Source organism: Pseudarthrobacter linnaei (assembly GCF_055412825.1).
Window position 1 is genome coordinate 1 of record NZ_JBVAYX010000017.1, and the last position, 56,512, is coordinate 56,512.

General features: G+C 64.2%; 52 protein-coding genes and 1 pseudogene (1 of these 53 cut by a window edge). 18 read left to right on the forward strand and 35 right to left on the reverse strand.

Annotated elements, in window-relative coordinates:
- The first annotated feature begins 66 nt into the window (after positions 1–66).
- Positions 67–327 carry a hypothetical protein gene (locus ACZYZ3_RS14140; RefSeq protein WP_463964447.1) on the forward strand — a complete coding sequence of 87 codons (261 nt, stop codon included), beginning with the start codon at positions 67–69 and terminating at the stop codon, positions 325–327.
- Between the two features lie 205 nt (positions 328–532).
- Here ACZYZ3_RS14140 and ACZYZ3_RS14145 read toward each other — a convergent pair whose 3' ends face one another.
- The 21 genes and pseudogenes from ACZYZ3_RS14145 to ACZYZ3_RS14245 form a co-directional block, all read right to left on the reverse strand.
- Positions 533–979, reverse strand: coding sequence for a cupredoxin domain-containing protein (locus ACZYZ3_RS14145; protein ID WP_463964448.1), 447 nt, complete (start codon positions 977–979; stop codon positions 533–535).
- Positions 980–1,028: 49 nt separating this feature from the next.
- Positions 1,029–1,421: a hypothetical protein gene (locus ACZYZ3_RS14150; RefSeq protein WP_463964449.1), complete on the reverse strand. Its 393-nt coding sequence runs from the start codon at positions 1,419–1,421 to the stop codon at positions 1,029–1,031.
- A gap of 286 nt (positions 1,422–1,707) precedes the next feature.
- Entirely contained in the window at positions 1,708–2,397 is a 690-nt protein-coding gene (locus ACZYZ3_RS14155; RefSeq protein WP_498049687.1) for a class F sortase, read from the reverse strand.
- Between the two features lie 24 nt (positions 2,398–2,421).
- Positions 2,422–3,192 carry a hypothetical protein gene (locus ACZYZ3_RS14160; RefSeq protein ID WP_463964450.1) on the reverse strand — a complete coding sequence of 257 codons (771 nt, stop codon included), beginning with the start codon at positions 3,190–3,192 and terminating at the stop codon, positions 2,422–2,424.
- Positions 3,193–3,566: 374 nt separating this feature from the next.
- Positions 3,567–3,842 carry a hypothetical protein gene (locus ACZYZ3_RS14165; RefSeq protein ID WP_463964451.1) on the reverse strand — a complete coding sequence of 92 codons (276 nt, stop codon included), beginning with the start codon at positions 3,840–3,842 and terminating at the stop codon, positions 3,567–3,569.
- Positions 3,839–4,234, reverse strand: a complete 396-nt coding sequence (locus tag ACZYZ3_RS14170; protein ID WP_463964452.1) for a cupredoxin domain-containing protein — start codon at positions 4,232–4,234, stop codon at positions 3,839–3,841. The genes ACZYZ3_RS14165 and ACZYZ3_RS14170 overlap by 4 nt, the downstream gene beginning before the upstream one ends.
- Before the next feature lie 594 nt (positions 4,235–4,828).
- Complete coding sequence (locus tag ACZYZ3_RS14175) at positions 4,829–5,062, reverse strand: alpha/beta fold hydrolase (protein ID WP_463964453.1); 234 nt, start codon at positions 5,060–5,062, stop codon at positions 4,829–4,831.
- Positions 5,063–5,084: 22 nt separating this feature from the next.
- Positions 5,085–5,435: an alpha/beta fold hydrolase gene (locus ACZYZ3_RS14180; protein ID WP_463964506.1), complete on the reverse strand. Its 351-nt coding sequence runs from the start codon at positions 5,433–5,435 to the stop codon at positions 5,085–5,087.
- Between the two features lie 1,494 nt (positions 5,436–6,929).
- Positions 6,930–7,368 (reverse strand): annotated as a pseudogene (locus tag ACZYZ3_RS14185) (transposase); the annotation flags it as partial.
- Between the two features lie 118 nt (positions 7,369–7,486).
- Positions 7,487–9,037, reverse strand: coding sequence for an APC family permease (locus ACZYZ3_RS14190; protein WP_463964507.1), 1,551 nt, complete (start codon positions 9,035–9,037; stop codon positions 7,487–7,489).
- Between the two features lie 157 nt (positions 9,038–9,194).
- Complete coding sequence (locus ACZYZ3_RS14195) at positions 9,195–10,754, reverse strand: aldehyde dehydrogenase family protein (RefSeq protein WP_463964454.1); 1,560 nt, start codon at positions 10,752–10,754, stop codon at positions 9,195–9,197.
- A 33-nt stretch (positions 10,755–10,787) separates the two neighbouring features.
- Entirely contained in the window at positions 10,788–12,491 is a 1,704-nt protein-coding gene (betA, locus tag ACZYZ3_RS14200; RefSeq protein WP_463964455.1) for a choline dehydrogenase, read from the reverse strand.
- A 331-nt stretch (positions 12,492–12,822) separates the two neighbouring features.
- Positions 12,823–13,416, reverse strand: coding sequence for a TetR/AcrR family transcriptional regulator (locus tag ACZYZ3_RS14205; RefSeq protein WP_463964456.1), 594 nt, complete (start codon positions 13,414–13,416; stop codon positions 12,823–12,825).
- 132 nt (positions 13,417–13,548) lie between these two features.
- Positions 13,549–13,782, reverse strand: a complete 234-nt coding sequence (locus ACZYZ3_RS14210) for a hypothetical protein (protein ID WP_463964457.1) — start codon at positions 13,780–13,782, stop codon at positions 13,549–13,551.
- Positions 13,783–13,886: 104 nt separating this feature from the next.
- Complete coding sequence (locus ACZYZ3_RS14215; protein ID WP_463964458.1) at positions 13,887–15,260, reverse strand: L-serine ammonia-lyase; 1,374 nt, start codon at positions 15,258–15,260, stop codon at positions 13,887–13,889.
- Positions 15,260–15,895, reverse strand: coding sequence for a sarcosine oxidase subunit gamma (locus ACZYZ3_RS14220; RefSeq protein WP_463964459.1), 636 nt, complete (start codon positions 15,893–15,895; stop codon positions 15,260–15,262). The genes ACZYZ3_RS14215 and ACZYZ3_RS14220 overlap by 1 nt, the downstream gene beginning before the upstream one ends.
- Positions 15,888–18,866, reverse strand: a complete 2,979-nt coding sequence (locus tag ACZYZ3_RS14225; RefSeq protein WP_463964460.1) for a 2Fe-2S iron-sulfur cluster-binding protein — start codon at positions 18,864–18,866, stop codon at positions 15,888–15,890. The genes ACZYZ3_RS14220 and ACZYZ3_RS14225 overlap by 8 nt, the downstream gene beginning before the upstream one ends.
- Positions 18,863–19,270 carry a sarcosine oxidase subunit delta gene (locus tag ACZYZ3_RS14230; RefSeq protein WP_463964461.1) on the reverse strand — a complete coding sequence of 136 codons (408 nt, stop codon included), beginning with the start codon at positions 19,268–19,270 and terminating at the stop codon, positions 18,863–18,865. The genes ACZYZ3_RS14225 and ACZYZ3_RS14230 overlap by 4 nt, the downstream gene beginning before the upstream one ends.
- 14 nt (positions 19,271–19,284) lie before the next feature.
- Complete coding sequence (locus ACZYZ3_RS14235; RefSeq protein ID WP_463964462.1) at positions 19,285–20,505, reverse strand: sarcosine oxidase subunit beta family protein; 1,221 nt, start codon at positions 20,503–20,505, stop codon at positions 19,285–19,287.
- Positions 20,502–21,800, reverse strand: coding sequence for a serine hydroxymethyltransferase (glyA, locus tag ACZYZ3_RS14240; protein WP_463964508.1), 1,299 nt, complete (start codon positions 21,798–21,800; stop codon positions 20,502–20,504). Before glyA ends, ACZYZ3_RS14235 begins: the two co-directional genes overlap by 4 nt.
- 207 nt (positions 21,801–22,007) lie before the next feature.
- The gene (locus tag ACZYZ3_RS14245) at positions 22,008–22,691 is read right to left on the reverse strand and encodes a GntR family transcriptional regulator (RefSeq protein WP_463964463.1); all 684 of its coding nucleotides are present in this window, start codon (positions 22,689–22,691) and stop codon (positions 22,008–22,010) included.
- Positions 22,692–22,811: 120 nt separating this feature from the next.
- On the opposite strand from ACZYZ3_RS14245, the gene purU reads away from it, so the two are divergent.
- The 4 genes from purU (at position 22,812) to ACZYZ3_RS14265 (ending at position 27,870) form a co-directional block, all read left to right on the forward strand.
- Positions 22,812–23,726, forward strand: coding sequence for a formyltetrahydrofolate deformylase (purU, locus tag ACZYZ3_RS14250; protein WP_463964464.1), 915 nt, complete (start codon positions 22,812–22,814; stop codon positions 23,724–23,726).
- 55 nt (positions 23,727–23,781) lie between these two features.
- The gene (locus ACZYZ3_RS14255) at positions 23,782–26,274 is read left to right on the forward strand and encodes a GcvT family protein (RefSeq protein ID WP_463964465.1); all 2,493 of its coding nucleotides are present in this window, start codon (positions 23,782–23,784) and stop codon (positions 26,272–26,274) included.
- Between the two features lie 97 nt (positions 26,275–26,371).
- The gene (locus ACZYZ3_RS14260; protein WP_463964466.1) at positions 26,372–26,998 is read left to right on the forward strand and encodes a cyclodeaminase/cyclohydrolase family protein; all 627 of its coding nucleotides are present in this window, start codon (positions 26,372–26,374) and stop codon (positions 26,996–26,998) included.
- Positions 26,995–27,870 (forward strand): bifunctional 5,10-methylenetetrahydrofolate dehydrogenase/5,10-methenyltetrahydrofolate cyclohydrolase, encoded by an 876-nt coding sequence (locus ACZYZ3_RS14265; RefSeq protein WP_463964467.1) that lies wholly within the window; start codon positions 26,995–26,997, stop codon positions 27,868–27,870. Before ACZYZ3_RS14260 ends, ACZYZ3_RS14265 begins: the two co-directional genes overlap by 4 nt.
- Before the next feature lie 85 nt (positions 27,871–27,955).
- On the opposite strand, the gene ACZYZ3_RS14270 is transcribed toward ACZYZ3_RS14265, so the two are convergent.
- Positions 27,956–28,651, reverse strand: coding sequence for a GntR family transcriptional regulator (locus ACZYZ3_RS14270; protein ID WP_463964468.1), 696 nt, complete (start codon positions 28,649–28,651; stop codon positions 27,956–27,958).
- Between the two features lie 174 nt (positions 28,652–28,825).
- Here ACZYZ3_RS14270 and ACZYZ3_RS14275 point away from each other — a divergent pair, with 174 nt between their 5' ends.
- The 4 genes from ACZYZ3_RS14275 to ACZYZ3_RS14290 all read left to right on the forward strand — a co-directional run bounded on the left by ACZYZ3_RS14275 (position 28,826) and on the right by ACZYZ3_RS14290 (position 32,866).
- Complete coding sequence (locus tag ACZYZ3_RS14275; RefSeq protein ID WP_463964469.1) at positions 28,826–29,719, forward strand: methylenetetrahydrofolate reductase; 894 nt, start codon at positions 28,826–28,828, stop codon at positions 29,717–29,719.
- Entirely contained in the window at positions 29,710–29,868 is a 159-nt protein-coding gene (locus ACZYZ3_RS14280) for a hypothetical protein (protein WP_463964511.1), read from the forward strand. The genes ACZYZ3_RS14275 and ACZYZ3_RS14280 overlap by 10 nt, the downstream gene beginning before the upstream one ends.
- 8 nt (positions 29,869–29,876) lie before the next feature.
- Positions 29,877–30,464 carry a GTP cyclohydrolase I FolE gene (gene folE / locus ACZYZ3_RS14285; RefSeq protein WP_463964509.1) on the forward strand — a complete coding sequence of 196 codons (588 nt, stop codon included), beginning with the start codon at positions 29,877–29,879 and terminating at the stop codon, positions 30,462–30,464.
- A 380-nt stretch (positions 30,465–30,844) separates the two neighbouring features.
- The gene (locus ACZYZ3_RS14290; protein ID WP_463964470.1) at positions 30,845–32,866 is read left to right on the forward strand and encodes a BCCT family transporter; all 2,022 of its coding nucleotides are present in this window, start codon (positions 30,845–30,847) and stop codon (positions 32,864–32,866) included.
- A gap of 234 nt (positions 32,867–33,100) precedes the next feature.
- Here ACZYZ3_RS14290 and ACZYZ3_RS14295 read toward each other — a convergent pair whose 3' ends face one another.
- A complete protein-coding gene (locus tag ACZYZ3_RS14295; RefSeq protein ID WP_463964471.1) occupies positions 33,101–34,033 on the reverse strand; it encodes a LysR family transcriptional regulator in 933 nt (310 codons plus the stop codon).
- A 160-nt stretch (positions 34,034–34,193) separates the two neighbouring features.
- Here ACZYZ3_RS14295 and ACZYZ3_RS14300 point away from each other — a divergent pair, with 160 nt between their 5' ends.
- The 3 genes from ACZYZ3_RS14300 (at position 34,194) to ACZYZ3_RS14310 (ending at position 38,292) form a co-directional block, all read left to right on the forward strand.
- A complete protein-coding gene (locus ACZYZ3_RS14300) occupies positions 34,194–35,498 on the forward strand; it encodes an aromatic ring-hydroxylating oxygenase subunit alpha (RefSeq protein WP_463964472.1) in 1,305 nt (434 codons plus the stop codon).
- Entirely contained in the window at positions 35,495–36,907 is a 1,413-nt protein-coding gene (locus ACZYZ3_RS14305) for a ferredoxin reductase (protein WP_463964473.1), read from the forward strand. Before ACZYZ3_RS14300 ends, ACZYZ3_RS14305 begins: the two co-directional genes overlap by 4 nt.
- A gap of 215 nt (positions 36,908–37,122) precedes the next feature.
- Entirely contained in the window at positions 37,123–38,292 is a 1,170-nt protein-coding gene (locus ACZYZ3_RS14310; RefSeq protein WP_463964474.1) for an MFS transporter, read from the forward strand.
- Positions 38,293–39,057: 765 nt separating this feature from the next.
- Here the strand turns inward: ACZYZ3_RS14310 and ACZYZ3_RS14315 are convergent.
- Positions 39,058–39,339, reverse strand: a complete 282-nt coding sequence (locus tag ACZYZ3_RS14315) for a hypothetical protein (RefSeq protein ID WP_463964475.1) — start codon at positions 39,337–39,339, stop codon at positions 39,058–39,060.
- 1,153 nt (positions 39,340–40,492) lie between these two features.
- On the opposite strand from ACZYZ3_RS14315, the gene ACZYZ3_RS14320 reads away from it, so the two are divergent.
- Entirely contained in the window at positions 40,493–41,359 is an 867-nt protein-coding gene (locus ACZYZ3_RS14320; protein WP_463964476.1) for an alpha/beta fold hydrolase, read from the forward strand.
- A 74-nt stretch (positions 41,360–41,433) separates the two neighbouring features.
- Here the strand turns inward: ACZYZ3_RS14320 and mhpA are convergent, their stop codons facing one another.
- Together mhpA and ACZYZ3_RS14330 are read right to left on the reverse strand one after the other, a co-directional pair.
- On the reverse strand, positions 41,434–43,170 hold the full coding sequence (gene mhpA, locus ACZYZ3_RS14325) for a bifunctional 3-(3-hydroxy-phenyl)propionate/3-hydroxycinnamic acid hydroxylase MhpA (RefSeq protein WP_463964510.1): 1,737 nt from the start codon (positions 43,168–43,170) through the stop codon (positions 41,434–41,436).
- An 86-nt stretch (positions 43,171–43,256) separates the two neighbouring features.
- Complete coding sequence (locus tag ACZYZ3_RS14330; RefSeq protein WP_463964477.1) at positions 43,257–44,228, reverse strand: zinc-binding dehydrogenase; 972 nt, start codon at positions 44,226–44,228, stop codon at positions 43,257–43,259.
- A gap of 202 nt (positions 44,229–44,430) precedes the next feature.
- Between ACZYZ3_RS14330 and ACZYZ3_RS14335 the strand changes: the two genes are divergently transcribed.
- Positions 44,431–44,907, forward strand: coding sequence for a hotdog fold thioesterase (locus ACZYZ3_RS14335; RefSeq protein ID WP_463964478.1), 477 nt, complete (start codon positions 44,431–44,433; stop codon positions 44,905–44,907).
- A 20-nt stretch (positions 44,908–44,927) separates the two neighbouring features.
- On the opposite strand, the gene ACZYZ3_RS14340 is transcribed toward ACZYZ3_RS14335, so the two are convergent.
- Positions 44,928–45,497 (reverse strand): helix-turn-helix domain-containing protein, encoded by a 570-nt coding sequence (locus ACZYZ3_RS14340; protein WP_463964479.1) that lies wholly within the window; start codon positions 45,495–45,497, stop codon positions 44,928–44,930.
- 147 nt (positions 45,498–45,644) lie between these two features.
- On the opposite strand from ACZYZ3_RS14340, the gene ACZYZ3_RS14345 reads away from it, so the two are divergent.
- On the forward strand, positions 45,645–46,457 hold the full coding sequence (locus ACZYZ3_RS14345) for an IclR family transcriptional regulator (RefSeq protein ID WP_463964480.1): 813 nt from the start codon (positions 45,645–45,647) through the stop codon (positions 46,455–46,457).
- A gap of 23 nt (positions 46,458–46,480) precedes the next feature.
- Here the strand turns inward: ACZYZ3_RS14345 and ACZYZ3_RS14350 are convergent, their stop codons facing one another.
- The 8 genes from ACZYZ3_RS14350 to ACZYZ3_RS14385 form a co-directional block, all read right to left on the reverse strand.
- Positions 46,481–46,942 carry a GNAT family protein gene (locus ACZYZ3_RS14350; RefSeq protein WP_463964481.1) on the reverse strand — a complete coding sequence of 154 codons (462 nt, stop codon included), beginning with the start codon at positions 46,940–46,942 and terminating at the stop codon, positions 46,481–46,483.
- A 5-nt stretch (positions 46,943–46,947) separates the two neighbouring features.
- Complete coding sequence (locus ACZYZ3_RS14355) at positions 46,948–48,528, reverse strand: acyl-CoA synthetase (protein ID WP_463964482.1); 1,581 nt, start codon at positions 48,526–48,528, stop codon at positions 46,948–46,950.
- Positions 48,525–49,376, reverse strand: a complete 852-nt coding sequence (hcaB, locus tag ACZYZ3_RS14360) for a 3-(cis-5,6-dihydroxycyclohexa-1,3-dien-1-yl)propanoate dehydrogenase (RefSeq protein WP_463964483.1) — start codon at positions 49,374–49,376, stop codon at positions 48,525–48,527. The genes ACZYZ3_RS14355 and hcaB overlap by 4 nt, the downstream gene beginning before the upstream one ends.
- Before the next feature lie 56 nt (positions 49,377–49,432).
- Positions 49,433–50,002: an aromatic-ring-hydroxylating dioxygenase subunit beta gene (locus ACZYZ3_RS14365; protein ID WP_463964484.1), complete on the reverse strand. Its 570-nt coding sequence runs from the start codon at positions 50,000–50,002 to the stop codon at positions 49,433–49,435.
- Positions 50,003–50,027: 25 nt separating this feature from the next.
- On the reverse strand, positions 50,028–51,263 hold the full coding sequence (locus tag ACZYZ3_RS14370; RefSeq protein ID WP_463964485.1) for an NAD(P)/FAD-dependent oxidoreductase: 1,236 nt from the start codon (positions 51,261–51,263) through the stop codon (positions 50,028–50,030).
- Entirely contained in the window at positions 51,263–51,604 is a 342-nt protein-coding gene (locus tag ACZYZ3_RS14375) for a bifunctional 3-phenylpropionate/cinnamic acid dioxygenase ferredoxin subunit (RefSeq protein WP_463964486.1), read from the reverse strand. Before ACZYZ3_RS14375 ends, ACZYZ3_RS14370 begins: the two co-directional genes overlap by 1 nt.
- Positions 51,601–52,974, reverse strand: a complete 1,374-nt coding sequence (locus tag ACZYZ3_RS14380) for an aromatic ring-hydroxylating oxygenase subunit alpha (RefSeq protein WP_463964487.1) — start codon at positions 52,972–52,974, stop codon at positions 51,601–51,603. The genes ACZYZ3_RS14375 and ACZYZ3_RS14380 overlap by 4 nt, the downstream gene beginning before the upstream one ends.
- Before the next feature lie 129 nt (positions 52,975–53,103).
- Complete coding sequence (locus ACZYZ3_RS14385) at positions 53,104–53,910, reverse strand: enoyl-CoA hydratase-related protein (RefSeq protein WP_463964488.1); 807 nt, start codon at positions 53,908–53,910, stop codon at positions 53,104–53,106.
- A gap of 183 nt (positions 53,911–54,093) precedes the next feature.
- Between ACZYZ3_RS14385 and ACZYZ3_RS14390 the strand changes: the two genes are divergently transcribed.
- From ACZYZ3_RS14390 to ACZYZ3_RS14400, 3 genes are all read left to right on the forward strand, one after another.
- Entirely contained in the window at positions 54,094–55,476 is a 1,383-nt protein-coding gene (locus ACZYZ3_RS14390) for an MFS transporter (protein WP_463964489.1), read from the forward strand.
- A 101-nt stretch (positions 55,477–55,577) separates the two neighbouring features.
- A complete protein-coding gene (locus ACZYZ3_RS14395; RefSeq protein ID WP_463964490.1) occupies positions 55,578–56,030 on the forward strand; it encodes a PaaI family thioesterase in 453 nt (150 codons plus the stop codon).
- Between the two features lie 134 nt (positions 56,031–56,164).
- On the forward strand, positions 56,165–56,512 hold the 5' end (the start) of the coding sequence (locus ACZYZ3_RS14400) for a 3-carboxyethylcatechol 2,3-dioxygenase (RefSeq protein ID WP_463964491.1). It continues 594 nt past the right edge of the window; the window shows 348 of its 942 coding nt (coding positions 1–348); its start codon is at positions 56,165–56,167; its stop codon lies beyond the right edge, outside the window.

Genomic DNA, 56,512 nt, shown 5'->3' on the forward strand with positions numbered 1-56,512 from the left:
CCCTCAACCTCGAGACCCCAGCCAACCGGCTGAACCAGCTGCTGCACGCAGCCTAAACCCCCGGCGTTGCTCCGACTGCTTGACTTTGCCCTGGAGAAGTACAACCGCGGCTGCAACCGGGTCCTGCCCGCGGCTGAAACTGCGATTCAACAACCGGCGAGCCGCGAAGTGGGCTCAACTCAAACTGCAGAACCGGTCCCCACTCAAACTGCCATAATCAAAAATGGTGGCCTTCCTGATGCTCGCTACGGCCGAGACGACAGCAACCTCTGTATTTGCTATCTGCTGTTCGTCATCGTTGCCGTGCCGTTCGTTATTGCCAGCTAGCCCAAGGATGTCATGGCCCACCAGCAGCGCCTTAAAGAACGATATCTTTAGCCCCTGTTAGTCCGTGCCCTGATGGCGCCGCGCATGCGGTGTGGCCTGCCGTCCCGCCGCGACGCCAGGCGGACCCGCTCGGACCTCTGAGGACTACGGAGCCCCGCCGGCAGCGACTGTAAAAGGACCCGCCGGGCGGGATCTCTTGTGGCTCCTATTTCACGGTGAAGGTGCCTTTCATGTTGCCGTGGAAGTTGCAGTGGTAGGCGTAGGTCCCTGGTTCGGTTGGGGCGGTGAAGGTGCCGGTGCCGACTTTGATAATGGCGTCGAACGCGTTGCCGGTGTCCGCGGTGATGGTGTGCGCTTCGATGTCTTCGTTGGTGACGGTGACCGTCGCTCCGGGGCTCACGGTTTCCGCGCCCTGGTATTTGAAGCCCTTGATCAGTATCTCCGCCGAAGCAGCTGCGGACGAAGAGCCCGGGCTGGAGGTCGAGGGAACAGGTTCAGTGGTGGTGGATGGAGCTGATGTTGGCTGCGCTGTTCCTGCTGGTGCTGACGTCGTGCCGGAACCGGGCATGACTGCGTTCCCGCAGCCGGAGAGGGCGAACAAGGCTATTGCTGCGAGTCCGATTGTCCAGGTTGTTCTGATGTTTGACTTCATGATGAACCTTTCGTGGGGCCCGTCCGCGGTGACGTGCTGAGGAGGTGAGTCAGGGGTGTTCGATCCAGCAGGCGAGGATGGTGGTGGAGAGCTGGTAGGCCAGAGCGTTCCTGGTGATGCCGTCTGGTCCCAAAATGGGGGGCAGGCCGGAGGCGTTCACGTGCAGGACGAAGTTGTCTTTTTGGAAAACGGCTGATCCGTCGGCGGTTTCGTAGGCCGGGAATCCGAGGTTCGCCAGGCCTTCGATGGGTTTCGCGTCTTTTGCCAGGGCCTGCATCGCGTCGAAGTATTTCAGTGCCGATGCCTTGTCCGCAGCTTCCTGGACGGAGATTTCCAGTGGCCCTTCGGCCAGGTGGTAGGTGCAGGTGAAGGTATTGTCGGCCCAGTCGTTGACGGTGTGCGGGTCTGAGTCCAGGTCCAGGATGGATGTGAGCCTGTCCATTGGCTGGTCGCCGCATACCATCAGGGCAGCGGCGCTGGGACCGTCCGGCGTCGCATTCGGTGGGGCCGATCCCTGGCTGTGATGCTCGCCGCCGTGGCTGCCGGTTTGACCGGTTTCAGATGCAGCTGCGGGTGAGGTCGGCGGCGCGTTCGATGGCACCACGCTGGCGGACGCGGCGCAGCCTGATAGCAGCAGAGCGGACATGGCCAAGGAGGCAATTAGTGGCTTGCGGTATTTCACAGCTTTTCCATCCTGGCCGCCGCATTTTCCGGGTCAGCGGCCGTTGTCAGGCTTTGAGTTTGGCGTAGATGACGTAATTGTCGTCGAAGAGTTTGGTGGCGGGGTCGTAGCCGTCGCACGTGATGAGCCGGAGCTCAGCGCCGGGGGTGTTGCCGTAGACCTCGAGGGTAGGAAAGTTGTTTTTGCTGTACTTGGCGCCGCGGTCAACGGTGAACACGGCGATGCTGCCGTCCGTTCGGGAGACATTGATATCGGTGCCTGGTGTGAGCTTTCGGAGGTCAGCGAACACCCCGGTGGCGCCACCGTCAGCGTTCACGTGGCCCAGCATCACCGAGGGTCCTCGTTCTCCGGGCGTGGGGGAACCGTCGTACCAGCTGGCGGGCGCTCCGCTTCCGGTGGGGGGAACTTCCAGGGAACCGTTCTCGCGGAGTCCAAGTTTAAGGAGGTCGGTTCGCACGCCGATGGCCGGGATTTCAAGGGTCACCGGCTCGGATCGGGTCAGCACCGCGGGCTCTGCCACGGGAGGCGCGGCGGCCGGACCCGAGGGGGGAGGTGCCTGCACGTCGGAACCGGGCGCGGCGGGGGTGGCCGCCGCGGCGGAAGCGGAAGGTGGGGAGCCGACGTCCAGCGTTTCGTTGTTTCCCGCACCGCAGCCAGCCAGGGTCAGCAGGAGCAGAACCCCGGCCGCCGTGGAGGCCCGCAGGCCCCCGCGGCGGCCGGAATTCATGAGTGTCACAGTGGTGATCCGGTCAGCCGGTGCTTAGGCTGCTGAACCGGCGCTGCGGCGGCGGACAACGTAGGCTCCGCCGGCAAGTGCGACCAGGGCCAGGCCGCCACCGACGGCGAGGGCCCCGGTGTCGGTACCGGTTTCCTGGCTGACACCGGTGTCAGCGCCGCCGGCCGGCACCTTCATCTGCCCGGCCTTCAACGTCCCGCACAGGGCAGGGGACGTGGCGGCCAGCGGAAGCGTCGGGGCAAGGTCGCTCTTGGCGGCCTGCCCTGCCGCACTCAGGCTGGCGGGGTCAAGGCCGTGGACGACCACGACGGCGGTGCCTGCTTCCAGAGCTGCCTTGGTTTCGGCGTTCAGCTCGAACGTGCGGTCCACGGTGTAGGCAGCACCCTGGCCGCCGACCTTAAGATCAAGGCCCGCTGCGGGGCTGGTGTCACCGCTGGTCGATAGGGTGGTGACGATGGCGCCGTAAAACGGAGCGCCTTCGGTGGTGGAGACGACCTTGTCGCCGTCCTTATCGGCCGAGGGCGCCGGGCAGACGCCCTGGGCTCCGCCATGGATGTGCTGGACGTGCGGGTACGGGGCGTCCATGAACGTCGCGGGCATGCCGGAGACCTTCAGGACAACGTGGGCCTGGTTGCCCTTGACATCAACAGTGATGGTGCCCGAGCCTTTGCTGCCGTTGAGCTGGCCCAGGGTGGACTGGTAGGACTGGTCCGCTGCCATCGCAGGGGAACCGGACAGGGCAATGGCGGCCAAGGCCAGGGTGGGGACCGCCATAAGGCGAAGTGTCTTCTTCATAGGAAAATCTCCTCATTCACGAGCGTGGGATGTTCGCACCCCGGAGAGGGGCCACTGGTACTTCGGAACGAAACCGGACAAGGATGGGTGAATATGTGGCACGGCTCTCATTTTTCGGGCAGGCCACCGGCGGGCGGGCAGCAGAGACGCTATTCCGTGGCAGGTAACCCCGTCCGGTCAGGCCGTTGAAGCCCCCGGCGGCGGCCCCTGGCAGCTGGCCCTGATCCGGACCGGGTCTTGTGCAGCAGGGCGTACCCTGCCAGAGCCAGGCCGCCCGCGGCCGCTTCGGCCACCGCCGTGATGACCTTGGCCGCGTACCAGACCGGTTCATACATCGAAGGCAGCGGCCCAATAGCAGGGACCTGGACGTACCGCTACAGGATGACCGCGACCAGGGACGACAACGCAACCACGGCGACAGCCGCGAAAGCCGCCCGTGAATTTTTCAGCAGCACCAACACCGCGGCCAGGCCCGCTGCCCCGGCCTGGATCAAAAACAAGGTGCCTTGCCCGAGACCGCCCGGCGCGGCCTGCTGATAGCCCGGGGCGAGCTGGAGATGGACCACGGCACTGACCACCAGGCCGGCCGCGCCACCGATACGCAGCAGCCATAAAGACCGTGCTTGCAGTTTCAGTATTGTCCGGTTCATTTCACGACCAGCGTCCCCGTCATCTGCGGATGAAAGCTGCAAATAATACCGTACTCACCGGGGACATCCGGCGCCCGGAAGCTCGCCGTTGCACCGCCCGGGATTTCGACGTCGAAACCGCCCTTGGCCTTGGCCGTCAGGGTGTGCGGGGCGCTGTCCGCGTTCGTCACCGTCACCATCGCCCCCGGCTTCACCGACGCCGGAACCTCATACGCGAAGCCCCTGATGGTCACGACAGCCTCACCGGCCGAGGCAGCTCCATCAGCTGACGGGGCAGAGGAACTGGTGGCGGGCGGCGCGGCGGAAGGCCCTCCTTCCTGGGTGGCACATCCAGTAATGGCCACCAACGACAAGGTGGCTGCTGCGGTCAAAATGCGCTTGATCGTTCTCATGACAATGCCTTTTCCGGGGACGTGTCCTCCGCACGCCGGAATGGCGCGCCTATCAGGAAACTACCCACAGACCCTATTCGTCACCCCTGCACTTGCGGACTGCCCGACGTGGACTCGCAAAGTGATGGCCCGGTATCCGGTGCCTTGAAAGCGCCGACGCCCGGGCGCCGTCTTGCCCACGCCCTGCATCAGCAAACCGGCGGCGCTGACGTGCATCGCGGTGGCCCTGATGCAGGCCATAACAGCGGATCCGAGATATCACCCGGTGTGGGCGATTTGATGAAGAGCCGCGTGACGGAAGGAAGCATCCGGGCCCTCTACGTGGTCGTCAAACGCGCCAACGCTCGGGTGTGTGCTGCGCTGCTATGCACCTGAACCACACGACTCTTTGGCCCCAGACGTGATGGAAACAGGAATGCCGCAGCAAGTCACGCAGGGCTCTCGCCTTCTCCCAGAGCCCATCATGCTCCTCCGGCGTCGCCCGGGTAGAAGATTGATCTGGTCTCCGGAATCGAGTAAGAAGTGGGTGAGGTGGCCTTTGTGGCCGCCTCACCCTGCCTCGCTGCAATGATGTCCCGCTGTAGCGCCGGGCCCCTATTTCTGTAGGAACGTCAGCAGTGCCTGGTTGAACTCATCGGGGTGGCTCACGTTGCAGCCGTGCGGTGCGCCGTGGAGAACGTGCAGGTCGCTCCCGGGCAGGGCTGCGTGGGTCCTGGCACCGGATCCTTCGAAGGGCACGGTGCCGTCGCCGTCGCCGTGCAGGACGAGGGCCGGGACTGTGACCTTATGCAGGTCGTCGCGGAAGTCGGTTGTGCCGAAAGCTTCCATACAGGCCAGCGCCGCCTTTTTGTCAGCCTGCTTGCAGAGCCGGAGGGCTTCCTGACGCTGCTGCTCGGTCCCCGTTGACGGAGAAGAATTGCCGGGTGCAATCGTCGTAGAAGGAGTCTTCGTCGTTCGTCAGGCCAGAAGTCATCTCGGCTGCTGCGTTCTTGGTGAGAGGCCCATCCGGGTTGTCCTGGCCCCGCATCATGTACGGGGGGACGGCCGCGGCGAAAACGACGCTGCGCACCCGGTCGGTACCGTACTTGGTGAAGTACCGGGCCACTTCACCGCCGCCCATGGAAAATCCGACGAGGGTCGTGTCGGTGAGCTCGAGTGCCTCGAGGAGCGTGTGCAGGTCTGCGGTGAGGGTGTCGTGGATGGGTCATCCGTCGCTACGACGACCAAATAGGTCAGCAACATCGTGGGTGGTTCTGAATCAAGTTGACATGACTGCAGGGTTGAAGCCCAGTCGGCAGCGGAGTGCGGTCGTCTCCCCATGCATCTCAAATACGATCAATTACTCAGACAGTTGGGCCCCTTTTGAGATGGCGTAGGGAGGGCCGAGGAACTTGTCATTTTCCATACTCGCTTGCACTGCGGGCCGCCTGTTTTCGCGGTTGTGCAGGCGCGTGTTGAGCCCTGGTTCGAGGCCGGCCCCGCCTACCGACTGGCCAGGCTCAGCGAGCTCATGATTGCCATGTCATGCCGTTCCCCCCCCGTGTTCCTGCATGAACAGGCATCAGAGCGGAAATTCCCGAACGGCCGCAACCCCTGGGTCAATCCAAAAATATTCAGCAAGTCATGTTGTGAGCGGCCCTAGCCACCATGAAGTGGTGAAAGCGAAAACCCGACGGAAGGACGACCGAGTATGAAAACCCATAAGAGGCCCCGCAGGGCGGTACCCGGCCCGCCGTAGAGAGCTACTCCCCTACACAACCGAATAGGTCTATCCGGGACCCCACACACCCGGAACATCAGATCAGAGGCGAGAGTGTGGACACTGTCCACACGAAAAAACACCTAAAAGGCCCCTGACCTGCGGAAACACTGTGCCCGAGGTGGGACTCGAACCGGGTTCCGGCCCTTGAATTCCCGCCACTCCCCCGACCAACCTCCGCAATCCGGCACAGTCCGGCACCGGTACGACCCGATCCGAAGCCCAGGGTGTGCACATTGTGCACACCCCCTTTTTGCCCACTTTGTTGCCGAGCCCAGGAGTCTGCCGTGACCGTTCTGGCCACGGTAGTTGCACGCTTTGCGTGAAGTGGCCCCGCTCTGGCCCAATGTTCTCCGAAGCGTCGGTGACAACTGCTATCAGATACCGACCGCGGTGGCATTGCACAGTTTGGGAGTCAACATGGGTCATGGTTGTTCGTTCCTCCTTTCCGAACATCTCATAGTTGAAAGGGTTCGTAGCGGCATGACCGATTCTTACTGGCCGCCCTTGCAGAAGTGGGGCACCCAAAGCGCTGCGTTGGCCGCTGCCCTAAGCTTGGGCTCACCAGTCCAGGTGTTTCGGCCCGCGCCATGACGGCGCTACCGTGCTCGGTGGTACTGGCTCGGCCAGTACTCCTTTGGCAGGGCGGTTTCCGGCTCCAAGCGGTGAGATGTCGGCGGTGCCCTGGCCGCTGTTCTAAGGGAGTTACGGCTACGGGCTTCGCAGGCTGAGTCAAGTTGATGGCATGGATCTTAAGTCGCTGCCCGGTAGCGGTTGTGCTCGATGGTGACCAGCATTACCGGGTCCCGATAGCCCCGCGAAGCCCTCGTCTGGAACACACTCATCGACACCCACCTCGGTGCCACACTGCGCGTTGACCTGCCGAAGCCGGGAGCAGAGATCAGCCACGCACAGACCGTCGCCGAATGATTAGCCCAGGACGAGGGCGTCGGCGGCGACAAACGTCGGGCGAGCATCCAGCGGGCGGGTCCGGAACGCCTCGACCTGGGAATCGAGGTCCGCGGCCATGACCGAAACCTGGGACTTGGAGGGCCGGGTGAGGCCCAAGGATTCGACGAATTTTTCCATCCGTCGGGTCTCACCCCGAGCAGGTAGTAGTACGCGACCACGGTCGTCAGGACGGCCTCGGCCCGGCGTCGGCGCTCGAGTAGCCAGTCCGGGAAATAGCACCCCTGCCGGAGTTTGGGATAGCGACGTCCAGAGTGCCAGTGCGGGTGCCGGTACCCGTTCCGGGAGTTGGTGCGGGCCTCGGAACGGGCACCGTATTCGGCGCGCAGACCGCGTCGGCCTCTGCGCTCAACAGCGCGTTGATGAACGCTGTCAGCATGGATAGCATCAGATCCGGGGAGGCCAGCTCGAGTTGCTCGGACGCGAAACGGACAGGTCAAGGACATAAGTGCGGTCATCGCGTGAAAACTCCTCACGCGATGGCCGCCTCACGTCCGGGAACAACACGCCCGGGGACCGGGCCGTTACATCACGCTAATGGGCACTTCCGATTTCGTCTCGGCGGAGCCCAGCGACGGAGGTGCTGTGGTTGCGGCTGCATGCCCGGCGAGGACACCCGTCTGGTGCCGGAGCTTCAGTCGGTACATCAGGACGCCGGTGAGGGTGACGGCGGCGACGAAGAGAACCCCGCCCCACTGCAGGTACCACTCGAATGGCGGCACGGAGTTGTAAATTTCCGGGCGTGGCCAAATGAGGTTCAGTGTCATGGCGCCGCCCCACAGGACCGCGAGGATGTTCACCGGCAGTCCCCATTTGCCCAGGCTGAAGCCGGGCTCGGTGCCGTCATCAGGCAGCGGCCACTTTTTGGCCAGGCGGTTCCGAAGCATGGGCACGGTCACCAGCAGGTAGGAAAGGTAGATCAGGACAATGCTGATGCTGGAGAGGATGGTGAAGATGGCGGGCTGGGAAACGTTCACGATCAGCGGGATGATCGCGATGATTCCGATCACGATGGCGGCGACCGTTGGGGTCTTCCGTACGGGGTGTACCTTGCCCAGATGGCGGCTGAAGGGAAGGTTGTTGTCCCGTGCCATTGCAAACATCATGCGGATGGCGGCGGCGTGGACGGCCAGTGTACAGACCATGACGGCTACCACGATGCACAGCAGGAAGGCTTTGCCGAAGGGACCACCCAGCACGGAGAGCACTATGTATTGCAGGCCGCCGTCAGCGGAGCCCAGCTTGGGATCATTTAGGTCCGGGGCCGCGAGGAGTCCGGTGAGCAAGATCAGTCCGCCCAGCACAAAGGACGCGGTGATCGCCCGCAGGATGGCCCTGGGTGCCGTGCGTTTCGGGTCCTTCGTCTCTTCGCCGAGGGAGCTGGCAGTATCAAAGCCGTACATCACGTAGCCCGATGCCATGGCGCCGATGATGAACACTCCGAAGAAGCCCAAGGGGTGGTCCGCCCCAAACCCGGTGGTTTCGAAGAGGACCCCGGGTCCTCGGACCATGTGCCATGCAAGTGCGAGGATAAGCAACACCGCGGCAACAAGTTCAACGAGGACGCCTACGCTGTTGATCTTGGTCATGAGTTTCACCCCGAAGGCGTTGATGAGGGTGGAGATGCCGATCATGATGCTCGCCAGCAGTACCCCGTTGAGGGCGAAGTCGTAGGTGCCGGTGCCGTCACCGATGATCTGAAACCCGGACCAGATCTGGGGCAGGGTGAGCTGGAGGGCCAGTGCCACGGCGCCCAGGGCCACAATTGAGGAAATTAACAACAGCCACCCGGCCAGCCAGGCGAAGGTGCCGGAGGAGAGCCTTTTGGCCCAGTTGTAGACCGAACCGGCCACAGGGTAACGCCCTGCCAGTTCGGCGAAACATAAAGCCACCATCAGCTGCCCGGCGAAGACAAGCGGCCAGGACCAGGCGTAGGCCGGGCCGGCCATCGCGAAACCGAAATAGAAGAGTTGAAAAACGCCGGTAAGGATGGAGATGTAGCTGACTCCGGCCGCGAAGCTGGCGAACTTGCCGATGCTTCGGTCCAAGGTCTGGGCATAGCCGAACTGGTCCATGCCGCTTGAATCAGTACTCTTGCTGGGTTCTATCAATTGAACTCCTAAGTCAGAAAAGCACGATGGTGGTGATTTGCGGCCGGTCTGGACGCAGATGAAACCAAGCGACCGGGCGCCGCGCCGTTGTGACGCCCGGCTGTTTCCCCACTGCTGTTGCCTAGTTGGCTGTGCCCTCCCCCGTTTCCTTCGGAGCCGGAGCCGCGCCGAACCAGCCGCTGGGCGCAGGCTGGATGTTCTGCCAGATGTGCTTTGCCTCGCGGTACTCGTTGAGGCCCGCCCGGCCGAGTTCGCGGCCGATCCCGGACTTCCCGAAGCCGCCCCACTCGGCCTGGGGTACGTACGGGTGGTAGTCGTTGATCCACACGGTTCCGTGCCGGAGGGCGCCGGCGACGCGCTGCGCTTTGGAGGCGTCCGATGTCCATACCGCGCCGGCCAGGCCGTACTCTGTATCGTTCGCGATTGCGGTGGCCTGATCCTCGGTCCGGAACGTCTCGATGGTCAGCACCGGGCCGAATGACTCCTCGCGCAGTACGCTCATGCCGGAGCGGCAGTTGCCGAGGACGGTGGGCGGGTAGAAGTAACCGTCGGCGAGCGGTCCCTCGTCAGGGATGTAGCCGCCACACAGCAGCTCGGCGCCCTCCGCAATGCCGGCCTGTACGTAGGCGTGGACCTGGTCCCGGTGCTTGGCGGAAATGAGCGGCCCGGTCTCGGCGTTGGGATCGAACGGCCCGCCCATCCGGATCTTTTTCGCCCGTTCCACGATCTCGGCCACAAAGCGGTCTGCAATCGACTCCTCGACGACGAGCCGCGCCCCTGCCGAGCAGACCTGCCCGGAGTGCAGGAAAACGGCTGTCAGGGCGTTGTCGACGGCGGCGTCCCAGTCGGCGTCCGCGAAGACGACGTTCGGGTTCTTCCCGCCGAGTTCGAAGGCGACGTTCTTCACTGTCGCCGCGGCCGCGGCCATGATCGTCTGGCCTGTCGCCAGGCTTCCGGTCAGGGAGACGAGGTCGACGCGCGGGTCGGAGCTGAGTGGGCCGCCCACCGTCGAGCCGGGTCCGGTGACGAGATTGGCGACGCCGGCAGGGACGCCTGCCTCTTCGAGGGTTTCCATGAGCAGGATCGAGGTAGACGGTGTGAGCTCGCTGGGCTTCAGCACGAACGAGTTTCCGGCGACGAGTGCCGGCGCCACCTTCCATGCAGCCTGGAGGAGCGGGTAGTTCCACGGTGCGATGAGGGCACAGACACCGAGCGGCTCGTAGACCACGCGGCTGATGGCGTTGGGCCGGCCCGTGTCGATCACCCGGCCGGCGTCGAGGCCTGCGATCTTTCCGTAGTAACGGAAGCAGGCAGCAATGTCGTCTATGTCGTACTCGGCCTCGACGAGGCGTTTGCCGGTGTCGAGCGCCTCCGCCTGGGCGTAGGCGGCCTTGTCCCGCTCAAGCAGGTCGGCCACGCGCAGCAGCACGCTACCCCGCTCGATATCTGTGAGCTTGCGCCACGGGCCGCCATCGAACGTTGCCCGTGCACTGGCGATCGCCCGCTCGGCATCCTCGATGGTGGACGACACGACCACTGCCACTTCGTGACCGTCTGCCGGGCAGCGCACGGAGGTGGTGCCGCCGTCGGACGCCTGCTGCCAGGCTCCGCCGATGTAAAGGCCCTTGATGGGATCCCGTGATTTCCCGGCCTGATGGACTTGCTCAGCTGTGGCAGTCATTGTCTCTCCTTCTGGTGTGTGCATCCGTCATTCCTAGCCCCTGGTCGCAGGGGCGGCGTTGCCGTTACGCTCCAACGGGCTGACGCCGTGCCGGTAGAACTCCGTGTGCTGCGGCGCCAACGGTGCATTGCCGGCGATCAGGTCGGCGGCCTTTTCAGCGAGCATCATGACAGGCGCGTAGATGTTGCCGTTGGTGACATAGGGCATGGCGGAGGCGTCCACCACGCGGAGGCCCCTGGTGCCGTGCACGGTCATGTCAAGCGGGTTCACGACAGCCATGGGATCGGAATCGGGGCCCATCTTCGCAGTGCAGGACGGGTGGAGTGCTGTTTCGGCGTCGCGGGCAACCCAGTCGAGGATCTCCGCGTCCGTCTGCACGGCCCGGCCTGGAGACAGCTCGCCCCCGCTGAAGGGGTCCATGGCGGACTGGCCCAGGATGTCACGGGCAACTCGAACGGCCTCAACCCATTCGCGGCGGTCCTGGTCCGTGGAGAGATAGTTGAACACCATGGACGGGTGCACGGTGGGATCAGTGGACGTGATCTTGAGGGTGCCGCGGGAGTCGGAGTACATGGGGCCGATGTGCACCTGGTAGCCGTGCTTGGCATCGGCCTTCTGGCCGTCGTAGCGGACTGCGACCGGAAGGAAATGGAACATCAGGTTCGGGTACGCAACGTCCTCGTTGGAGCGGACGAAGCCGCCGCCCTCGAAGTGGTTGGTGGCTGCCGGTCCCGTCCGGCCCAGCAGCCATTGAAGCCCGATCAGCGGGTAGCGCCACAGGTCAAGGTTAGGCTGCATGGAGACCGGCTGGGTGCAGGCGTGCTGGATGTAGACCTCGAGGTGGTCTTGGAGGTTTTCGCCGACGCCGGGCAGGTTGACAACGGAGTTGATGCCCAGGGAGTTCAGGTGGGTCGCATCTCCAACGCCGGAGAGCTGGAGCAGCTGTGGGGTGTTGATGGCGCCGCCTGCGAGGATCACTTCGCCTGCGTTCACCTGGTGGGTCCTGCCATTGCGGCGGTAAGTGACGCCGGTAGCCACGTTGCCCGTGAAGTTGACCTTGGTGACCAAGGCCCGGGTCAGGATGGTCAAGTTGTCCCGGCCGAAATTAGGCCGGAGGTAGGCGCGGGACGCCGAGAGCCGCTGGCCTTTGTGGACGTTGCGGTCAAATGCCGCGAAGCCTTCCTGGCGGTAACCGTTGACGTCATCCGTCAGCGGGTACCCGGCTTCCTGGGCGGCGGCGAAGAAAGCCTGGAACAGGGGGTTCGTGGCCGGGCCGCGTTCCAGCACGAGGGGGCCTGAGTGCCCTCGCAGCTCATCGTCCGGGTCCGCGGCGGACGCGTTTTCCATCCTGTTGAAGTACGGCAGGCAATGCGCGAAGTCCCAGGTTTCCATCCCGGCGTCCGCGCCCCAGCGTTCGTAGTCGAGCGGGTTTCCGCGCTGGAAGATCATGCCGTTGATTGAGCTGGAGCCGCCCAGTACCTTGCCGCGTGCGTGCGCTACCCGACGGCCGCCCATGTGAGGCTCGGGGTCCGACTGGTATCGCCAGTCGTACAAAGGATTGCCGCTGGGAAAGGTCAGCGCGGCGGGCATCTGGATGAAGAGGTCCCAGGGGTAGTCACTCCGCCCCGCTTCGAGGACCAGGACGCTGCTCTGGCCTCCATCACTCAGACGGTTGGCAAGCACGGACCCCGCGCTTCCGCCACCGACGATGACGTAGTCGTAGTTGGTTTTTGTCATGCTGCAAACTCTCCTTCTGCCTGGCGCAGATCTTCCGCCCAGGGCCGGTGATCCTGCTTCCGGGAACTGGCGGTACACCGTGGCGCTCCGGAGAAACCGTAAGACGTCACTGGTGTGGTGTAGGTCATACCGCTGAACAGTAATGTAACTTGAACAAGTGTTCAATAGCACTACTGGACAAGTGTTCAAAAAAGTTTGTTTGTTACGTTCAAGGGCTACGGCGGCCCGGTACGCGCCAGGGACTGGCGGCCGCGCGGTGGCCGAGCTTGAAGGGTCCTAGCGTCGTTGGAAGGCGCTGGCGCCTTCACGGAATGCCTGGGCAATCCCACCGCTAGGCGGCGAAGGCGATCTCCTCAGTACGGGCGATGCTCCTTTGGATGGAGGACTCGTCCACGCCCAGGAGCGCTGTCAGCCACATCCCGTTTTGCACGACAACAATGTCCGCCGCCCGCACCCTACATTCATCACTGGAAAGTTCAGGTTTCGCATTACCTATCAGCGCCGCGAGTCCACTGAGGTACCGTTCGAAGGCCGCCGCGTTAATCAGCGCAAAGTCTTCATGGGCCTGCGCGAGAGCCCAGAGGTGGAGGCGCAGGGACAGATGTTCGGTGGTGAGGAATTCCGGGTCCGCAAGGCGGCGAAGAGCCTTCTGGAGCTGCCCGTCGGGGGGCGATGCCGGATCGGGGGCGACCAGCTTGACATCGCGTTCGTCGATCTGATGCAAGACCGCACGGATGAGGCTCATCTTGTCTTCGAAGTAGTAGTTCACCAGCCCGAGTGCGACGCCGGCTTCCCGGGCCACGGCGCGCATATTGACACCTGAGATGCCGTGGCGTGACAGCAGCTCCAGTGCCGCTTCGAGAATGCGCGCCTGCCTGTCAATCTGTTCGCCCTGTTGGCCTGACTTCATGGTGTTTGTAATCACTTGGCCAGAATATGGCCAAAATCGTGACGGTGCATCCCGCTGACAGGACGCCCTGCTCCAGCGCGCAGTCGCGCGCCACCGCGCCTCCACCCGGGAGACTGCTTGCGGGTGGAAGTAGCACTCCCTGGGCGGCTAGGTGTACTCGGCCAGGACGTTATATCCGGTCGGCTTATCAAAGAGCTTTCGCGTGCTGGCTCCGGCGGCCGCAATCCAAAGGACGGATCCGTCGTCAGCGGCTTGTTCCACGACGCCGGTCACGATGTGCTCCCCTAAAAGCCACACCTCCACCGTGTTGCCCGTCAGCCGGGCCCAGGCGCTGCGCGGCCCGCGTCCAGCCGAGGTCCGGCCCGGGCTCGTATCCCACATAATCCGCTACCAGCCGCGCTTGACGCGGTTGCTGCCGGCGATGTTGACGTGTTCGTATCTGCCTGGGTGCTTGTTCACGCTTGGAGCAACGGGCACTTCAGGGCTCAGCACTCGATGACGTTGACGGCGAGACCCCCGCGGGAGGTTTCCTTGTACTTGGTTTTCATGTCCGCTCCTGTCTCCCGCATGGTTTTGATGGCTTTGTCGAGGGATACTTTGTGGCTGCCGTCCCCGTGCAGGGACAGCCGCGCGGCGTTGATGGCCTTCACGCTGGCGATGGCGTTCCGTTCGATGCAGGGGATCTGCACCAGGCCGCCCACCGGATCGCAGGTCAGCCCGAGGTTGTGTTCGATCCCCACTTCCGCGGCGTTTTCCACCTGCGCGGGGGTGCCGCCGAGGACCTCGCAGAGCCCGGCGGCCGCCATGGAGCATGCCGAGCCCACCTCGCCCTGGCAGCCCACTTCGGCTCCGGAGATGGAGGCGTTGATCTTGAAGAGGATTCCGACGGCGGCCGCCGCAAGGAGGAACCGGACCACGCCGTCGTCGTTGGCGCCGGGAACAAACTTCACGTAGTAGTGCAGGACGGCGGGGACGATTCCCGCCGCGCCGTTGGTGGGTGCGGTGACGATGCGCCCGCCCGCGGCGTTTTCCTCGTTGACGGCGAGGGCGAAGAGGTTCACCCATTCCATGGCCCGCAGCGGATCGGTGACGCCTGTGTCCGCGGTCAGGGTCTGGAATAACGACGGCGCCCGGCGCCTGACGTTCAGTCCGCCGGGAAGGATCCCTTCCGCGGCGCAGCCGTTGTCCACGCATTCGCGCATGACTGCCCAGAGTGCCAGCAGCTTCTCACGGAGTTCCGCTTCGCTGCGCCAGACGAGTTCGTTGGCGAGCATGACGTCGGAGATGGACATGTCCTCGCGCTTGCAGATCTCCAGGAGTTGGTCGGCGGTGGTGAACGGGAAGGGGAGGACTGTAGCGTCGGCCACCACGCGGTCGCCGGCGTCGGCGTCGCCGTCCACCACAAAGCCGCCGCCGATGGAGTAGAAGCTCCGTTCGCTCAGGACGGCCCCGCCGTGGTCGAGGGCCCGGAAGGTCATGCCGTTGGGGTGGGCTGGGAGGGACTTGCGCCGGTGCAGCACCACGTCCTCGTCCCAGTTGAAATCCACCCGGTGGTCCCCGCACACCCACAGTTCCGCGTCAAGGGCTGCGGCGGCCACCTGGTCATCAGCCGTGGCGGTGTCCACGGTTTCCGGGTCCAGCCCTGTGAAGCCCAGGACCACTGCCTTGTCCGAGCCATGGCCCCGCCCGGTCGCACCGAGGGAACCGAACAACTCAGCCTGGACGCGTTTGGTGGCGCTCAGGTGGCCGTCGCCCTTGAGTCCGTCGGCGAACAGCTTTGCCGCCCGCATCGGGCCGACCGTGTGTGACGACGAGGGCCCGATGCCAACGGAAAAGAGATCCAGGACGCTAAGCGCCATCAGGGGACCTCCGGCGAGTCGTACTCGCGCATTGCATCGAGGAGCCACCGGCCCAGGAACTCCGCGAAGGAGGCGCGTGGGAAGAGCCGGAAGCTTTCCTCCCCGGTTTTCTCAAGGACCACCGGGATGTTGCCCACCTCGGTGTTCAGGGCTGTTCCCGCGGTGAAGCTGCGGGGGTGCAGGTCAAGGGCGCAGCCCTTTTCCAGAACGGCCCGGGCCTGCGGGCCTGAGAGCTCGAACGTGGTGCGGTTCGCGGAGAGGTCCACCACCTGGCCCGGGGCGTCGCCCAGTGCTTCCACGAGGAATCCGATGAGGTTGCCGCCCAGGGAATCGTGGGCAGCTTCCGGTGCCACCACCAGGAACTCGGACGGTCCAAGCCAGAGGACGCTGATGCCGTCCGTGCCGGTCACTTCGCCGCAGCGCACCGGCAGTCCGCCGGTCACGGCGGCGATCCGGGATCCTTCCTCGGAGCGGGGGTCCACGCGGACTCCGACCATGGTCTGGAACGGGCCTTCGGTGAGGACGACCTTGCCCGGTACGGAGCCGGCCGCCAGCGCGTCGGTCAGGTGGGAGGCGGGGCTGCGGCGGATGTCCTGGAGTCCATTGATGCCTGTCAGTGCTGCTGTCTTAGCCATCTTTGCGGGTCCCTTCGGGGTCAAAAAGTACGGTTTCTGCGATAACGACATCAACCAGCTGGTCGCCGGCGGCGGCCACGAGGGTCTCGCCGATGCGGTTGCGGCCATTCTTGATCAGTGCCAGCCCAAAGGAACGTCCCAGCGCGGCGCTGTGGTAGCTCGAGGTCACGAATCCCTGCATGGGGACCGGGCCGTCGGCGGGGTTCGTGGCAATCCCCTTTTCCACCAGCTGGGTGCCTTCGGGCAGCCGGATTGTGCCGTCCACGGGAAGGACGCTGACCAGGTGCTTCCGGTCGGTGCGGCCGGCGTCCTTGCGGGCGTAGGAGCGCTTGCCGATGAAGTCCTTGGCTTTGGACACGACCCATTCCATGCCGGCGTCCTGCGGCGTGACAGTCCCGTCGGTGTCCTGCCCGACGATCGGGTAGCCCTTTTCGGCGCGGAGCACGTGCATGGTTTCGGTGCCGTAGGGGGTGATATTGAATTCGGCCCCTGCGGCGGCCACGGCCTCCCAGGTGTTCAGCCCGTACCAGGACGGGATGTTGATTTCGTAGGCCAGTTCGCCGGAGAACGAGATCCGGCAGACCCGGGCCTGCACGCCGGAGGCGAGGGTGGTTTCGCGGAAGGTCATGAACGGGAACGCCTCGGCGTCGAGACCGCCGTCGGCGGCCAGTTCCGGTGCCAGCTTTGCGAGAACGGCGCGGGATTTGGGCCCGACGACGGCAATGGTGGACCACTGTTCGGTGACGGAGGTGCAGTGCACGTCCAGTTCAGGCCATTCGGTCTGCAGCCATTCCTCCAGCCAGTCGAGCACCTTGGCGGCGCCGCCGGTGGTGGTGGTCATGAAGTAGCGGTCCTCGTCGAGACGCAGGGTCACGCCGTCGTCGAAAATCATGCCGTCTGCCATGCACATCACGCCGTACCGGGCGGAACCCGGGGCGAGTTTTTTGAAGGCGTTGGTGTAGATCCGGTTGAGGAACTCACCGGCGTCCTTGCCGCGGATTTCGATCTTGCCCAGCGTGGTGGCGTCCATGAAGCCCACGGAGTCGCGGACGGCGGCGCACTCGCGGAGGACCGCGGCGTCCATGTCCTCCCCCGCCTGCGGGTAGTACCAGGGGCGCTTCCACTGCCCGACGTCCTCGAACAGGGCACCCTGGGCGACGTGCCAGGGGTGGATGGAGGTGACGCGGGCGGGGTCGAACAGTTCGCCGCGCTGGCGTCCGGCGAGTGCCGCGAACGCCACCGGGGTGAACGGAGCCCGGTAGGTGGTGGTGCCGATGTCGCCGATTCCGCGCGAGGCTTCCCCTGCCTGGCGGAGCGCAGCGGCGATGACGCCGATCGCGTTCACCCCAGAGGTTTTGCCCTGGTCGTTGGCGGTGCTGATGGAGGTGTAGCGCTTGATGTGTTCCACGGACCGCAACCCGGCTCCGGTGGAGCGCAGCACGTCGGCCACGGACTGGTCACGCTGGAAGTCCACGAAGTGGTGGTGCCAGTCATCCGGCGTGCCTTCCTGGCCCGGGACCAGCCACAGCTGCCGGGTCGGGGCGGAAGCCTTCGGCTCCGAAAAGACCAGCGGATCGACGACTGCGCCAGCATTTTCAGGGCTGAAGCCTGCGGCGATGGCGGCCGACGCTCCGGCGGAGATGCCCTCGGCCAGGCAGTCCTCGAGTTCGAAGCTGCCGCGGCCGGAGCCGATGGTCTGCTGGTTCGGGACCACGGTGCTCGGCACGAAAGCGGCGAGCTCGTCGTCCCAGCGCAGCTTGCCCTGGCGCTGGGAGTGGAGGTGGACCAGCGGGCTCCAGCCACCGGAAACGGCCAGCAGATCGCAGGGGACCTCTTCGATGCCGGAGGTGAGTTCGCCGTCGTCGTTGATGCTGCGGACCGTGACGGCGTTGAGCCGGCCGTCGCCGGAGTCCGAGGCTGTTCCTGTTCCGTCGGCGGTGGCGGCCACGGCGCTGCCGATCAGCACCCGGGTGCCTGCTTCGACGGCGGCCGCAGCAACGTCCGTGAACTTGGCACGGGCATCGACGACTGCGGCGACCTTGACGCCGGCGGCCTGCAGGTCCGCCGCCAGCGCGTAGGCGCTGTCATTGGTGGTGCTGATGAGAACGCGCTGCCCGGCCGCGACGGCGTACCGGTTGAGATAAGTGCGGACGGCCGAGGCGAGCATGATGCCGGGGCGGTCGTTGTTCTCGAACACCAACGGGCGTTCGTGGGCGCCGGGAGCAACCACCACCTGGTTGGCGCGCACGTGCCAGATCCGCTGCCGGGACACGCCGGGCGCTGCGGGGCTGGACAGGTGGTCGGTGCGGTTCTGGACGGCGATGACGTAGTTGGCGTCGTAGGCGCCGAAGGCGGTGGTGCGGTTCAGGACGGTGCACTCGGCAGCGGAAACCAATTCGGCTTCAACGTCCGCCACCCACTCCAGGGCCGGCTCGCCTTCAATGGTCTCGACCAGACCGGGAGCCGTGGACCCTGACAGGAGCGACCCTCCCAACTCGGGCTGGTCGTCCATCAGGATGACCCGGGCGCCGGTGCGTACGGCCTCGCGGGCCGCGGCCAGGCCCGCGGGGCCGCCGCCGATCACCAGGACGTCGGTGTGGACGTACTTCTTGTCGTACTCGGCGCGGTCCTCCTCCGGATCCAGCTTGCCCAGTCCGTTGAGCAGTTCGGCTTTCAGGCCGTCCACCAGGGTGACCGTAGTGGCGGGGAGCATGGACTCGGCCACGTCGCCGGGGAAGCGCGCAGCAATCTTGACCATGGCGTTGGATTCCTCCACGCCGGCGGACATGATGCCCCGGGCCCGGTCCTCGTAGAGGGAGTTGCCGGCGGCGATGCGGCCGTTGGCGAGCAGGGCCGAGGCGAGGGTGTCGCCCGGGTGGCCGGTGAATTCCTCGCCGTCCACGGTGAAACGCCAGGAGATGGTGCGGTCGATGCGTCCGCCTACGTCGAGGCGGGCGTTCTGGGAAGTCACTTGGTTGCTCCTTCCGGGGCGGTGGCGCTGGCGGGGGCTGTGCTTGTGCCGGTGATGTCCGGAGCCGCGGTCCCGGTGGTGGTGCTGTCCGGGGCGGTGCTGGCGGTGCCGGACTCAGGTGCCGGGCCGGCTTTGTCCGGACGGGCGGCGCCCATGGGGTAGACAGCCTGGATCTCGTAGGTGACCGTGTCGCGGAGCATGTTGAACCACTGGCGGCAGCCGGTGCTGTGGAGCCAGCGTTCGGCGAAGGCCCCCTTGGTGTTGTCGCGGTAGAACAGGTACTCGGCCCATTCGCGGTCGTTCAGTTCGTTAGGGTTCTCCGGATAGGCCACGTGGGCCTGGCCGCCGTAGTGAAACTCGGTCTCGTCGCGGGAGCCGCAGTTGGGGCATGAAATGAGGAGCATGTCCGGACTCTCTTCTAGTGGGCCACGGCGGCGGCGCCGTGTTCGTCGATCAGCGCGCCCGTTTCGAACCGCTCCAGCGCAAACGGCTTGTTCAGTTCGTGCGGCGTTCCCGTGGCGATGGTGTGAGCAAAGGTGAGGCCCGCGGCCGGGGTGCCCTTGAAACCGCCGGTGCCCCAGCCGCAGTTGACGAACATGTTCTCCACCGGGGTGGTGCCCACGATGGGCGAGGCGTCCAGGGTGGTGTCCACGATCCCGCCCCAGGTCCGGAGCACGTGGGCCCGGGCGAAGATCGGGAAAAGCTCGACGGCGGCTGCCATCTGGTGCTCGATCACGTGGAAGGAACCGCGCTGGCCGTAGCCGTTATAGGAGTCCACGCCGGCGCCCATGACCAGTTCGCCCTTGTGCGCCTGGGAGACGTAGACGTGCACGTGGTTGGACATGACCACGGTCGGGTGGACCGGCTCGTGGAGTTCGGACACCAGTGCCTGGAGCGGGTGGGACTGGATGGGCAGCCGGAACCCGGCCATTTCCGCCAGGACCGAGCTGTGCCCGGCCGCGCAGAGGCCGACCTTTTCGGTGTTGATGGTGCCGCGGTTGGTCTTGACGCCCACCACCTTGTTTCCGTCCTTGACGAAGCCGGTGACTTCGCAGTTCTGGATGATGTCCACGCCGAGTTCGTCGCATTTGCGGGCGAACGCCCAGGCGACGTGGTCGTGCTTGGCGATGCCGGCGCGCGGCTGGTAGGTCGCGCCCATTACGGGGTAGCGGATGTTGTCGTTGATGTTCAGGATGGGGCAGAGTTCCTTGACCTGCTGCGGGTCCAGCCACTCGGCGTCCACGCCGTTGAGCTTGTTGGCCCCGACCCGGCGCATGCTCTCGCGGACGTCGCCGAGGGTGTGGGCGAGGTTCATCACGCCGCGCTGGCTGAACAGGAAATCGTACTCGAGCTCCTCCGGCAGGATTTCCCAGAGCTTCAGCGCATGCTCGTAGATGGCCGCGCTCTCGTCCCAGAGGTAGTTGGAGCGGATAATCGTGGTGTTCCGGGCCATGTTGCCGCCGGCGAGCCAGCCTTTTTCCAGGACGGCGATGTTGGTCATGCCGTGGTTCTTGGCCAGGAAGTAAGCGGTGGCGAGGCCATGCCCGCCGCCGCCCACAATTACGGCGTCGTAGCTCTTCTTGGGGTCCGGGTTGCGCCAGAGGAATTCCGGGTGTTCCGGAAGCAGATCGGCCATCATGCCACCTCGGTCACGTCAGAGGAGAGGTTGGGGTAGAGGGGGAACTTTCCGGCCAGGATTTCAACCCGCTGCCGGAGTTCCGCCACGGTCTCGTCGCTGAACTCGCGCTTGAGTGCTGCGGCGATAATGTCCGCGACCTCGGTGAATTCTGCCTTCCCGAAGCCACGCGTGGCCAGTGCCGGCGTGCCGATCCGAAGACCGGACGAGACCATCGGCGGACGCGGGTCGAAGGGCACGGCGTTGCGGTTGACCGTGATGCCGATCCGGTGCAGGCGGTCTTCGCCCTGCTGGCCGTCCAGTTCCGAATTGCGCAGATCCACCAGGACTAGGTGCACGTCCGTGCCACCGCTGACTACGGTCACGCCGGACTCTGCAACGTCGGCGGACAGCATGCGTTCTGCGATGATGCGGGCGCCTTCCAGGGTGCGTTCCTGGCGGTCGCGGAACGACGGCTCAGCAGCGAGCTTGAACGCAACAGCCTTCGCGGCAATGACGTGCTCCAGCGGGCCACCCTGCTGTCCGGGGAACACCGCGGAGTTGACCTTCTTGGCGATGCCGGCGTCGTTGGTCAGGATCACACCACCGCGCGGGCCGCCCAGGGTCTTGTGGGTGGTGCTCGTGACGATGTGGGCGTGAGGCACGGGGTTGGGGTGAAGCCCCGCGGCCACCAGGCCTGCGAAATGCGCCATGTCCACCATCAGGTAGGCACCTACCAGGTCCGCGATACGGCGGAACTCGGCGAAGTCCAGCTGCCGGGAGTAAGCGGACCAGCCGGCGACGATCAGCTTCGGCTTGTTCTCGACCGCCAGGCGCTCGACTTCAGCCATGTCAATCAGCATGGTGTCCTCGGCGACTCCATACGGGACCACTTTGTAGAGCTTGCCGGAGAAATTGATTCGCATCCCGTGTGTCAAGTGGCCACCGTGTGCGAGGTTCAGCCCCAGGATGGTGTCGCCGGGCTGGATGAGGGCGAACATCGCCGCTGCATTGGCCTGGGCGCCGGAGTGGGGCTGGACATTAGCGAATTCAGCGCCGAAGAGGGACTTGAGGCGGTCGATGGCCAGCTGCTCGACCACGTCGACGTGCTCGCAGCCGCCGTAGTAGCGCTTGCCGGGGTAGCCCTCGGCATACTTGTTGGTCAGCACAGATCCCTGGGCTTCCATGACGGCAGTCGGCGCAAAGTTTTCGGAGGCGATCATCTCCAGCGTGCCCTGCTGGCGCAGCAATTCCTGGTGCACAGCGGCGTGGATCTGGGAATCGGTCTCTGCGAGCGAGCGGGTCAGAACATCGACCATCATGTCTCCTAGTCTCTCTAATATCCTGTTGATATATTAGTTCAGTGACTCAAGTATGCTATCGGGGCCGGCGGGTGTCAACAGATTTCCCGACCGGCCTGGCCGGCGGGGCTGGGGGCCACGCAGCGGACCAAGGCGCCCCGGAACGAGCTAAAGCGCCGCCCATTTCCGGGCTGCGCTTTAGCTTCGTGGCCGGCGGCGCCCGCGTCAGGCGGCGAAAAGAGCTTCGCGTACCGCGTGCTCGAAGCCACTGACGTGGATCCGTGCGAGTTCAGCGGCGCCCGCCTCATCTCCGTCGATAACGGCACGGAGCAGGTCCACATGCTCATGGACGTGCCGGGACAGGTCGGGCAGGCGATCCAGGACCATGCACCAGATTCGTGTTGCAAGATTGTCGTAGCGGATCAGGACATCTTCAAGGTGGGGATTGCCGGCGGCCGCATAGATGCCCCGGTGCACGCTGGCGTCCAGCCGCAGTGTCTCGACGACGGACGCTGCGCCCGCGTCGAATGCCTCAACGGCGCGCATAACATCGCGCAGTTGCGCCCTGGCAGACGCCGTGGCCACGCGCGCAGCCCGGGACGCGGCAAGGGGTTCAAGCTGCGCACGGATTTCGGAAATGAACGCAAGGTCAGTAACCTCCACGCGCGTCGCGAAAGTTCCCCTCCGCGGGTAGGACACAACAAGGCGATCGAGCTCCAGCCGCTTCAAGGCTTCGCGCACCGGCGTCCGCCCCACGCCAAGGTCCTTGGCGAGCTGGTCATCATTAAGGAGATCGCCGGGTTTGATGTCCAGCATCAACAGCCGGTCACGAATGCTTTCATAGGCCACATCCGCCAGCGACCTCCTTGCGGCATCATCACCAGCACGCACTAAGGCTTCGACAGCCATCCGTGGACCCCTTTCAATTCCAGTGAGAAGGCTATTGACCTCCCCCAATGACCAGTATACGCTGGAGATCAAACCTAATATATCAGTAACAATTCTAAGAATATATCTAAAGGCGGAGACATGACGCTAATGGCGACAGACTCATCTACCAGCACGCTGCCCCAGTCGGAGGTTCTTGCGGAAGAGCCGATGAAGAAGTTCGTTCTCACATTGTCGTGCGTCGAACGCGCAGGCATCGTCCAAGCGGTCACCACGTTCCTCTTTGAGCGTGGCTTCAACATCGAGGAACACCAGCAGTTCGATGACGGCCTCCGCGAGACTTTGCATCTGCGCACGGCATTCTCGGGCCCCTCTGCCCACACCCCCGACGGGCTCGAGGAAGAATTCCGTTCGATCGCTGACCGCTTCGACATGAAATTCAGCTTTCATGACGAGACGAAGCAGCGCCTCCTCGTAATGGTGTCGAAGTTCGGCCACTGCCTGAACGACTTGCTGTTTCGTTGGCGGGGCGGAAGCCTCGGGGGCGACATCGCCCTTGTGGTTTCCAACCATGAAACCCACCGGGCCATGGCCGAGGCCGCCGGCGTCCCCTTCATCTACCTCCCGGTGACCCCCGAGACCAAGGCAGATGCCGAGCGGCGCCTGCTGGAATTGGTGGACGAGCACAACATCGACCTCGTCGTACTCGCCCGGTACATGCAGGTACTGTCCGACGACCTTTGCCGCTCTTTGGCAGGCCGGGCCATCAACATCCACCATTCCTTCCTCCCGGGCTTTAAGGGTGCGCGCCCTTACCACCAGGCCTACGATCGTGGCGTCAAGCTGGTGGGCGCCACGGCCCACTACGTCACCGCGGAACTGGATGAGGGGCCAATCATCGAACAGGAAGTCATCAGGGTCGACCACAGCTACGGACCGAGCGCCCTTTCAACGGTTGGCCAGGACGCGGAGGCACTGGCACTGTCCCGCGCCGTGCGCTGGCACTGCCAACACCGTGTGCTGCTGGATCGGACCAGCACCGTCGTGTTCCGGTAAGTAGAAACCACCAAACCCGCAGAGACAACACACGAATATCAGCAGGAGAAACCACATGGCATCGACGCCAAGCATTGTCATCATCGGAGCCGGAATCGTCGGCACGAACCTGGCCGATGAACTGGTCACCCGGGGTTGGAACAACATCACCGTCCTGGACCAAGGGCCGCTGAACATGCCCGGGGGCTCCACCTCCCACGCCCCGGGCCTTGTCTTCCAGACGAACCCCTCAAAGTCCATGGCGCTCTTCGCCAAGTACACGGTGGAAAAGCTATTGTCCTTGACCGAGGACGGCGTCAACTGCTTCAACCAGGTCGGCGGCCTCGAGGTCGCAACCACAGAGACCCGTCTCGCGGACCTGAAGCGGAAGCTCGGATACGCAGCATCGTATGGAATTAACGGCAAGATGCTTTCGCGTGAAGAGTGCATGGAGCTCTACCCGCTCCTGAACGAGGAGGACGTCCTGGGTGGACTCCATGTCCCCAGCGACGGCCTGGCCAACGCCGCCCGCGCCGTTCAGCTGCTGATCAAACGTACCGAAGCCGCCGGCGTCAAGTACCGGGGCAACACCACGGTCACCGGTATTGAACAGTCCGGCCGGCGCGTCACGGGCGTCCAGACGTCCGACGGTGTTATCCCCGCGGACATCGTGGTCTCCTGCGCAGGCTTCTGGGGGGCGAAGATCGGCGAAATGATCGGCATGTCCGTCCCCCTCCTGCCCTTGGCCCACCAGTACGTCAAGACCACACCGGTGCCGGCATTGAAAGGCAAGAACGACCTGCCCAACGGGGCTTCCTTGCCCATCCTGCGACACCAGGACCAGGACCTTTACTACCGCGAGCACGGCGAACGCTACGGCATCGGCTCCTACGCCCACCGCCCCATGCCCGTGGACCTTGACGAACTCGGCACCTTTGAACCCGCCGCGATCAGCGAACACAACATGCCCTCCCGGCTCGATTTCACCCTGGAAGACTTCCTCCCGGCATGGGAAGCCACCAAACGGATCCTGCCCGCGCTGCGGGAAAGCGACATCGAGGATGGCTTCAACGGCATCTTCTCCTTCACCCCCGACGGCGGATCCCTGGTGGGCGAGTCCAAGGAGCTGGACGGCTTCTTCGTCGCCGAAGCCGTGTGGGTCACCCACTCTGCCGGTATCGCCCGCGCCGTTGCCGAACTGCTGACCACCGGCAGGTCGGAGATCGATCTGGGTGATTGCGATATTCATCGCTTTGAAGAGGTCCAGCTGACCCCGGAGTACGTCAGCGAAACGTCCCAGCAGAATTTCGTCGAAATCTACGACGTCCTCCACCCACTCCAGTCCAAGCTCTCCCCCCGCAACCTCCGCGTGAGCCCGTTCCACGCCCGCCACAAGCAGTTGGGCGGATTCTTCCTGGAGGGCGGCGGATGGGAACGCCCGTACTGGTTCGAAGCTAACGCGGAGCTGCTGAAGGAAATGCCGGACAGCTGGCTGCCACCGGCCCGCGACGCCTGGTCGGGGATGTTCAGCTCGCCGATTGCCGCCGCTGAAGCCTGGAAGACCCGCACGGCGGTGGCCATGTACGACATGACTCCGCTCAAGCGCCTCGAGGTCTCCGGCCCGGGAGCACTGAAGCTGCTGCAGGAACTCACCACCGCGGACATGGCAAAGAAGCCCGGCGCAGTCACCTATACCCTCCTGCTGGACCACGCCGGCGGCATCCGAAGCGACATCACCGTGGCCCGGCTGAGCGAAGACACCTTCCAGCTCGGAGCCAACGGAAACATCGACACTGCCTACTTTGATAGGGCAGCCCGCCATCAAACTGAAAACGGCAACGCCAGCGACTGGGTACAGGTGCGCGACACGACGGGCGGCACGTGCTGCATTGGCCTCTGGGGCCCCCTCGCCCGGGACCTGATCAGCACCGTCAGCACCGACGATTTCAGCAACGACGGTCTCCGTTACTTCCGCGCCAAGGAGGTAGTCATCGGCGGCGTCAACGTCACGGCCATGCGCCTGTCCTACGTCGGCGAGCTGGGCTGGGAACTCTACACAAGCGCAGACAATGGGCAGCGCCTCTGGGATGCGCTGTGGAAGGCCGGCCAGCCTCACGGTGTCATCGCGGCAGGCCGTGCAGCGTTCGGCGCGCTGCGTCTTGAAAAGGGTTACCGCTCCTGGGGCACGGACATGACCACCGAGCACGATCCCCTGGAAGCCGGTTTGGGATTCGCCGTGAAGATGGCCAAAGAATCCTTCGTCGGAAAGAAAGCGTTGGAAGGCCGTACCGAGGAAAACGCCGCACGGCACCTGCGCTGCCTGACGGTCGACGACGGCCGGAGCATCGTCCTGGGCAAGGAACCGGTCTTTTACAAGGACCAGGCGGTCGGCTACGTCACCAGCGCCGCCTACGGCTACACCGTCGCCAAACCGATCGCCTACGCGTACCTCCCGGCCGGTGTCTCCGTGGGCGACTCCGTTGAGATCGAGTACTTCGGCCGGCGCATCCAGGCCACGGTCACTGCAGATCCGCTGTACGACCCCACGATGACCAGGCTCCGGGGTTAACACCCCGCCGGACCATTCAAGGCAGCGGCCCGGACCCATCCCCTCGAACCAGGGTCCGGGCCGCAGCCTTCCATGGCTCTCATACTCAGGAAGACACATGATCAGTTCAGAAACAATCAATGGCTACCTCGCCAGCCTTGCCTCACGCGAGCCCACCCCCGGCGGCGGCGCCGTCGCAGCCATCCACGCCGCCCAGGGGGCGGCACTCGTCGCCATGGTTGGCAGGTACACCACCGGCCCGAAATACGACCAGCACGCCGAACTCGTTCACAGGATCATCAGCGCTGCGGACGGACTGGTGGCCGAGGCGCTGCGGCTGGCTGACGCTGACCAACATGCGTTCCAGGGCGTCATCGCTTCGTACAAACTTCCGGCCGGGACGGACGACCTCAAGGCCGCACGAACGGAAGCCATCCACGGCGCCCTCGTCCTGGCCGCGCAAACCCCCGCACAACTCATCAAGCTAGCCGGCGCCGTCGTGGATCTTGCCACGGAACTTTTCGAGGTCGCGAACGCCAATGTGATCAGCGACATCGCTGCTGCCGCAGACGCAGCCCGCGCGGCTGCCAGCACCGCCCGTGTCAACATCGACATCAACGTGGTGGCCATCAAAGACGCCGCCGCCCGTTCACGGCTGGCTGGCCAGACCGACGGCATCGAGGAAAAAGTCATCTTGGCAGCAGACTCCCTCGTGGGGCGCGTGCGCGGAAGGATCCTCGGTTGAGCACCGTACTCCTCTCCGGCAAAACACTGGCAAAGACCATCCAGCAGAAAGCCCATGATGAGGCGCAGGACCTTGCAACCGACGGGCTACGGCCCACGCTCGCGGTCGTTGTGGCCACAGACGACGGCTCGACGCATTGGTATGTCCGGTCCATCGAACGGGCCGCGGAGAAGGCGGGCATCAATTGCCGGGTCGTGGACCTCGGCCAGGGTGCCAGCGGACGCGCCTTGGCCGCCGTCCTGAAGGATCTCAGCGCCGATCTTTCAGTGAACGGCATCATCCTCCAGACGCCTCTGCCTCCCGGCGTCCAGACGGATGAGCTGGTCGGGCACATTGCCCCGGAGAAGGACATAGACGGCGCGAACCCGTTAAGCCTGGGGCGGCTGGCTGTCGGCCAGCCCGCGTTCGCGCCTGCCACTGCCCGCGCCGTAATCGAGATCCTTGACCACTTCGACATCCCGCTGGCTGGCCGGAACGTCGTCGTCATTGGCCGTTCCGCCGTCGTGGGAAAGCCGCTGTCCCTGCTGTTGCTGGAACGCGACGCCGCGGTTACTGTCTGCCACTCCAGGTCAGGGCCGCTGGAGAAATACACCAAGACCGCTGACGTCGTGGTCGTCGCCGCCGGGCGCACCGGCCTGCTGACCGGCGACCACGTTTCTTCAGCGACCACAGTGATCGACGTCGGCACCAACGTCCTTCCCGACGGTTCCCTCGTGGGGGATGTCGACGCAGCCAGCGTGGGCGGCGTCGCCGCGGCGCTGACCCCTGTCCCCGGCGGCGTGGGCTCCGTCACCACGTCACTGCTTCTCCTGCACACAACCGAGGCCGCCCGGAAACAGTCGCGTGATCTAGCTCTGGAAGCAGCCGGGTAATCCACGGTAGACGCACTTGCCAGCCCTGGAACCCGTTGTCGTTGCCGCCCCCTGAAGCGCCGCTGCCTCCGCGGCCGGTTGCCGTCTACAGCGCAGCCCTGATGAGCTTCTCGAAATCGGTGACGTGCTGGGCGGTCAACCGCGCAGCGGCTTCGGAGTCCCCAGCCGCGATGCATTCGAGAAGCTCAATATGCTGGGCAATATGCTCGGACACCGGCGGGAGCTTTTCCAGCACCAGACTCCAAATCCGGGTTGCCAGATTGTCGTAACGAATCAGGACATCCTGTAGGTGCCGGCTTCCTGTGGCGCGATAGATCGTCCGGTGTACCCGCATGTCCAGGCGCATGAGGTCCTGCTGCGACTGCATCCCTGGCAGCAGCTGCTCTACTTCCCGTGCAAAGTCCCTCAGCTCCTGCCGAAGCTTCGGCGACGCCATCCGCGCAGCCCGCGCGGCTGCGGCAGGCTCCAGAAGGTGGCGAATCTCGGAGATTTCAGCCAGATCCTTGATGTCCACGCCCGCGGCGAACGTTCCGCGCCGCGGATAGGCCACCACCAAATGGTCGCTCTCAAGCCGCTTCATGGCTTCGCGGATTGGCGTCCGGCCCACACCGAGACGCTTGGAGATTACTTCATCGTTGAGGGGCTCCCCCGGCTTGATGTCCAGAACGATCAATTCATCGCACAAGATCCTGTAGGCGAAGTCGGCAAAGGATTCGTCATCTTGCCGCTGCGGCACCGAGGAACCCCCCGCCTCCACCGGTAATCCGCCAGCGTTTGCCATTTTCAAGACTCCTCCCGATGCGTCCGAGCCTTGACGCCCCGGCTCTCAGTACATAGTATTCCAACAACTGATATATCAATACGTCAGCCTAAGAATGTCAAGGGCTACATGCCATCCAATTGATAAGCCCCCGACTGCACGGGCTTTGCAACCCCTACGCCACGAAGGAGAGCCATGGGCAACGAAGCTGCTGCAAGGGTGCGGCTGGAAGTTGTTCCTTCAGCCGATCTGCTCACGGCGCTCCCCCCGGTATTTGATCCTCCGGGCTCCGTAAGTGTGACGTGCCTTCCGCACCACGGTCCTGAACGCACCGTAGAAACTTCCACGCGCCTGGCGCGCCTAGGGTACCACGCGGTTCCCCACTTGGCCGCCCGCAGCATCACCAGCGAGGCCCAACTGCATTCCCTGTTGCTGGAGTTGCATGGGGCGGGAGTCTCCGAGCTGTTTCTCGTGGCCGGTGACCGCCGTACGCCCGCGGGTCCCTACTGCTGGAGCGGACAGCTCCTGGAGGCTGTTAAAGCGTATTCGGCTGATTTTTCAGTAGGGATTGCCGGCTACCCCGAAGGCCACCCCCACCTGGGCCAGGACAAGCTCCTAAGCAGCCTCGAGATCAAGGCGCCGATGGCGTCATCCCTGGTCACCCAGATGTGCTTTTCTGCCGAGGCGATCAGCAACTACCTTCGGACGATCCGCAAGAACGGCGTCGAACTCCCTGTGTGGGTTGGGGTGCCCGGGCCGGTCTCAGTCAAAAAGCTGGTGTCCATGGGAGCACGCCTCGGTGTCGGCCGTTCGCTCAAGCTCGCCCGCAGTTCAGGCATGGCAGGCGCCCTCTGGCAGCGAGGGGACTTGATGAACTATGACAGCGGCCGACTGATTCACGAAGTTCACCAAGAGCTGGCGGGTGATCCGCTCTTTGCCGGTTTCCACGTCTACACGTTCAACGACCTGGGCCGCTTGCCCGGCCTCCTGGGCAGCCTGCCAGGACTGCCTGAGGCCACCACAAAGCCACCGAGCAAACCCGGCCCCTGTTTCCTGCCCGGATCTGAAGGGAAGATCGCATGGCTTTAAAAGCCCCGTTGCACTCGACACCGAAGGGCTGTGCGGCCGCGTACTACCCGGAGACCAACGTGCTCGTGCCGCTCGATTCCGTAGCTGACACCAGCGGTACACCGACATCCAAGTCCGTCATCGTGCGGCTGGAACGGGCCGAAGCGTGAGCGCCGACATGGCGACGGCAACAGCGTCCAAAGGCGTGGACGGGCCGCGGGTTGAGCAGGCCGTCCGCGAATATCTGCTTGCGATCGGAGAGGATCCGGACAGGCCCGGGCTCGTGGATACCCCCGCGCGGGTGGCCCGGGCGGCTGCGGAAATATATGGCGGGCTTCATGAGGACCCCCTGGCCGTGCTGGATAAGACCTTTGACCTTGGGCACGGAGAAATGGTCATCGTCAAGGACATCCCCTTCTACTCCACCTGCGAGCACCACCTGGTGCCGTTCCACGGCGTGGCCCACGTTGGCTACATCCCATCGGCCGAGGGTCTGGTCACGGGACTGAGCAAGCTGGCCCGGCTCGTCGATGTCTTTGCACGCAGGCCCCAGGTCCAAGAACGGCTGACAACCCAGGTCGCTGATGCGCTGGCCAGCTCGCTGCGGCCCCTGGGGGCCATTGCGGTCGTTGAGTGCGAGCACCTCTGCATGTCGATGCGGGGTGTCCGCAAGCCCGGGGCCAAGACCATCACTTCAGCCGTCCGCGGGGAGCTCCGTCTGCCGGCGGCCCGGGCTGAGGCGCTCAGCCTGATACACGGCCGCTAAGAAATCTCTGGACACACACCCAGTCCTGCCATACGATGTAACTGATATATCTTTAGTGGTAATCAAAACATATCAACCTATCAGTACTAATTGCGATTTCTGAGTAATGCGGAACGATCCCGTCCTTACCCCTTGCCGCGACCTTATTCACCTGAATTCACCTGAAAATAAGGTGCTCCAATGCACAAGGTCCGCCCACTCTGTAACTCGCTTCGGGGAGGCGCTACGGCAAACTGCCGGTACACACCCACGAAGTGCAAATCGTCGACGGCAACATCATGACCATCAGACCGGACGAAGCCCCCAACCTCCGGCCGGCCTGACTCCCGAGGGCCATGCTTGACCTCCGGCCCGTGCCTCACCGAGCAAAGGACCCGCTCATGGCTTTTAATAGTGACCTAAAATCCCATACACCCGAAGAGTTACCTGCTGACAACGGGGTGGCAAAGGCTCTGCGTAATGAAGAACCTGGAAATGGGGAGAATAGTGAAGCAGTCAGTAGTCTCTCCGGCGAAGTAGACAGAAACTCCCCTGTCCTCGATCCGGAGGAGGGAGGCACACCTCCCCTACCGGACGTCGAGTACGAGCAAATCCTCGAAGAGCTGCGTCATGCCAAGACCGAGCAAGTAGTTGCGGATCGCCGGAACCACAAGCTCGTTCTCGACAAGGTCACGTTCGGTATCACAGGCGTCATCGCCATTGCCTTTGTTATCTGGGGCTTCGTGGGACGCGACAGCCTGTCCGACACTTCCACGGGTGCCCTCAACTGGGTTATGGAGTACACCGGGTGGCTCTTCATGCTCATGGCCTCGCTCTTCGTGATCTTCGTCCTGTGGCTGGCCCTGGGCAAGTTCGGCAACATCCCGCTGGGCAAGGATGGCGAAAAGCCCGAATTCCGTACTGTCTCCTGGGTTGCGATGATGTTCGCGGCCGGCATGGGCATCGGGCTGATGTTCTACGGCGTGGCCGAACCGCTCTACCACTACATCTCTCCCCCGCCCGGCACTGTGGACGGACGGACCCCCGAAGCCATCCAGACTGCCATGGCCACCTCGATCTTCCACTGGACCCTGCACCCCTGGGCCATGTATGCAGTTGTCGGCATCGCAATGGCCTACGGGACCTACCGCTTGGGTCGCAGGCAACTGATCTCTGTCGCCTTCACGTCGATCTTCGGCGTTAGGACGGTCGAAGGGCCAACCGGGAAGTTCATTAACATCCTGGCCATTTTCGCCACGTTGTTTGGTACCGCCGCATCGTTGGGCCTGGGCGCTCTGCAGATTGGCAGCGGCATGACCTCCAACGGCTGGTTTGGCGAAATTGGCACGCCCGTGCTCGTTGCGATCGTCGCCGTCCTGACCCTGTGCTTCGTCGCTTCGGCCGTCTCCGGCATCAGCCGCGGCATCCAGTGGCTCTCCAACATCAACATGGTCCTGGCCGTCGTCCTTGCACTGATCGTTTTCGTCGCTGGCCCCACGCTTTTCATCCTTAACCTGGTCCCCTCCGCCGTCGGCGACTACGCCCGTGATCTGGCCGAGATGTCGTCCCGGACCGAAGCGGTCGGCGATGAGTCACTGCGTAGCTGGATGAGCAGCTGGACCATCTTCTACTGGGCCTGGTGGATCTCATGGACCCCGTTCGTGGGCCTCTTCATCGCCCGCATCAGCCGTGGCCGCACCATCCGCCAGTTCGTCACCGGTGTGCTGCTGGTGCCCAGCGTCGTCAGCGTGATCTGGTTTGCCGTCTTCGGAGGCGCCGCCTTCCAGATCCAGCAGGAAGCCGACAAGGCCAACACCCCCGGCCTGGTCACCATGGTCAACGGGGCACCGTCCGTCAACTTCGACGGAGCGCTCTTCGACCTGATCAAGAACCTGAGCATGCCTGATTGGGCTACCACTGCCGTTATCTTGCTGGCCATGATTCTGGTCGCTATTTTCTTTATCACTGGCGCCGACGCTGCCTCAATCGTGATGGGATCGCTCAGCTCCAATGGCGCCGAGCACCCTCGCCGCGGAGTGGTCATCTTCTGGGGCTGCCTCACCGGCGCCGTGGCGGCGGTCATGCTGCTGGCCGGCGGCGATAAACCATCGGAAGCCTTGGCTGGCCTGCAACGGATCACCATCGTGGCAGCGCTACCGTTCGTCATCGTCATGATGTTGCTCTGCTTTGCCCTCACCAAGGACCTGCGTCGCGATCCCCTCTCCTTGCGGCGTCGCCTGGCTACATCCGTAGTGGAGCGGGCCATACGCACTGGTGTGGAACAACACGGCGGCGTGCAGTTCGACCTCGTCACAAAACACGACTGCGCCGATAAGTGCCCCGACTCGGACTGTCGGGGAGGGACTCCCACGGGGAGCATCCCCTCCGTAGAGCCCCGGCATCCGGATCCGGACAGTAAATAGCTCCTCAACTAGCAACCCACCTCGGCGGCACGCGGCCTGTTACGGCACGTGCCGCCGAGGCACGCATAGCAAATAACAATCCCCGGGGCCCGGACAGCAGGCTCGCATGGCGAGCTCGCGCACTGAGTTGCGGAAGGAAAGTCACAGCTGGCGGATGATGGAGCGCTGCGCCGGCTGCAAGTAATCAGTCAGGAGTCCAGCCAGCAGGCCCGCCAGAATCGCGGCCATGCGATTTCAGAGATCGTCTTCGGGTCGGGCGGTGAGGATCCGATTGGCGCTGACCTGCAGGATGCCGAGCGACTCCTGGATCAGGGGCGACGCGACGCTGCCCCTGCGCACCGCGGCGACAATGCGGCGCACGGGCTTCCCCTTGCCAGTAAGGCGCAGTCGAACCACGTTTTCAGCACTACGCAGGGGCGCCAGTCGCGGCAGCAGGCCCACGCCCAGCCCCGCACCAACGAAGGCGATCTGGGTTTCCCATTCAACGGCCTCATGGGCAATCCGCGGTGTCACCCCGACTGCCGTGAACGCCGCGGTGAATAGGGAATGGTAGGTGGAACCGGCGGCCTCGGTGATCCAGGGTTCCGACGCCAGCTCTTCGAGCGTCACCGATTCCCGCGATGCCAACAGATGGTCGGAGGGAATGATCACGTCCAGGGGATCGTCGAGCAGAACGGTCTGCTCGAAGCGCGGATCGTCCTCAAGATAGGTGTCGGACTGCATGGCGACGATGACCGCGAGGTCGATTCGCTCGGCGACCAACAAGTCGAAGCAGCGGGCCGGATCTGCCTCGAGTACCTGCACTTCCAGCAGGGGGCGTGTTGAGCGCAGGGTGGCGGCCAGCGGTGCGAGTAACTGGGCGGCCGCCGTGGAGAATCCGCCGAGGCCAAATCGGGACTGCACCTGGTCGCCGGCCTCCATGGCCGCGGCGCGCAGGCTCTCCCATTCCGCAATGAGGGTGTCCGAACCCGCCACGAGAAAGCGCCCCGTGGCGGTCAGCCGCACACCCCGGCCGTCCTTCGTCAGCAGCTGCATTCCAAGCACGCGCTGGAGCTCCCGCAATTGCGCGGAGACGGCGGAGGGAGAATAACCCGTGAGCTCCGCAGTTGCGCCAACGGTGCCGCACCGGGCAAACACCCGAAGTGTTCTGAGCCGGGGATCGATCATGCACCCATTGTGCACTATTATCTCCTAAATCTTGCGCTTTTGTTGCAGATCAATCGTCCCTAATCTCATGACTACAACGTTTTCGACAACGCCGGATGCACCCACCAACCCGTGGTCGCCACGATTCGCACACTTACCCAGCCCTTCCGGGAGGAAACACATGTCTGCTCCAGTGAACGTGCCGCTCAATTCACGCGGAAAACTCGCTTCATCAGTGCCTGCCGAGCAGCTGGCGGAAATCACCGAGTTGTTCGATTTCCGGCGCGTGGGATATTCCCTCGATGCGCCCTTCTACACCGATCCGACGATTTTCAACATCGACATGCAGGCCATTTTTGGCCAGCACTGGATCTTTGCCGCCAGCATCGCCGAGCTCCCGGAGCCGGGCGACTACGTCACCGTCGACTACGGTCCCTACTCCCTGATCGTGCTGCGCAACGACGACGGCGGCGTGAACGTCCTCCACAACGTGTGCCGCCACCGCGGCGCCCGGGTCCTGACCGAACCCGCGGGGACAACGGGGAACCTGGTCTGCGGCTACCACTCCTGGACCTACTCCCCCAATGGCGATCTCATCCATGCCTCGGCGCCGGGGGAAAAGAAGTTCGACAAGGGCTGCTTCGGCCTCAAGCGCGCCCACAGCCGCGTGTTCGCCGGACTCATCTTCGTCTGCATTGCGGACGAACCGCCGACGGACTTCGACGAAACCGGAAAGATCTTCGAGCCTTACCTCGCGCCCCACGATCTGTCGAAGACGAAAATCGCCTACCAGCAGAACATCATCGAGGAGGGCAACTGGAAGCTCGTCATGGAGAACAACCGTGAGTGCTACCACTGCGACGGCCACCCGGAACTCGCCTGTTCCCTCTTTCCCACCTGGGGCCTGACGGAGGGCCTGATCCCGCCCCATCTCGAGGAGGTATGGGACCGCAACAAGGAAGCACAGTCCTCGCTTGAGGACCGTTGCCGCCGCTATGGCCTTCCCTATGAGATCGTCGAGGAGCTCGACACCCGCATAGCTGGAATCCGCATCTCACGAGACTCGCTCGACGGTGACGGCGAATCGTTCTCGCCCGATGGGCGCAGGCTCTCCAAAAAGCTGCTCGGCGACTTGCGGGACTTCCGCCTTGGCCGCTGCTCGATGCACCTGCAGCCCAACAGCTGGTTCCATTTCCTCGGGGACCACGTCATCACATTCGCCGTCTTCCCTGTCAACGAACACCAGACACTGGTGCGCACCACCTGGCTGGTGGCTGACGACGCCGAGGAAGGCGTCGACTACGACCTGGAGAAACTCACCCACACCTGGAAGCAGACCAATCTGCAGGACAAGGCGTTCGTGGAGCTGTGCCAGAAGGGCGCCAGCAGCCCCGCTTACGAGCCCGGCCCGTACATGAAGAGCGAATACCAGGTCGAGGCGTTCATCAACTGGTATGTGCAGCGCGTGCAGGAGCACTTGGCATGATTGAACTCCGCACCGTCACGGCAATCCAGGAACCACAGCGCATCCGCGGTCTTGAGATGCCGTGGAACAGGGTGATGGGCAGCACCGAGGGACCCGCCAGTGCCGCCCGCGCGCTGGGTCCCTGGCATCCGCAGGAGTTCATGGCCGAATGTGTCGAGACCATTCCCGAGGTGGGCGGCATGATGACCTTCGTGTTCCGCCGCTCCGACGGCGCGCCCCTGGCGTTCCGTCCGGGGCAGTACGTGAACGTCGCCTTTCCCGTCAACGGCGACGACCAGGACGCGGTGGACCGCAGCTACTCTCTATCCAGCTCCCCCACCAAGCCGTGGACCTTCGACATCACCGTCAAGTGTGACCCCACAGGACTGGTCTCGCCGTGGGTGCACGAGAACGTCAAACCCGGCACCGTCCTGGAGATGCTCGGACCGGTCGGGGCATTCCACCTTCCCGACGCCGACCGGCGGGCACGCTACCTCTTGCTGGCCGCCGGCGCAGGCATCACCCCCATCATGTCGATGTTGCGGACCATCCACTCCCTGCCCGGACAGGCCGATGTCGTGGTGCTCTACCACGGAGCGACGGCCGGAGGCTTTGCCTTCCACCAGGAGTTGGCCTACATCGCCACCGTGGACTCACGGATCAAGGTCTTCTACTCCCTGGGCGACCGCAGCCAACCCGAGGGATGGGAAGGACTCACCGGAAGGCTGACGGCGGCCATGCTCGACGAGGTTGCCCCCGATGCTAACGGCCGCCAGGTCTATGCCTGCGGCCCCGAGGGTTACCTCAACACCGCCACCGAGCTCCTCGAGAAGGTCGGCGTCGACGACACCTCCATCCACATGGAATTCTTCTCGGGAGACCGCCAGACTCTCCTCGAATACCAGGCGGAACTCGCGCTTGCAGTGGACATCGCGGAGGAAATCGCCGAGGAAATCGCTGATTCCGCCGAGGACTACTACGAAAGCCAACCCGACGCGTTCGGGCTCTACGAGCCAGGCTACGACGCCGAGGGAACCCTGAAGGCCACGGGGCTGCCGCTGGAAACCTCCGACCCGGACGCGCCCTGTCCCGCCCCCGACGGCAGTCCGGACGTGGGTCCGGAGACCGGGGCCCCCGATCCCTCGAGCTTCGACACGGTCGGAACGGGAAGCCTCACCCTGTCCTTCATGCGCACCGGCATCAATGTACGCATCGACCCCGCCGAACACATCCTCGGGGTGGCCCAGCGTGCAGGCGTCAGGATCGGCGCAAACTGCAAGGAAGGCATGTGCGGCTCCTGCAAGGTCGTCAAGCTTTCCGGGGAGGTCGAGATGAACCACCAGGGCGGGATCCGGGCGCGGGAAATCGATGCAGGCAAGTTCCTGCCCTGCTGCTCCACCGCGCGGACCGATTTGGTAATCGATGCCTAGCAGCTTCCAGTTGCTCTCGGCCGGACAGCATCAGGGATAGTTTTCACGGCAAGAATACAAGTGCGGGAATGCCACGCTTGGCGTTTCGCTTGGCTTATGGATCCACGGACTCCCCCAACCACCCGGAGAAGCTGCGTTGCTTACCCGGAGTCTCGAAGGGCGGGAATGCATCGGGCAGGCGCACGAGGCTACTGCGCCCAATTGAGGAGGAGTTTATGAAGCTTTCAGCGGGCGGTCGAATCGGTCTGGCCGGAGCAGCGGTAGTCGGAGTCGCCTTCGGCATGGCCCGCTACGCCTATGGTCTGACGCTGCCGAACATCCGGGAGGACCTGGGGCTGTCCGAGCTGGGGCTCGGCATCATCGCCAGCACAACGTTCGCGGGCTACTTGGCTGGATTGCTGTTGGCAGGGCCACTCGCTGCCCGGCACGGTTCACGTGCTCCGACGACCGTGGGCGGAGCCAGCGGCGTTCTGGGCGCGGTGATCGTGACATTCGCGCAGTCCCCGGGACTGCTCGCCGCCGGCGTCGTCCTGGCCGGCAGCGCCGGCGGCTGGGTCTGGGCGCCCTACTCGGACATCGTGACCCGCGCAGTGCCCTTGCGGCAGCAGCCCAGAGCGTTGGCGATCATCACGACCGGCACCAGCGGTGGACTGGTGCTGCTGGGCGGGCTGGCCGTCCTGGCGGTACTGGGCTCCTGGCGACTGGTCTGGGTCGGCATCGCCCTGGCCGCGGCGGCCGCCGCACTCGTGAACCTGCGCCTGGTGCCGAAAACCAGGCCAGCCCGACGCCCGCACAACCAGGGCGGCGCCCCCTCATTGGCTGCAGCGCTGCGGGCCCCGGGCGCCTACTCAGTGGTCTACTTCGCGGTCGTCGTCATCTACTTCACCTACGCCGCCGACGTCCTCGACAGCGGCACCCTCCCAGCGGCAGCCGTCCCGGCGCTCTACGCGGCCATTGGCCTTTGCGGCCTGGTAGGCGTGGCGACCGGGACCTTCGCGCAACGGATGGGCAGCTCGCGGGTTGCCGGACTGTGCCTTGGAGCGGTCGGCGTAGCACTGGCGCTGCTCGGGTTGGCCAGCGATTCCCTGACCGCTACGGCGGTCTCAGCATGCATCTTCGGCGTGGGTTACATGACAGGATCTGCGGTTCTCGCGATTTGGACCGCCGAACTGGTGCCCGAGCGCGCAGGCGAAGCGTTCACGGCCTGCCTAATCGCGGGGGCCCTCAGCTCGGTCGCAGCCCCTGCCCTTGCCGGCGCGGTGATCCCCGGGTTGGGTCTGGGGCCGCTGCTGATCTTCACCGCCGTGGCGTCACTGCTCAGCGGGATAGCGCTGATGTTGCGCGGGTCCTCGCAAAGGGCCGCCGTTGGTGAACCCATACCGTGAACACATGAACACTGTTCGTCCTCGATGCGCACCCTCTGTATTGTAATGGGCCAGAAATAACCTGACCACGATTGGCATGGCAATACATGCGGGCAGTCGCTCGTTGACCCGCTAGACCATCGGACTCGAAAGTCCCTGTTGCACCCTCGGCGAGAGGATTGCACCTGGCCCGGTGCCAATGGCGGCCGGTAAGCATGGCTCATGTTGAATATGCTCGCTACCCTCGGCCGAATACGAACCCGGGGTCATCTTCGAACAAATCAATTCCGGGACTCCCCTGGGGATCACGATTCCAGTGGTCCTAGGAGCGGCTGGAGCGATATACCTTCGAGTGCGACGTAACCGATACAAGCCTCAACATTCCGTGGGCGCTGAATAGCATCGGTACAGCTTGGTTCAGGCCCCTCGTCACCGTACGGCACGACCCGGACTTCACCGAAGTCCACCTCGGATTCAGCGGCCGGCCATGCTCCTGGCGGACGAACACCTTCCACTTTGCGGCCAGGCTCTGGGCACGTGGGCGGAGCGGAGCCCCGGACCTTTACGAGATGCCGGCCTTTGCCATGTCACAGCTGATATTCAGTCGTCCGCAGCGACGTTGTCTTCCGGTTTTAGCCGTCATCACTCATTTTCTCGGCCATAGAATCATGGCGACGAGCATCCGCGATGCCGCGCACCACGCGTGCAGTGCGCGGCCATCGAGTGGAGACTCTTATGGCCATCTCCCGATACTTCTTCTCGAGTCCGCGCTCCTGGGCTCCCCCATCAAAAACTCCTCGACTGGTAACCCACTTTATTAAACTTGCCGATGTGCAGTCCTGCGTCGAGCCGTGCGTTACCGATGTTATCGAGGATCTCTCGGACCGGTTCCGCGGGCCAGACGTCGTCGGCGCCGACGGGGCTTGACGCGAGGATTTGGCCGATCTGCTCATCGCCGATCGCAGCGCGCTTGGTGTCGGAGAAGGCGAGCCGGGCGCCGCGCGCCCAGGCAGTCAGGTGAGAGCCATCGATAGTGCCGTCTTCGGCGAGGCCTGGAAGAGTATGCAAGTTGTGAAGAACGCTGAAGGACACAGGAGCAGATGCTTTCTTCTGTGCCGTGAGCGACCGTTTGGGTCAGCCCTCCGCGGCGCTCTACCGCGCGCTGGGAACGGAACCAAGCGACTTCGAGAGCATGATCAACGCCCTATTCCGTGGCGAGCTCATGATCGGCTCGGGATCGGATGCCATGTCATGCCGTTCCCTCCGCATTCCTGCATGAACAGGGATCAGAGCCGAAATTCCGGGACCGGCAGCAACCCTGGGTCCATCTAAAGAATAATCAGCAAATCATGTTGTAAGCGGCCCCAGCCACCATGAAGTGGTGAACGCGAAAACCCAACGGAAGGACGAACAAGGATGAACACCCAGAAGAGACCCCACAGGGCGGTACCCGGCCCGCCGTAGGCAGCCGCTCCCCCACACAACCGAATAGACCGTTTCCGGGAACCCACACACCCGGAACATCAGATCAGAGGCGAGAGTGTGCACAATGTGCACACGAAAAAGGCACCAAAAAGGCCCTGACCTGCGGAAACACTGTGCCCGAGGTGGGACTCGAACCGGGTTCCAGCCCCTGAATTTCCGCCGCTCCCTCGAAAACCTCCGCGATCCGGCCCAGTCCGGCACCAGTACGACCCGATCCGAAGCCCAGGGTGTGCACATTGTGCACACCCTCACTTTGCCCATTTCGTTGCCGGGCCCAGAGTCTGCCGTGACAGTGCGGGCCACGACAGTTTCACGCTATGCGTGATGTGGCTCCGCTCTGGCCTAATGTTCTCCGAAGCGTCGGTAACGACCGGTATCAGACACCCACCGAGGTGACATTTCACAGTTTGGGAGTCGACACGGGTCATGGCTGATCGTTCCTCCTTTCCGAACATCTCATAGACAAACGGGTACGTAGCTGCATGACCGGCACACACTGGCCGCCCCTGCAGAAGTGGGGCACCCACGGCTCGGGAGTATGCCGTTCATGAAGTGGACGGCATCCACAGCCAGCAGGAGCTGCACCCGGGGACAAGCACAACCTGAGCCCGTGTGCCGCATGGCGGAACGCCAAACCCATACAGGTGCCGGATATGCCTATCGTGATATGGAACCCCATGCAGGGCCTGCCTTGCCATTCCCGCGGCTAGCCGCCGTCAGTTCAGGAGCCACAGATATGACGACACAAACTCAAGTCCCCAACTATGTCACCGCCCCGTTCTTTGGTTTGGAAGACAAGTGGGTTGAGACCGCTGAGGGCGAGATCACCCATTACCACGACATCGGCGAGGGCACACCGATTCTTTTCCTTCACGGTTCCGGCACCGGAGTCACTGCTGCAGCCAACTGGTGGCTGAACCTGCCGGAGATCAGCGAACAGGCGCGCTGCATCGCGATCGACTCCATTGGCTATGGACAGTCGGTAGTGGCCGAAGGCACCCAGTACGGCATCAAGGAATGGGTCCGCCATGCGGTTCGCGTCCTCGACGCGCTGGGCATTGAGAAAACGTGGATCGTGGGGAACTCCCTAGGTGGCTGGCTGGCCTTCCAGTTCGCCATCGACTACCCGGAGCGGCTGCTCGGCATCATTTCCATGGGCACGGGCGGCGCCAAGCTCACCGGCGCCCTGGCCGGACACTCCAAGCCAGACCTTTCCGAAGCCGGCATCCGCAGGACGCTGGAGCTGTTCGTTGTGGACAAGTCCCTGGTCACCGACGAACTGGTCGCACTGCGTTACCAGGCGGCGTTGAACGATACAGCCTCGGACCGTTTGGCTGATGTCGTTGCGGCGCGTGACCGTGACCGCACTGAGCTGCCGCTCGACTTTGACGTTCTTTCCAGACTGGATATTCCCGTACTGCTCATCCATGGGGTCCAGGATGTGGTGATCCCGGTTTCCCGCACCTGGGAGTTGCTAAACATCATCCCCACAGCCGATGCGCACATCTTCAGCCAGTGTGGACACTGGTCGCAGGTGGAGCGCGCCGAGGAGTTCAACACGATCATCAAGCAGTACCTGGCTGCCCGCGGCGTCACCCGCTAAACCGCACAGCCGCCAAACGCTGGTGGCCGGCTCCCTTTCAGGGAAGCCGGCCACCAGTTTTTGTTTGCCTGGATTCAGGCAGTCACACCCACGAGAGGTGTCGCGACGTCGGACGCCGGGACAGCCGGGCCGTCAGCGGTGAACTCCAGCGACTGCAGGATGGCATTCAAGGTGGCCGGTGCATTCTGCACGAGGCAGGCACCGGCGACGAATCGGTCCGGGCGGAGGAACACGAGGGGGGTGGGCCGGTCATCAAACCACTTCTTGATCTGCCCGGTGTGGTCTCCGAGGACCAGGACATCCTTATCCATGTTCTCTTCGGCCCACGAGCGCTGGGTCTCGGGAAGCAGGCAGACCAGTCGGGCGCCCATCAGCTTGAGCTGGGCAAGGGACTCCGCCGGAAGGACGTCAGTGGGGCTGTTGCCCCAGACCAGGACGGACCACCAGTTCCCGATCGCGTCATCGAGCAGGATGTTGGTCCCCGCCTTGGAAGTCACCCACGGCTGCGGAAACTGGACCCCGACTGGCGACACCTTGTTCTTAGCCGTCCGCACCGGAATCAGCCGGCTGGTCAGCTTTGCGGCGGCATGACCAGGCTCCAGGGTGGTGGGGTCCGCGAGCACGCCGACGGTGTAGCGCGGCATCGGTTTGAACCGCATGTCCGTGAAGTAGCTCTTGACCTGGGGCAACAGGTTGAGGACCGCGGAGGCGGCGTCGCGGGCCGCGACGGCTACCGGATTGGTCAGCTTGATGGCGGCGCCGAAGGTCAGCGAAAGGTCAACCATCGCCTTGGCGTGTCCCTTGCGTTCCGAGGTGTATGTGTCCAGCAGCCGGTCCGAGGCAGCGCCGCGAAGAATGGTGGACAATTTCCAGCCCAGGTTCGTGGCGTCACGCATTCCGGAGTTCCACCCCTGTCCCAGCCACACAGGCATCAGGTGGGCGGCGTCGCCAGCAATGAGCTGTCGCCCCCCTCGGAAGGAGCCCGCCACGCGTCCGTGGTGGGTGAAGACGCGACGGCGGATGAACTGCAGGCTGGACGGATCCGGAACGTGGTCCTTGAGCATCCGGTTCACAAAGTCCGGGTCTGTCGCCTGTTCTTCCGTTTCCTCGTCGTGCAACATGAACTCGAAACGACGCACGGCATGCGGAAGGCCGATGGAGACGTAGGGCCGCTTCGGGTCAGCACCGAGGAAAACGTTCGGGGTGCCGAGCGGATCATTGTTGACGTCGACAACGAGCCACCGCGTTGACGGCGATTCACCTTCGAAGCTGACACCCAGCCGCTTCCGAGTGGGGGATTTTCCGCCCGCGCAGCCCACCAGATACTGCGCCGAAAAACGCCGTTCCTCTGCCCCTTCGGCGCCGGCAATCAGCGCGACGGCAGTGACGCCGTCGGAGTCCTCCTCGACAGTTTCAACCGTGTGGCCGAACAGCACGCGCACGTTGTCGAAACGTGAGAGCCCCTCGTACAGCACCCGGTCGACTTCGGGCTGGATGAAGCTGTGTTTGCGGTGCCAGCCGAACTCCACGGTCTGCGGATTGTTTTCCAGTATGGTCTTGCCTGCACCGTTGACGAGACGCATGATGTGCTGCGGAGCGGTGTGCGGCTTGACCTGTTCCGCGAGGCCGAGCGTCTGGATGGTGCGGAAGGACTCGTCGTCCAGACCCACGCCGCGGGGGTAATCGATCAGCCGGTCCAGGGTTTCAAGAACGGTCACAGAGTGTCCGTACATGCCCAGGATGTTTGCGAGTGCCAGCCCTGACGGGCCGGCACCAATGATGAGGACTTCACTTTCGTGGGTTGCTTTCATGTTCACCTAATCTCCTGGCGGCGTTGCCAGGTTCGTTGGAATTACTTCAGGGTGGTTGGCCCGTCATCCGTCGGGGCTGAACATTCTCAGGGGACGCTGATGACAACCTTCCCGTGTAGCTCGCCATCGATCATTGCCTGGAAGCCTTCATGGATCCGCTCCAGGGGTAGGACACGGTCGATCCGGGGACGGAGCCCGGTGCTGGCCAGAAGACGCAGCATCGCGGCGGTTTCGTGCCGGGTCGAGCCGGTCGAACCCAGGACGCGCAGCTGCTGGTAGAACACCCGGCCAAGGTCGGCGTCGGGTGCCGTGCCGCTGGTGGCCCCGGCGATCACGATCGCGCCGCCCGGGCGAAGGCACCGCAGCGAATGTGCCCAGGTTGCTTCGCCGACGGTTTCGATGACGGCGTCCACCCGCTCAGGCAGGTGTGCACCGGATTCGAAGGCGGCATGGGCGCCGAGCTCAAGTGCCAGCTGGCGCTTGTCTTCGGTCCGGCTGGTGACGTAGACGGTGACTCCTGCGGCCGCCGCCATGGCAATGGCAGCAGAGGCCACCCCGCCGCCGGCTCCCTGGACCAGGACCCTGTCGCCCGCAGTCACGCGGGCTTGGGTGAAGAGCATCCGGTACGCGGTGGACCAGGCCACCGGCAGGCAGGCCGCCTCCTCGAAGGTCAGGTGGGACGGTTTGTCCACAAGGCACCGGTCAGGCACCACGATATACTCAGCGAAACCGCCGTCGTGCCGCTCCGAGAGCAGCGCCCGGTTGGGGTCCAGCGTTTCGTCGCCGCGGCCGGCGTCGGGATCGGCAATGATCGGATGGACCACCACTTCGCGGCCCTCGTCGGTGATCCCTGCGACATCACAGCCAAGAATGATGGGGATGTTCTTGGGATCGTGCCCGATGCCCCGGAGCGTCCAGACATCATGCATGTTCAGGGACGAGGCCTTGACCTTCACCCGCGTCCACCCCGGCCGGGCCTCGGGCACCGGGACTTCACGCAACTCAAGTCCGGACAGCGGATCTTCAGCATTCTGGCGGACTGCAACAGCGGCAAGCATGTGGTTTCCGGGCTCCTCGGATGTCGCGGACAGCAACAGGGGCGGGCTGTCGCTGGTTATGCATCTATGGTGGCAAGCCTTGGTGCCATGGGCCATAAAACGTGCCGTCAGGCGGAATGCACGGGCTCACCGCCAGCACTGGGGTCCTAGCGTGGTGGACGGCGTTCAACGAAAACGCCGCTCTCGGAAGGAACAGCATCGGATGAACCTCTGGCACGGCGCAGTCGACCTGGCGGACCTCAACGGAAGGGGCGCGCAGAGCCTCAATTCAAACCTGGGCATCGAAATCACGGAGGTCACCGACACTGCGCTGCACGGACGGATGCCAGTCGACGGCCGGACCGTCCAGCCTGCCGGGGTCCTGCACGGCGGCGCCTCCGTGGCCTTTGCCGAGACGCTGGCTTCCTGGGCGGGATACCTCGTGGTGGACCGTACGCGGTTCCACGTAGTGGGTCAGGAAATCAATGCCAGTCACATCCGCCCGGCATCGACCGGCTGGGTCCACGGCACGGCGAGTCCTGTCAACGTTGGCCGGCGTGCCCATGTCTGGGAGGTGCGAATCACCAACGAGGCCGGCGCTTTGGTGTGCATTTCCCGGTGCACCCTCGCCGTTCTGGAGGTACCAAGCGGCTATGATGTTCCGGAGGAGCGTGGCCGAGTGCCGGAGGAGGACCGCTGAGTCGGTCATCCGCCACCCGGTCATTTGGCTGCGGTGAACTGCGGCACCTCGGGGGCGGTGGTTGTCAGGTGGAACGTGGCCCGTCCGCCGAGGCTACGGTACCCGTGGTCCACGTCGCCGGGGAATCGCGCGAAGTCCCCCATGCTGAGGACCATCATCTCGTTCTCCGGGCCGGCTTCCAGCCTGCCCTCGATGACGTAGAGCTGATGCAGGGTGCCCGAGGTCTGCGCTGGAACGATTTTCACGCGCTGGGTCTGCTCCACGGTGACAACCTGTGTGCGGACATAGCCCGAGCCGTAAATGCGGTCCAGGTTGCGTTCTTCACCGACGGGCGTGCGGACCCAAGCAGCGTCCATCGCACGGGAAACAATGGTCTTGGTTCCCCACTCGGTCAGCAGCCCACGGTAACTCAGGCCCAGCGCCTCGCCGATCGCCTCTAGTGTGCCGACGGTGGGGTTGCCCTCACCCTGTTCAATTTTGGACAGCGTCTGTTTGGACAGCGAAGCCCTGCGGGCAAGCTCCCCGAGAGTGAGGTTCCGCTCCGCTCGGAAGCGGCGGACGTTCCTGGATACGAGATCGTTAAGGGACACACTCCATTGTCACTTATAAATGACGTTTAGTCATGTTTGACATGCCTCGGTGTTGGACGCAAACTGGAAGAGTCGGCCATCGAAGACCGGCCCAAGCCAATCGGGATACTGTCCGTGACGGGCGCACCCCCATGCTGAAGGATTGATATGGCATCCAGTGTTGCTGCCGCAGGGCGCGATGACCGCGCCGCCGTCGACAAGGCCATGGCCCTGCTCAGCGCCTTCGGCAATGATGCCTTCACCGGTGCAGGCGTCAGTGAACTCGCCCGCCGGGCGGACATGTCCAAATCCACGGCCTTCCGGGTCCTGGCCATGCTGCAGCGCAGCGGCGCCGTGGAACGGGCAGGCAATGCCTACCGGCTCGGCAAGCTGATCCATAACCTCGGGGCCAGCCATGAGAGCGCAGCCCACGGCCGGATCCGAGATGCGCTCACGCCCTACCTCGCTGACCTGTATGAGATGAGCCGCCAGACCGTCCACCTTGCGGTTCTGGTCGGCACCGAAGTGGTCTACCTGAACAAGCTCTACGGCCATCTGCAGGTCCGCAGCCCCTCACGTATCGGCGGGCAGGCCCCCGCATACTGCACCGCGGTGGGCAAAATGCTCCTGTCCTATAACCCTGATGCCACCGAGAAAGTCCTGCAGTCGGAGCTGTCGGCCTGGACACCCGCCACAATCACGGAACCGGACGCCTTCCGCGCTGAACTGGCCAAGGTGCGGGAAACCAACCTCGCCTACGACCGCGAGGAAATTCTCGTGGGCCTGAACTGCATCGCAGCTCCGGTCATGGGGGCCGACAGCAGACCGGTCGCCGCCATGTCGGTTTCCGGTCCCGCTGGAAAGTTTATTCCCGCCTCCCAGGCCAATGCGCTGCGGAAGGTCTGCTACGCAGCCGGTCGTGCCGTGGCGGCGGCAAGCGCTCAGCGGCAGCACCAACTGCGGCTGGTGCAGGGCGCCTGAGGCCGCCCTTCTTTTGCCTGGCCCTACTTCGTGGGGACGTCGTCCAGATGGCGCGAGGCCTCGAGCAACCAGTCCGGCTCGGCGGTGAGCAGCGACAAGGACCTGCCCGGCACGTCGACGTCCAGAACGTACCGGTATCCGGCCTCCTCGCCGCGGGCAATCCCGGCGACGTCGCCCTCATCCACAGCCAGGACCAGACGGCGGCAGGCAGGATCCGCGGACATGACCTGCTCTGATACCAGCTGGATGGCCGGGGCGCCGGCCTGGGCATCGGGCCCGATGAGCCGGTCCCGCGTCCCGGCGGGATAGGCTGCCGCGATGGGCGTCGAGGCGACAAAGGCAACGCTTACCATTCCGGCCGGGTTGCCGTTCTCGGTCACGTTGAAGGACGTGTCCCAGCCCTCGGCCGGGGCAGCCGGAACGCATTGCCAGGACGCCGGCAAAGGCTTGGGCCACTTGAGCAGGTCGACTTCATCGGAAGACATTCGGGTTACCCTTCGTTCTTGACGAGCTGCCGGATGCTGGGTTTGTCGAGCTTGCCCGAGCCGTTGCGGGGCACGGCGCCGGTAAGGATCAGGCGCTTGGGCAGTTTGTACCGGGCGAGATACTTGCTGGTGAACTCCCGGACCTCTTCAACGGTGGGCACCCGGCCGTCCCTGCAGCTCATGACCGCGACCACGGACTCGCCCCACTTCGAATCTTCGACGCCGACAACGGCCACATCGATGACGCCGGGAAATTCCATCAGGGCCCGCTCAACCTCGGCGGGATAGACGTTTTCGCCGCCGGTGATGATCATGTCCTTCAGCCGGTCGACGATGAAGAAGAACCCGTCCTCGTCTCGGTAGCCAATGTCACCGGTGCGGAACCAGCCACTGTGGAAGGCGAATGCCGTGGCCTCCGGGTTGTTCCAGTATCCACTGGTGACGTTGGGTCCCTTGACCCACAGTTCACCCGTTTCGCCGGCCGCCTGGACATCATCCAGGGTGAACGGATCCACGATCCGGACGTCGGTGTGGGGCATCGGAATGCCGCAGGAGCCCGCCTTGCGGTACGTCAGCTCAGCAGGCAGGTAGGTTGCGAACGGAGACGTTTCGGTCAATCCCCACGCTTGCTGCACGGGAACCCCCTTGACCTCGTACTGCTTCAGCAGTACCGGCGGGACGGGGGCACCGGCGCAGATCAACGCACGCAGGCTCGAGATGTTGTGTTGCTCGAATTCCTCGGTCTGCTGCATCGCCGAGAGCTGGGCCGGAACCAGGAATGCCTGCGCTACGCCGTACTTTTCGATGTCCCGGAGGGTTTGCCGGGGATCAAAGTTCCGCCGGACGATCGTTGTGCCGCCGCGGACGAACAGCCGGATGGTCAGGGCGTTCAGCGCACCGATGTGGAACAGCGGCGCCACCGCCAGGTTGATGTCGCCCCGCCGGGTGTCGACGAGTGAATCGACGTTAACGGAATTCCACCAGACATTTCCAAACGTCAGCTGCACGCCCTTGGGCTCCCCGGTAGTTCCAGAGGTAAACAGCAGGATGGCCAGGTCGTCGTCGTGTGCCGGTGCCGGCCCGGCCGGTTCCGCGCCGTTCCCGGAGGCCAGGAAGCGGCTCAGCGGCGTCCAGCTGTCCCCGAGCTGTGCGTGCGCCGGAACGGGTGCGGCAGGATCGTTGTCCACAAGGACCAGCTGCAGCGAGCGGCGGTCGATACCGTCCGCGCGGTCGATGACCTCCTGGTGCCCGGGTTCCACGATCAGCAGCCGCGGCGTGGAGGTGGCAATGAGGCCTTCGACCTCACGCGGCGCCAAGCGGAAATTGAACGGCAGGAAGACGGCACCGACCCACCAGGCCGCCATCATGGTCACGATGAAGGTGCTGCTGTTCAGCCCGAGGTAGCCGACCCTGTCTCCGCGCCTGACACCGCTGGCGGCAAAGGCCCGGGCATACTCTTCGATCCTGGCTGCCAGTGCTGCGTAATCAAGTTCCTCGCCCTCATAGATCAGGGCTGTGTTCCGGGGAAAGTACCGGGCCTGGCGCAGGACTCCGGCGGCCGGATTGATGTCGATAGTTCGCGTCACAGGTTGTCGCCTCCCGCAGCGTTGGTACCGAACCCGCGGACGGCGATGCCGCCGTCGGCCGGGATGATCGCCCCGGTGATGTTGCTGGCGTTCGACCGGGAGGCAAGCAACACGTAGGACCCGGTGAAGTCCTTCGGTTCGACGGAGGAATCGTGCAGCGGGATCAACGGGTTGTGGCCGGTGATCTCTGACCGTGCGAAGGAATCGGAGATGGAACGGTCCTTAAGTCCGATCGAGTCCGGGCCCCGCAGATCCGTGTTCATGCCGCCGACGGCCACGCCGTTCACCCGTACTTTGGGCGCCAGTTCGTAGGCGAGCTGCGTGACCAGGCCGCGGCAGGCAAATTTGGAGGCCGTGTAGATTGGCCCCCCGCCGGCCGGGTGGAACGACGCGTTGGACAGGGTCATAACGACCGATCCGCGGGTCTTGACGAGTTCACGCCAGGCCGCCTCAACCGTCAGCAGGTAGCCCTTGACGTTGATGGAAAATAGCTCATCGAAGGCCTCCGACAACTGCGCCCCGGTGAGCCTGGTGACCGAACGGTTGTAGTCCCAGATGCCAGCGTTGGGCACCAGGATATCCAGCTTGCCGAAGCGATCGACCGTTTCCTGGACCGCCGCCTGGAGCGATTCCGGCTCGCGGACGTCGCCTGCCACCGTCAGGACTCTGTCTCCTGCACCGGTCGCTTCGGCCACGGCTTTGAGCTTGTCGGCGTCGCGGCCGAACAGGACGACGGAGGCACCTTCGGCAAGGAATCGCTCAGCCACGGCCCGGCCGATGCCGGAACCACCGCCGGTTATCAGGGCGACGTCTCCATCGAGCCACCCGGCGGAGGAATTTCCGCTCATTTTTACCTCTCTATCGCGCGGATGCAGCTTCTGAGGCAGCATCAGGTGCGTTTTGGCTAGAAGAATGTACTGAGATTTTTCGCTTGCAGGACGTTGGCGTCGAACAGCAGCTCCCGCTCGGCAACACGGAAGCTGCCGTCCGGCTGGACGCGGATGATGTCGGTGCGGCCGCCGGCGTAAATGTCGGTTTCGGTCTGCAGGCGGTTCCGGTACACCAGGAACGCCGAGCGGACCTTGAGCTCATCCGTGCCGCTGTGGCGGACGGTGACGTTGGAGATCAAGTGGCGCGTCCTGGAGGGCGGGTCCTCCGCCCAGGCCATGCCCGAATCGTAGCGCCGGATGCGCCACGCCAGGGACTCTTTGGTCTCGTCAAAGTACGCAGCTTCGCCGCGGGAGCCGATGGACAGGGCGGCCTGGCGCCGCAGCCGGTTGGTGCGCAGCGGGGCCCAGTACGTCAGGTCCACAGCGAAGATTTCCAGCCAGTCCGCAAACCGTCCGTCATCGAGCAGCTCAGCTTCGTAAAAGTAAAACTGCTGGACCCGGTAGGCGAGTTCAGCGTCTGCGAGCCTGCCCTCGATTTCGTCCAGGGCCGTGGCAGCTGCCCCGGCAACAACATGGTCTGTCATGGTTCCTTCCTTGGAACAGGTCCTTTTACTTCGTGAGCTTTTTCAGGTCGATGGCCGAATCGCCGAGCTGCTGCGGGTCAACCAGGATCCGGCGGTCAATGATGCGGCGTGCCGCCCTGACGGACAGCCCCCCGTCCACGGCTGCGCAGCCGGCCAGGTAGCCGTCCGGGTCGAGCCGGAACACCACCGAGGGTTCCCCGTCCTTTTCACGGACGATGGTGGACCCCTCCCCCGTCATGCTGCCAACCCCCTCCACGTGCACGCCGTGGCGGTCCGACCAGAACCAGCTGGCTCCGTGCTTCGGAAGGTCCTGCCCCAGAAGGGCGGCAGCGGCGGTCGCGCCGGTGTTCACCGCATGCTCCCAGTGCTCGGCACGGCGAAGCAAGGTACCGTCGGCCAAGCGGATGCGCGAGCTGTCGCCCACCGCATAGACGTTGGGGTGGGCCGTGCGCTGGGACTCGTCCACCAGGGTGCCGTTGTCCGTCTCCAGGCCTGCAGCTTCCGCCAGCCCGGTTTCGGGGACAATTCCGATGCCGACCAGCACCGCGTCGGCGTCGATGGTTTCACCGGAGGCCATGGCCACGTGGTGACGGCCACTGGTGTCCCGGGTAATGGAGGTGGGGATGCCCGTGACGACCTCCACTCCGCGTTCCGGGTGCATGTCGTGCAGCAGGCGAGCCAGTTCGTGGCCGACGGCCGGCACCAGGGGCGGATCCACGGGATCGATGAGGACAACTTCGGCGCCGAACGGCAGGGCGGACGAAGCGACCTCCGCACCGATCAGGCCGGCTCCGATAATCGCCAGCCGGGCACCCGGTTTCAGGACGGAGCGCAGCCGGTCGGCATCCTCGCGGGTACGCAGCTCAAGCACCGATTCAAGGTTCCCGCCAGGGATGGCGAGCCGGCGGGCTGCACCGCCGGTGGCAAGGACAACCTTGTCGCCGGCGATCTGCCGCCCGTCATCGAGAACTACCGTGGCCTCGTCAGGCCGCAAGGCCACGGCACGACCTGTGACCACGGCCACCTCATGTTCGGCAAACCAGTCCGCTGCCGCGAGCTGGATGTCCTGCGCGCTCCGCGAGCCGAGCAGGTAATCCTTGCTGAGCGGCGGGCGGTCGTAGGGGATGCCGGCAGGGTCGATAAGTGTCAGCTCGCCCCTGAAACCGCGGCTACGGAGCTCCTTGGCCACGGAGAACCCGGACATGCCGCCGCCCACAATAGTGATGGAATTCAGCGGCTTCGCGTCGTTGGAGGGTGCCATTACACCGCTGCGCTGACGTTGGGGAACAGCATGACGCGGCCGCCTTGGACCTCCACCTTGTGGGTGCGTGCCGCGATGGTGGCAGGCATACACAGTGCTGTCCCGGACTTGAGGCAGAACTTGGCTGAGTGGACGGGGCATTCGACCTCGGTACCTTCAATCCAGCCATCGGCCAGGGAAGCGGTCTCGTGCGTGCAGTTGTCGTTCAGCGCGTAGAAGTTGCCGTCCTCGGCGTGGAAGACCGCAATGTCTTCGCCGGTGCCGTTTTCTTCGGCGGAGATGACTTTTGCTTCACCCTCGTCGATGTCCTCGACAGTTCCGATGTTGATGGATTCGCTCACGGGGTATCTCCTGGGGTGGTGGTCTTGGGGGTGTTCTCATGCCACGCGGGTTCGTTCATCACGCTGGCCCAATGGCGGTAGAAGCTGCGTCCGGCGGCGTCTGAATACAGCTCGCTCGTCTGTCCGGGGTAGGTGCCGTCGTCCCTCTCGCTTCCAATTCCCATCTGGAAGTTGAGCGGAACCTGGTTGGTGACGAAGCCACCTGAGATGGCCTGGATTTCCGACCAATTCTCACCGTCGTCGGCTTCAAAGATGCCGGAGGGGCCAAAGGTGCGCAGGTTGTAGAGACGTTGCGCATCCTTCACGTCATCCGGCATGGACTTGTCCACCAGGATCCAGGCCCAGACTTCAATCTTGTTGGGCCCCTTGGGGTGCCAGACCCGGATGGAGCCGTTGACGGGCAGGTAGGAGAAGTTCGGAAAGACGGTGGCGTGCCCGGTGGTCATCGGGCCCTCAACGGCCGCGTCACCCAGCCGCTCCCGAAGGGCGGGGTAGTCGTAGTACTCATGGACGGCGCGGGCGTCGAAACGCGACTTGGGGTGGGTGGGGAACCCCGCACCGTGGCCGTTCGGGGAGAGGAACTGACGGCCCGGTGTTTCAGCGATGTCGGACCTGGGCCCGCGGCCCGTCGGGGACATGACCATCAGCGCGGAGGCGTGGGACATGTTCACGTGGTACCAGTCTGTGGCGAACTGCTCGGCCGCCAGCTTCCAGTTTCCCTCCAGCTCCCACTTCATGACTCCGCCGATGACTTCGGTGCCTTCGGGGTCGCGGTCCAACATGGCGTCCATGTAGTAGCGCATGTCGCCAAGCGTTTCCTCCAGCGGCTCGGCGTTGGCGTCCCAGTTGCCGAAGATCAGCCCCTTGTAGGAGGCCACATTCGGAACCTCGATAAGGCCCCAGTCCTTCTTTTCAAAGTCCTCGGGATAGGCCTTCTCGTTGGGCACGGACTGCAGGGCTCCGGCGAGGTCGAAGGACCAGCCGTGGTACGAGCAGGTGAACATTTTCGTTGCGCCGGCGTCGGCGCGGCAGAGCCTTACCCCGCGGTGGCGGCACGCGTTAAGGTAGGCCTTGATGTTCCTGCCCTTGTCCATCGTGACAATGACGGGGTCCTCCCCCATGAATGTCGTGAAGAAGTCCCCGGGCTTGTTGAACTGGCTGGTATGGGCCAGGAAGAGCCAGCTGCGCGCGAAGACCCGGCGCAGCTCCTGCTGGTAGATGCCGGGATGCGAGTAGATGGACCGGTCGATCAGTCCGCCGTCTGAATCAACGAGCGTGGAGACGTCGATATTAGTGGTCATTGCCTCGGGCCGGGGCATCCTGCCGATGGCGGGATGGGCCTGTGAGGGGCAGGAGTCCGTGGTGGTCATGTGCTGGACCCTCCATTCAAGTCGGGGTGCTGGTGTTCCTGTGTCTCATCAGACACCTCGGCCGGGCGCTGCCGCCACCCGCTGTGCCGAACGTCGGAACACTATGGTCTGTCAATCGCCGGGGCAGGCCTAGATTCCGCTCCAGACCGGCGCCCGCCGGGCCCTGAAGGCGGCCACTCCTTCAGCGCAGTCGGCCGACCCCAGGACGCCCGGTCCCGCGGCGTCGCTGCGTTGCCAGTGCAGGTCCTCGCCCTGCCTCAGCAGGGAACCGTCCGGTCCGGAATCGATGCCCCGTGCGATCCGTTTGGTGGCGGCCACGCTCAAGGGCGCGCAGGCGGCCACCCGCAGGGCCAGTTCCATGGCCGCGGCCACAGGGTCCTCGGCCACAGCGTTGACCAGTCCCCAGCGGGCGGCCTCGTCAGCCTCCACCATGCGTCCCGTCAGCAGGATCTCCATGGCCACTTTTGCGGGGATCTGGGCCGGGAGCCTGAACGCCCCTCCGCCGCCGGCATAGACGCCGATCTTGCCTTCGGGAAGGCCAAACCTGGCGCGTGGCGCCGCGACCGCCAGGTCGGCCGCCAGCACCAGCTCCATTCCGCCTCCCAGGCACGCGCCGTTGACCGCCGCGATGACAGGGACGGAGACTTCATGGCGAACAACTCCGGCGAAACCCCATTCGTGTCCCCGGGAGGCGGTGGAACGCAGAAGCTCACCGCGGGCCAGGGCGTTCATATCCGCGCCGGCGCAGAAAGCCCGTTCCCCGGCTCCCGTGAGGATCACTGCCCTGACGCCGGGGTCGGCGGCCGATTCCAGGGCTTCGCCCAGTGCCGTGGCCGTCTCGGTGTCAATGACGTTGAGGACGTCAGGCCGGTTGATTGTCACCACCAGCACCGGGCCGCGGCGCTCCGTGAGGACAACATCTGATTTCCCTGACATGCGGTTCCTTTCGTGGACTGCGAAGTGCCTCATTGTCACAGAACGATCCCTGAAGACGCCCGGTCCGGGAACGAAACCGTTCCGCGGTACGGAACGTGTCATTGGTCACACGCGCTGTGAAGGACAGTCTCATGGAGACCTTCGTCCATCTCCCGACGCACCCACACCCCTTTGGAGCATGCAATGACGCAATCCCCTCACGCCGCAGGCACGGCACCATCCGCCAGGAAGGACACCCGCCGCGCGCTGGTGTCCAGCTTCCTCGGCTCTACAGTGGAGTACTACGATTTCCTGCTGTACGGCGCAGCCGCCGGCCTGGTCTTCCCCAAACTGTTCTTCCCTGCCGGCATGGATCCGGTGCTGGGCACGTCCCTTTCCTTTGTCATCCTGCTGGCCGGTTACGTCTCCCGCCCGGTGGGCGGAATCCTCTTCGGCCACTTCGGTGACAAGTACGGCCGCAAGAACATGCTCTTCATCACGCTGATGATGATGGGCATCGTGTCCGTGGCGATCGGACTCATGCCCACCTACCAGACCATCGGTATCGCCGCCCCGCTGATCCTGGTCCTGCTCCGCGTTATCCAGGGCCTCGCGGTGGGCGGCGAGTGGGCCGGCGCAACCCTCATGGCCGCCGAGCACGTCAAGGAGAAGAACCGCGGCTTCGCCGCGTCCATCGCTGTAACCGGCGGCCCCACGGGCTCTGTGTTCGCAACCCTGATCCTGGGCCTGTTCGCAGGATTGCCGGACGAACAGTTCCTCACATGGGGCTGGCGCGTCCCGTTCCTGCTCTCCGCCACCCTCGTGATCATCGGCCTGTACCTGCGGTACAAGGTCACCGAATCCCCCGACTTTGAAAGGGCCCGCGCCGCCGGCGAAGTACACACCGGCGTCCCGATCCTGAGAGTGCTGAAGAAGTACCCGCTGTCCGCACTCTACGGCACCCTGGCAGTAGCCGGTCCGCTCTTCATGCAGGCCCTTCTCGCCATCTGGGCTGTGCCCTATGTCGCAGCGCAGGGCGTGGTTTCCCGCCAGGACGCACTGATGATGCTGACGGTCTCGTCAGTCCTGCACATTTTCGCCATCCCGTTCTTCGCCTGGCTCTCGGACAAATTCGGCCGGCGGCCGGTCATGCTCGCCGGCGCAGCGGTCTCCGTGCTCCTGGTGTTCCCCATGTTCGCCCTGCTGAACTCCGGCAACTTCTGGCTGATCGCCCTTGCCTTCATTGTGGGCAATCCGATCATCCAGGCCTCGATGTACGGACCCATCGGCGCCTTCCTGGCAGAGAAGTTCGAAACGCAGGACCGCTACACCGGCGTGTCCCTGACCTTCCAGCTGGGTTCCGTCATCGGCGCCGGCACCGCCCCGCTCATGGCCACCATGCTCATGGGTCTGCCCAACGGCGGCAAGACCAGCAACATCGCCTGGTACTTCATCGTGCTGATCGCCATCGCCGCTCTCTCGGTATTCCTCTCCAAGGAGACCCGGGGCAAGACACGTCGCGCAGCCACAGCTGACCGTGAGGCAACGGCCGACCGTGAAGTCCAGGAGCAGGGCGCCAGTCTGTAAAACACCCGCGTTCCGCACACCGGCACCCGCCCTACCCGGGCGGGTGCCGGCGTCGTTAGCCTGACTATGACCCTTCCGCACGAAACTCCAGGAGCGATCAGATGGCTCACCCCTCCTCCCTTGAGGAATTCAGCGCGTTCGTTGAGAAGTTCGCCGCAAAGCGCGGCTTCGATGACATCGCAGCAACACTTGCCCTTGAACCGCACGCCGTGACGGACTCCACCGTCAGCATGTCCATGCCGCTGCAGGACGCGTACGCCCAGGCCTCGGGCATGTTTTCCGCCGCCGCGCTCTTCGGGGCAGCAGACATTACCGGCACGTTCCTTGCCATGCAGACCTACGCCGGCAGCGGGCAATTTCCGCTGGCCGTGCAGTCGAACATCAACTTCATGTCCAATTCGAAGGCCTCGCCCGCCATCGCCACCGCCCGCATCCTGCGCGGCGGCAACACGGTGGCCGTGGCCGAAGTCTCGGTGGCCGACGCCGACGGCAAGCAGCTGCTTCATTCCACCTTCACGTACGCCATCAAAGAGCGCGCGGTGGGCAACAAGTAGTATCCCGACTTCTTCTGTCCCGCCGTACGGAACACGGACCTGACCGACCGGGTGCCCTGGGATTGGAATGGAAGTCAGCAAGCATCACCCGGCTAGCCGCCCGCCGCCCGCCGCCCATCAAGTAGGAGACCCCCATGACCCAGGCACTGGTGTGCATGTCACACAGCCCTTTGCTCGAACACACCAACCCTCCGGCCGAGGTCAAGGCAGCGGTCGAGTCCGCCTTCGACCAGGTCCGGGCCTTCGTGAAGGATTTCGATCCGGACTTGGTCGTCAACTTCGGCCCCGACCACTACAACGGGTTCTTCTATGACCTGATGCCCCCGTTCTGCATTGGCTACGAAGCCCACGGCACCGGCGACTACGACTCCTTTGCCGGGAAGCTGGACGTCCCAACCGCAATCGCCGAAGATCTGGCCCAATACGTCATCGACCACGACATCGACACTGCCATCTCCCGCAGGATGGAGGTGGACCACGGA

Bases quoted from the DNA above. Each gene is read 5' to 3' on its own strand.
- ACZYZ3_RS14145 (WP_463964448.1), bottom strand. From the start codon at position 979: ATGAAGTCAAACATCAGAACAACCTGGACAATCGGACTCGCAGCAATA.
- ACZYZ3_RS14150 (WP_463964449.1), bottom strand. From the start codon at position 1,421: ATGGACAGGCTCACATCCATCCTGGACCTGGACTCAGACCCGCACACC.
- ACZYZ3_RS14160 (WP_463964450.1), bottom strand. From the start codon at position 3,192: ATGAAGAAGACACTTCGCCTTATGGCGGTCCCCACCCTGGCCTTGGCC.
- ACZYZ3_RS14165 (WP_463964451.1), bottom strand. From the start codon at position 3,842: ATGAACCGGACAATACTGAAACTGCAAGCACGGTCTTTATGGCTGCTG.
- ACZYZ3_RS14170 (WP_463964452.1), bottom strand. From the start codon at position 4,234: ATGAGAACGATCAAGCGCATTTTGACCGCAGCAGCCACCTTGTCGTTG.
- ACZYZ3_RS14175 (WP_463964453.1), bottom strand. From the start codon at position 5,062: ATGGAAGCTTTCGGCACAACCGACTTCCGCGACGACCTGCATAAGGTC.
- ACZYZ3_RS14190 (WP_463964507.1), bottom strand. From the start codon at position 9,037: ATGGACCAGTTCGGCTATGCCCAGACCTTGGACCGAAGCATCGGCAAG.
- ACZYZ3_RS14195 (WP_463964454.1), bottom strand. From the start codon at position 10,754: ATGACTGCCACAGCTGAGCAAGTCCATCAGGCCGGGAAATCACGGGAT.
- betA (WP_463964455.1), bottom strand. From the start codon at position 12,491: ATGACAAAAACCAACTACGACTACGTCATCGTCGGTGGCGGAAGCGCG.
- ACZYZ3_RS14210 (WP_463964457.1), bottom strand. From the start codon at position 13,782: ATGTGGGATACGAGCCCGGGCCGGACCTCGGCTGGACGCGGGCCGCGC.
- ACZYZ3_RS14215 (WP_463964458.1), bottom strand. From the start codon at position 15,260: ATGGCGCTTAGCGTCCTGGATCTCTTTTCCGTTGGCATCGGGCCCTCG.
- ACZYZ3_RS14220 (WP_463964459.1), bottom strand. From the start codon at position 15,895: ATGGCTAAGACAGCAGCACTGACAGGCATCAATGGACTCCAGGACATC.
- ACZYZ3_RS14230 (WP_463964461.1), bottom strand. From the start codon at position 19,270: ATGCTCCTCATTTCATGCCCCAACTGCGGCTCCCGCGACGAGACCGAG.
- ACZYZ3_RS14235 (WP_463964462.1), bottom strand. From the start codon at position 20,505: ATGATGGCCGATCTGCTTCCGGAACACCCGGAATTCCTCTGGCGCAAC.
- glyA (WP_463964508.1), bottom strand. From the start codon at position 21,800: ATGGTCGATGTTCTGACCCGCTCGCTCGCAGAGACCGATTCCCAGATC.
- ACZYZ3_RS14245 (WP_463964463.1), bottom strand. From the start codon at position 22,691: ATGGCTGTCGAAGCCTTAGTGCGTGCTGGTGATGATGCCGCAAGGAGG.
- purU (WP_463964464.1), top strand. From the start codon at position 22,812: ATGACGCTAATGGCGACAGACTCATCTACCAGCACGCTGCCCCAGTCG.
- ACZYZ3_RS14255 (WP_463964465.1), top strand. From the start codon at position 23,782: ATGGCATCGACGCCAAGCATTGTCATCATCGGAGCCGGAATCGTCGGC.
- ACZYZ3_RS14260 (WP_463964466.1), top strand. From the start codon at position 26,372: ATGATCAGTTCAGAAACAATCAATGGCTACCTCGCCAGCCTTGCCTCA.
- ACZYZ3_RS14270 (WP_463964468.1), bottom strand. From the start codon at position 28,651: ATGGCAAACGCTGGCGGATTACCGGTGGAGGCGGGGGGTTCCTCGGTG.
- ACZYZ3_RS14275 (WP_463964469.1), top strand. From the start codon at position 28,826: ATGGGCAACGAAGCTGCTGCAAGGGTGCGGCTGGAAGTTGTTCCTTCA.
- ACZYZ3_RS14280 (WP_463964511.1), top strand. From the start codon at position 29,710: ATGGCTTTAAAAGCCCCGTTGCACTCGACACCGAAGGGCTGTGCGGCC.
- folE (WP_463964509.1), top strand. From the start codon at position 29,877: ATGGCGACGGCAACAGCGTCCAAAGGCGTGGACGGGCCGCGGGTTGAG.
- ACZYZ3_RS14290 (WP_463964470.1), top strand. From the start codon at position 30,845: ATGGCTTTTAATAGTGACCTAAAATCCCATACACCCGAAGAGTTACCT.
- ACZYZ3_RS14295 (WP_463964471.1), bottom strand. From the start codon at position 34,033: ATGATCGATCCCCGGCTCAGAACACTTCGGGTGTTTGCCCGGTGCGGC.
- ACZYZ3_RS14300 (WP_463964472.1), top strand. From the start codon at position 34,194: ATGTCTGCTCCAGTGAACGTGCCGCTCAATTCACGCGGAAAACTCGCT.
- ACZYZ3_RS14305 (WP_463964473.1), top strand. From the start codon at position 35,495: ATGATTGAACTCCGCACCGTCACGGCAATCCAGGAACCACAGCGCATC.
- ACZYZ3_RS14310 (WP_463964474.1), top strand. From the start codon at position 37,123: ATGAAGCTTTCAGCGGGCGGTCGAATCGGTCTGGCCGGAGCAGCGGTA.
- ACZYZ3_RS14320 (WP_463964476.1), top strand. From the start codon at position 40,493: ATGACGACACAAACTCAAGTCCCCAACTATGTCACCGCCCCGTTCTTT.
- mhpA (WP_463964510.1), bottom strand. From the start codon at position 43,170: ATGAAAGCAACCCACGAAAGTGAAGTCCTCATCATTGGTGCCGGCCCG.
- ACZYZ3_RS14330 (WP_463964477.1), bottom strand. From the start codon at position 44,228: ATGCTTGCCGCTGTTGCAGTCCGCCAGAATGCTGAAGATCCGCTGTCC.
- ACZYZ3_RS14335 (WP_463964478.1), top strand. From the start codon at position 44,431: ATGAACCTCTGGCACGGCGCAGTCGACCTGGCGGACCTCAACGGAAGG.
- ACZYZ3_RS14345 (WP_463964480.1), top strand. From the start codon at position 45,645: ATGGCATCCAGTGTTGCTGCCGCAGGGCGCGATGACCGCGCCGCCGTC.
- ACZYZ3_RS14350 (WP_463964481.1), bottom strand. From the start codon at position 46,942: ATGTCTTCCGATGAAGTCGACCTGCTCAAGTGGCCCAAGCCTTTGCCG.
- hcaB (WP_463964483.1), bottom strand. From the start codon at position 49,376: ATGAGCGGAAATTCCTCCGCCGGGTGGCTCGATGGAGACGTCGCCCTG.
- ACZYZ3_RS14365 (WP_463964484.1), bottom strand. From the start codon at position 50,002: ATGACAGACCATGTTGTTGCCGGGGCAGCTGCCACGGCCCTGGACGAA.
- ACZYZ3_RS14370 (WP_463964485.1), bottom strand. From the start codon at position 51,263: ATGGCACCCTCCAACGACGCGAAGCCGCTGAATTCCATCACTATTGTG.
- ACZYZ3_RS14380 (WP_463964487.1), bottom strand. From the start codon at position 52,974: ATGACCACCACGGACTCCTGCCCCTCACAGGCCCATCCCGCCATCGGC.
- ACZYZ3_RS14385 (WP_463964488.1), bottom strand. From the start codon at position 53,910: ATGTCAGGGAAATCAGATGTTGTCCTCACGGAGCGCCGCGGCCCGGTG.
- ACZYZ3_RS14390 (WP_463964489.1), top strand. From the start codon at position 54,094: ATGACGCAATCCCCTCACGCCGCAGGCACGGCACCATCCGCCAGGAAG.
- ACZYZ3_RS14395 (WP_463964490.1), top strand. From the start codon at position 55,578: ATGGCTCACCCCTCCTCCCTTGAGGAATTCAGCGCGTTCGTTGAGAAG.